General features: G+C 71.1%; 30 protein-coding genes. 12 read left to right on the plus strand and 18 right to left on the minus strand.

The window, feature by feature from the left end:
* Positions 1 to 2,604: polynucleotide kinase-phosphatase (locus ACFWP5_RS33215; protein ID WP_384165011.1), on the minus strand; the 2,604-nt coding region annotated here is incomplete at its 3' end.
* Entirely contained in the window at positions 2,601 to 4,082 is a 1,482-nt protein-coding gene (locus ACFWP5_RS33220; protein ID WP_384165014.1) for a 3' terminal RNA ribose 2'-O-methyltransferase Hen1, read from the minus strand. The genes ACFWP5_RS33220 and ACFWP5_RS33215, both read right to left, overlap by 4 nt.
* Positions 4,083 to 4,307: 225 nt before the next feature.
* Between ACFWP5_RS33220 and ACFWP5_RS33225 the strand changes: the two genes are divergently transcribed.
* Positions 4,308 to 7,697, plus strand: a complete 3,390-nt coding sequence (locus ACFWP5_RS33225) for an FtsX-like permease family protein (protein ID WP_384165017.1) — start codon at positions 4,308 to 4,310, stop codon at positions 7,695 to 7,697.
* Positions 7,694 to 10,564 carry a hypothetical protein gene (locus ACFWP5_RS33230; RefSeq protein WP_384165021.1) on the plus strand — a complete coding sequence of 957 codons (2,871 nt, stop codon included), beginning with the start codon at positions 7,694 to 7,696 and terminating at the stop codon, positions 10,562 to 10,564. Before ACFWP5_RS33225 ends, ACFWP5_RS33230 begins: the two co-directional genes overlap by 4 nt.
* A 35-nt stretch (positions 10,565 to 10,599) precedes the next feature.
* On the opposite strand, the gene ACFWP5_RS33235 is transcribed toward ACFWP5_RS33230, so the two are convergent.
* The 3 genes from ACFWP5_RS33235 to ACFWP5_RS33245 form a co-directional block, all read right to left on the minus strand.
* A complete protein-coding gene (locus ACFWP5_RS33235; protein ID WP_384165092.1) occupies positions 10,600 to 11,616 on the minus strand; it encodes an ABC transporter ATP-binding protein in 1,017 nt (338 codons plus the stop codon).
* A gap of 242 nt (positions 11,617 to 11,858) precedes the next feature.
* Positions 11,859 to 12,530: an ABC transporter ATP-binding protein gene (locus ACFWP5_RS33240; RefSeq protein WP_384165095.1), complete on the minus strand. Its 672-nt coding sequence runs from the start codon at positions 12,528 to 12,530 to the stop codon at positions 11,859 to 11,861.
* Between the two features lie 184 nt (positions 12,531 to 12,714).
* Positions 12,715 to 13,380, minus strand: a complete 666-nt coding sequence (locus ACFWP5_RS33245; RefSeq protein ID WP_384165024.1) for a TetR/AcrR family transcriptional regulator — start codon at positions 13,378 to 13,380, stop codon at positions 12,715 to 12,717.
* Positions 13,381 to 13,543: 163 nt separating this feature from the next.
* Here ACFWP5_RS33245 and ACFWP5_RS33250 point away from each other — a divergent pair, with 163 nt between their 5' ends.
* Positions 13,544 to 15,028 (plus strand): MFS transporter, encoded by a 1,485-nt coding sequence (locus tag ACFWP5_RS33250; protein ID WP_384165027.1) that lies wholly within the window; start codon positions 13,544 to 13,546, stop codon positions 15,026 to 15,028.
* A 90-nt stretch (positions 15,029 to 15,118) separates the two neighbouring features.
* On the opposite strand, the gene ACFWP5_RS33255 is transcribed toward ACFWP5_RS33250, so the two are convergent.
* Complete coding sequence (locus tag ACFWP5_RS33255) at positions 15,119 to 16,042, minus strand: LLM class F420-dependent oxidoreductase (RefSeq protein WP_384165030.1); 924 nt, start codon at positions 16,040 to 16,042, stop codon at positions 15,119 to 15,121.
* A 247-nt stretch (positions 16,043 to 16,289) separates the two neighbouring features.
* Here ACFWP5_RS33255 and ACFWP5_RS33260 point away from each other — a divergent pair, with 247 nt between their 5' ends.
* A complete protein-coding gene (locus ACFWP5_RS33260) occupies positions 16,290 to 16,466 on the plus strand; it encodes a hypothetical protein (RefSeq protein WP_384165033.1) in 177 nt (58 codons plus the stop codon).
* A gap of 294 nt (positions 16,467 to 16,760) precedes the next feature.
* Here ACFWP5_RS33260 and ACFWP5_RS33265 read toward each other — a convergent pair whose 3' ends face one another.
* From ACFWP5_RS33265 to ACFWP5_RS33280, 4 genes are all read right to left on the minus strand, one after another.
* On the minus strand, positions 16,761 to 17,231 hold the full coding sequence (locus tag ACFWP5_RS33265; RefSeq protein WP_384165036.1) for a DUF6099 family protein: 471 nt from the start codon (positions 17,229 to 17,231) through the stop codon (positions 16,761 to 16,763).
* A 222-nt stretch (positions 17,232 to 17,453) separates the two neighbouring features.
* Complete coding sequence (locus ACFWP5_RS33270; RefSeq protein ID WP_384165040.1) at positions 17,454 to 17,780, minus strand: nucleotide pyrophosphohydrolase; 327 nt, start codon at positions 17,778 to 17,780, stop codon at positions 17,454 to 17,456.
* Positions 17,777 to 19,105 (minus strand): AAA family ATPase, encoded by a 1,329-nt coding sequence (locus ACFWP5_RS33275; protein ID WP_384165043.1) that lies wholly within the window; start codon positions 19,103 to 19,105, stop codon positions 17,777 to 17,779. The genes ACFWP5_RS33270 and ACFWP5_RS33275 overlap by 4 nt, the downstream gene beginning before the upstream one ends.
* 109 nt (positions 19,106 to 19,214) lie before the next feature.
* Positions 19,215 to 19,610: a cell division protein SepF gene (locus ACFWP5_RS33280; RefSeq protein WP_384165045.1), complete on the minus strand. Its 396-nt coding sequence runs from the start codon at positions 19,608 to 19,610 to the stop codon at positions 19,215 to 19,217.
* 198 nt (positions 19,611 to 19,808) lie between these two features.
* Here ACFWP5_RS33280 and ACFWP5_RS33285 point away from each other — a divergent pair, with 198 nt between their 5' ends.
* A complete protein-coding gene (locus ACFWP5_RS33285) occupies positions 19,809 to 23,903 on the plus strand; it encodes a molybdopterin-dependent oxidoreductase (RefSeq protein ID WP_384165048.1) in 4,095 nt (1,364 codons plus the stop codon).
* Between the two features lie 198 nt (positions 23,904 to 24,101).
* On the plus strand, positions 24,102 to 25,778 hold the full coding sequence (locus tag ACFWP5_RS33290) for a hypothetical protein (RefSeq protein WP_384165051.1): 1,677 nt from the start codon (positions 24,102 to 24,104) through the stop codon (positions 25,776 to 25,778).
* A 19-nt stretch (positions 25,779 to 25,797) separates the two neighbouring features.
* On the opposite strand, the gene ACFWP5_RS33295 is transcribed toward ACFWP5_RS33290, so the two are convergent.
* Complete coding sequence (locus ACFWP5_RS33295) at positions 25,798 to 26,313, minus strand: YceI family protein (protein ID WP_384165054.1); 516 nt, start codon at positions 26,311 to 26,313, stop codon at positions 25,798 to 25,800.
* A gap of 111 nt (positions 26,314 to 26,424) precedes the next feature.
* Between ACFWP5_RS33295 and ACFWP5_RS33300 the strand changes: the two genes are divergently transcribed.
* Positions 26,425 to 26,916, plus strand: a complete 492-nt coding sequence (locus tag ACFWP5_RS33300) for a MarR family winged helix-turn-helix transcriptional regulator (RefSeq protein ID WP_384165057.1) — start codon at positions 26,425 to 26,427, stop codon at positions 26,914 to 26,916.
* A 21-nt stretch (positions 26,917 to 26,937) separates the two neighbouring features.
* Here the strand turns inward: ACFWP5_RS33300 and ACFWP5_RS33305 are convergent, their stop codons facing one another.
* Positions 26,938 to 27,957, minus strand: coding sequence for a LacI family DNA-binding transcriptional regulator (locus tag ACFWP5_RS33305; protein WP_384165060.1), 1,020 nt, complete (start codon positions 27,955 to 27,957; stop codon positions 26,938 to 26,940).
* Positions 27,958 to 28,142: 185 nt separating this feature from the next.
* Here ACFWP5_RS33305 and ACFWP5_RS33310 point away from each other — a divergent pair, with 185 nt between their 5' ends.
* From ACFWP5_RS33310 to ACFWP5_RS33330, 5 genes are all read left to right on the plus strand, one after another.
* The gene (locus ACFWP5_RS33310; RefSeq protein WP_384165063.1) at positions 28,143 to 30,065 is read left to right on the plus strand and encodes a glycoside hydrolase family 127 protein; all 1,923 of its coding nucleotides are present in this window, start codon (positions 28,143 to 28,145) and stop codon (positions 30,063 to 30,065) included.
* A 38-nt stretch (positions 30,066 to 30,103) separates the two neighbouring features.
* Positions 30,104 to 31,342 (plus strand): extracellular solute-binding protein, encoded by a 1,239-nt coding sequence (locus ACFWP5_RS33315; RefSeq protein WP_384165066.1) that lies wholly within the window; start codon positions 30,104 to 30,106, stop codon positions 31,340 to 31,342.
* Positions 31,343 to 31,462: 120 nt separating this feature from the next.
* Positions 31,463 to 32,350, plus strand: a complete 888-nt coding sequence (locus tag ACFWP5_RS33320) for a carbohydrate ABC transporter permease (protein ID WP_384165069.1) — start codon at positions 31,463 to 31,465, stop codon at positions 32,348 to 32,350.
* Positions 32,347 to 33,183, plus strand: a complete 837-nt coding sequence (locus tag ACFWP5_RS33325; RefSeq protein WP_384165071.1) for a carbohydrate ABC transporter permease — start codon at positions 32,347 to 32,349, stop codon at positions 33,181 to 33,183. The genes ACFWP5_RS33320 and ACFWP5_RS33325 overlap by 4 nt, the downstream gene beginning before the upstream one ends.
* 52 nt (positions 33,184 to 33,235) lie before the next feature.
* On the plus strand, positions 33,236 to 34,972 hold the full coding sequence (locus ACFWP5_RS33330) for an RICIN domain-containing protein (RefSeq protein ID WP_384165074.1): 1,737 nt from the start codon (positions 33,236 to 33,238) through the stop codon (positions 34,970 to 34,972).
* Between the two features lie 67 nt (positions 34,973 to 35,039).
* Here ACFWP5_RS33330 and ACFWP5_RS33335 read toward each other — a convergent pair whose 3' ends face one another.
* From ACFWP5_RS33335 to ACFWP5_RS33360, 6 genes are all read right to left on the minus strand, one after another.
* Positions 35,040 to 35,684, minus strand: coding sequence for a sigma-70 family RNA polymerase sigma factor (locus tag ACFWP5_RS33335; protein WP_384165077.1), 645 nt, complete (start codon positions 35,682 to 35,684; stop codon positions 35,040 to 35,042).
* 125 nt (positions 35,685 to 35,809) lie between these two features.
* Positions 35,810 to 36,457: a hypothetical protein gene (locus ACFWP5_RS33340; RefSeq protein ID WP_384165080.1), complete on the minus strand. Its 648-nt coding sequence runs from the start codon at positions 36,455 to 36,457 to the stop codon at positions 35,810 to 35,812.
* Between the two features lie 104 nt (positions 36,458 to 36,561).
* The gene (locus ACFWP5_RS33345; protein ID WP_384165083.1) at positions 36,562 to 37,236 is read right to left on the minus strand and encodes a 4-carboxy-4-hydroxy-2-oxoadipate aldolase/oxaloacetate decarboxylase; all 675 of its coding nucleotides are present in this window, start codon (positions 37,234 to 37,236) and stop codon (positions 36,562 to 36,564) included.
* Between the two features lie 18 nt (positions 37,237 to 37,254).
* Positions 37,255 to 38,478, minus strand: a complete 1,224-nt coding sequence (locus tag ACFWP5_RS33350) for an aspartate transaminase (protein WP_384165086.1) — start codon at positions 38,476 to 38,478, stop codon at positions 37,255 to 37,257.
* 4 nt (positions 38,479 to 38,482) lie between these two features.
* A complete protein-coding gene (locus tag ACFWP5_RS33355) occupies positions 38,483 to 39,226 on the minus strand; it encodes an SDR family oxidoreductase (RefSeq protein ID WP_363095516.1) in 744 nt (247 codons plus the stop codon).
* A gap of 64 nt (positions 39,227 to 39,290) precedes the next feature.
* Positions 39,291 to 40,601, minus strand: coding sequence for an MFS transporter (locus ACFWP5_RS33360; protein WP_384165089.1), 1,311 nt, complete (start codon positions 40,599 to 40,601; stop codon positions 39,291 to 39,293).
* Positions 40,602 to 40,883 lie beyond the last annotated feature (282 nt).

Here is a 40,883-nt window from a genome sequence, read left to right on the forward strand (position 1 = left end):
AGGCCGGAGACGGCCGCGGCCGCGTCCGAGTGCACGGCGGCGGCCAGTTGCTGCTTGATGTCGGTGCGCCGCTGGGCGAAGCAGGACGCCGAACCACAACGGCTCCCCCTCGGCCAACCGGTCAAGCGCCTCAAGACCGAGCGCGTACTCCCGAATCGCCAACGACCGCTTGTGGTTCAGGAACCTCCCCCGCAGCCGGGCGAGGTTGTCGGGACGCGTGTACTCCGGACCGTAGATGATCCGCAGGTACTCACGCCCCCGGCACTTGATGCCGGGCTGGACCAGTCGACCCGCCTCGCTGCGCACCACCGCCCCGACCGGCTTGACGACCATGCCCTCACCGCCGCGGCCAGTCATCTCCAGCCACCAGTCGACACCGGCCCGCACCGACTCGGGGTCACCGGTGTCGACGTACAGACGCCGGGTGGTCTGCAGCAGGCCGGTACTGTCGTGCTCCACCAGCCGGTCCAGCAGGGCGAGTTGTTCGTCGTGCGGGAGTCCCGCGAGGCTGCGTCCCTGGACCGCGAGGATCTGGAACGGGGCCAGCCGGACACCGTCGAGGCCGTCCGTGGTCCAGCAGTAGCGACGGTACGCGTCGGTGAACGCCGAGGCGTCCGCGGCGCGTTCACGCTGCCGGGACAGCAGGGCGTCCACGTCGACACCCCGCCCTGCGGCACCCTCCAGCGCGCGCAGCGCCCCCGGGAACACCGCCCCCGCTGCCGCGCCGACCGCCGCGTACTGACCGCGCAGCAGCCCGGACGCCTTCAGCGACCACGGCATCAACTCCGCGTCCAGCAACAGCCAATCGGTCTCCAGCTCGGCCCACAGGCCCGCCTCGTCGAGCGCGGTCCGCAGCCGGCCCAGGATCTCCTCGGTCACCGCCGAGTCGTCGAAGAAGGGACGACCGGTCCGCGTGTACAGAGACCCCGTCGGGCCGCCGTCCACACCGAACCGCTTGCTCGCCGCCTCCGCGTCCCGGCACACCAGCGCCACCGCCCGCGAACCCATGTGCTTCTCCTCGCACACGACCCGCGCGACCCCGTCCTGCGCGTACTGCGCGAAGGCCTCGGCCGGGTGCTCCAAGTAGCCGTCGACATGCGAGGTCGCCGTCGGTGCCATCGTCGGCGGCAGGTACGGCAGCAGCCGCGGGTCGACCGCGAAGCGGCTCATGACCTCCAGGGCCGCCGCCGCGTTCTCCTCGCGGACCGACACCCGGCCGGCGTGCCGGGTCTCCACCACCCGGCGGCCGTGCACGTCCGCCAGGTCGAGCGGGCGGCCGTCATGGCCGCCGGGTGCCTCGGTCCGCAGCGGGCGGGTCGGCTCGTACCAGACCTGCTCGGCCGGTACGTCGACCAGCTCCCGCTCCGGCCAGCGCAGGGCGGTGAGCTTGCCGCCGAAGACCGCACCGGTGTCCAGGCAGATCGTGTTGTTCAACCAACTGGCGTCCGGGACCGGGGTGTGACCGTAGACAACGGCCGCGCGACCCCGGTAGTCCTCGGCCCACGGGTAGCGCACCGGCAGGCCGAACTCGTCGGTCTCGCCGGTGGTGTCGCCGTAGAGCGCGTGCGAGCGGACCCGGCCGGAGGTGCGGCCGTGGTACTTCTCGGGCAGGCCCGCGTGGCAGACCACGAGCCGGCCGCCGTCGAGGACGTAGTGGCTGACGAGTCCGTCGACGAACTCCCGCACCTGCGCGCGGAATTCGTCGGTCTCCCCCTCCATCTGCTCGATCGTCTCGGCGAGGCCGTGGGTGTGCTGGACCTTGCGGCCCTTCAGGTAACGGCCGTACTTGTTCTCGTGGTTGCCCGGTACGCACAGCGCGTTGCCCGACCCGACCATGGACATCACGCGGCGCAGCACACCGGGCGAGTCGGGGCCGCGGTCGACGAGGTCGCCGACGAAGACGGCCGTACGGCCCGCCGGGTGGACACCGTCGTCGTAGCCCAACTTGCCGAGCAGGGTCTCCAGTTCGGCGGCGCAGCCGTGGATGTCGCCGATGATGTCGAAGGGACCGGTGAGGTGGGTCAGGTCGTTGTAGCGCTTCTCGGTGACGACCGTGGCGTGGTCGATCTCCTCGACGCCCCGCAGGACGTGCACCTTGCGGAAGCCCTCGCGCTCCAAGCCCCGCAGGGAGCGCCGGAGTTCGCGGGTGTGGCGGGTGATGACGCGGCGGGGCATGTCGGCCCGGTCGACGCGGGAGGCGTTGCGCTCGGCGCACACCTCCTCCGGTACGTCGAGCACGATGGCGATGGGCAGCACGTCGAACTCTTTTGCCAGGTCGATCAGTTGGCGTCGGCTGTCCTGCTGGACGCTGGTCGCGTCGACGACCGTGCGGCGGCCGGCGGCGAGGCGCTTGCCGGCGATGTAGTGCAGGACGTCGAAGGCGTCCCGGCTGGCGCTCTGGTCGTTCTCGTCGTCGGCGACCAGGCCCCGGCAGAAGTCGGAGGAGATGATCTCGGTCGGCTTGAAGTGGCGGTGCGCGAAGGTGGACTTGCCGGAGCCGGAAGCGCCGATCAGCACCACGAGGGAGAGGTCGGTCACGGGCAGGGTGCGTGCCTTCGCACGGGGCTCGTTCGTCATGTTCGTCTCGTTCGCCTGGTTCGTCATGCGGCCTTCTCCTCCTTCACGGTCTTCTGCTCGCCTGTGCCGCTCATGGTGAAGACGGCCATCTGGGTGGGCGGTCCCACCTCGGGGTCGTCGGGCCCGACCGGTGTGAACTCGACGTCGTAGCCGTGCCGTTGGGCGACCGTCCGCGCCCACTCCCGGAACTCGGCGCGGGTCCACTCGAAGCGGTGGTCGCCGTGCCGGACGTGTCCGGCGGGGAGGGTCTCCCAGCGGACGTTGTACTCGACGTTCGGGGTCGTGACGACGACCGTCCTCGGGCGGGCGGCGCCGAACACCGCGTACTCCAGGGCCGGCAGCCGGGGCAGGTCCAGGTGCTCGATGACCTCGCTGAGCACGGCGGCGTCGTAGCCCTTGAGGCGGTTGTCGGTGTAGGCGAGCGAGCTCTGGAAGAGCTGGACGCGCGAGGCCTGCCGCTCCCCCATGCGGTCGAGCTTGAGGCGGCGGCCGGCGATGGTGAGCGCCCGCATCGACACGTCGGTGCCGACGATCTCCCTGAACCGGGTGTCCTTGAGCAGCGCCTGCACCAACTGCCCCTGCCCGCACCCGAGATCGAGCACGCGGGCGGCACCGGACGACGTGAGCGCGTCGACGATCGCGTCCCGGCGCTGCACCGCGAGGGGTGTCGGCTTCTCCTCGGCCTCGGTCTCCGCCTCGACGGCGTTGTCGATCTCCTCGACCTCGCTGTCGTCGGCCTCGGCGAGCCGCACCAGCTCCAGCCGCTCCATCGCCTCCCGGGTGAGGGACCAACGGCGGGACAGATAGCGGCTGGTGATCAGTTTCTGCTCGGGGTGGGCGGGCAGCCAGCCCTCACCGGCGCGCAGCAGCTTGTCGACCTCGTCGGACGCCACCCAGTAGTGCTTGGCGTCGTCCAGGACCGGGAGCAGGACGTAAAGGTGACGCAGCGCCTCGGCGAGGGTCAGCGTCTCCGACTCCAGCACGAGGCTCACGTACCGCGAGTCGCCCCACTCGGGGAACTCGGCGTCCAGCGCGACCGGTTCGACAGTGACCGTCCAGCCGAGCGGCGCGAAGAGCTGCCGTACGAGATCGGGGCCGCCGCGCGCGGGCAGCGCGGGCACCTCGATGCGCAGCGGCAGCGGCTGGCCTGCGCGCTCGGGGCGGGCGTTGCACACGCCGCGCATGGCGCTGGAGAAGACCGCGCTCAGTGCCACGGCGAGCAGTGAAGAGGCCGCGTACGGACGGTCGTTGACGTACTGCGCGAGCGCCGCGTCGGGCGCGCCACCGCGCCCCTTGCCCTTGCCGCGCCGGACCAGCGCCACCGCGTCGACCTCAAGCAACAGCGCCGCCGTGCAACGCCCGGGATCCGCCTCGGGGTAGAGGACGTACGCCTTGCCGTAGGACGTGGAGAACGCCTGCGCCTTGTCGGGATGCTTGTGCAGCAGGAAACCGAGGTCGGTGGCGGGGCGTTCGGGGGTGCCGGTGGTACTGATCGTCAGGAACACGGTGGGTTTGCCTCGAAACGTCTTCTGAGCTGCGGATACGTGTCGTCGCGTGGCCCAGAAAAGGAACCCGGCGACGGAGAGCGCGTCAGCACAACGTACAGCGAACATCCCTCACGTACTCAGGCATTTTCTCCCCTCTCGCCCCCGCCGGGCAGCCGTGACGATCAGCGTTTCTTGCGGCGTCGGGGGACGCCTGGTAGGACTGTGACGCGCCGTCACCGTCACATGTTCGATTCTGCGGGGGTTCATGTGGTCGCCACGGCCTTCACGTCCTCGTCGCGACGGCGCCCGGAGATTCCGCGCCCAACTCGGCGGCGGATTCCGGCAGTTGCCCGGCGGGCCACGCAGCACGGGCTGGTGCTGGCCGCCGTCTCGGTGACCGTGCTGCTGTGTGCGACGGCGTTGGCCGCGCTCACGGCGCTGGCGGGGAGTTCGGTGCAGGCCGGGGCCGTGCGACGGCTGGCTGCCGACCTCGGCGCGCAGGTGAACGTCAACGCCTCCTACCGGGCCGGCGGGATGGCCGCCGCCGACCGGGATGTGCGGGCCGCCGCGGACCGGGTGTTCGCCGGGGTTCCGCAGCGGACGTATGTGGGGCTGCTGGGCACGTCGCCCGTCTCCGTGACGGGGATCGACGGGGTCGTGGGGCCGCCGCGTGGTCCGGGGGGCAGCGGGCTGCACCCGGTCGCGGTTCAGGACGGGGGCAGGTTCGGGCGGTTGGTCGCCGGGCGGTGGCCCGCCGGTACGGCCGACGCCCCGGCCGGTGCGTTCACCTCGCTGCCCGATGTGCCGGTCGCCACCGGATCCACCGTGCCGGTCGACACGGCGGTGCCCGACGCTCTGGCCAAGCGCCTTGGTATCAAGCCCGGTTCGAGCCTCCGGGTGCAGGACGCCTTCAGTCGCCCCATGACCCTGCGGGTCACCGGGGTCTTCCGGGCGACCGGTGCCGTCGGGTTCTGGCCCGCGATGGCCGGCGACCTGACCCAGGGCGAGACCGCCGACCAGGATCTGCTGGTGGTCTCGGCGCCGGCGCTCAACGGCAGTGCCGTCCTGAACGGGCATCTGACGGCCCACTGGAGTGTGCAGCCCGACCTCTCCCGGCTCGACGCGGACAGCCTCGCCGGGCTGCACGACCGGCTGCGCGCGTTCTCCGGCAGCCAGAGCGGCGTGTCGGTGTTCGGCGGGCGGCAGCCGTCCCTCGACGACCTGACGGTGGCCTCCGGGCTGCCGGGCGCGATCGACGACCTGACCGTCCCGACGGTGGCGGCCCGGTCCTCGCTGTACCTGCCGAGCGTGCTGCTGGCGGTCCTCGCCCTGGCCACCCTGGTGCTGGCCGCCCGCCAGCTGACCGAGCGCCGGCGCGACGAGCTGGCCCTCCAACAGGCCCGAGGCGCGGGCACGTTGAGGTTGCTGCGCGGCGCCGCGGCCGAGTGGGCGCTCACCGGCGTCCCGGCCGCCGTGGCCGCGCCCTTCCTGGCCGGGCTGCTGCACCCCGGCAGCCGGGGCGCCGACGCGTGGGCGGCCGTAGGTCTGACCCTGTTGGTGCACGCGGCGGCCGTGCTGCTGCCCGTGCTGCCGTCGGCGCGGTCGCGGCCGACGCGCGGCGCACGGGCCGCCGCCGCGCAACGGCTGGGCGCCGACCTGGCGTTGCTGGCCGTGGCGACCCTGGGGTATCTGGAGCTACGACGGCACCACTCGCTGATCGCCGACGTGGGCACCGGCAGCGCGTCCGCGGACCCGGTGCTGGTCCTGGTGCCGACCCTGGTGGCCGGCGCCGCCGCACTGCTGTTGCTACGGCTGCTGCCGCTGACCTCGCTGTTGCTGGACGCGTTCGGGCGTCGTAGCCGAGGACTCGTACTCGCCCTGGCCGGTTGGCAGTTGAGCCGGCGGGCCGCGCGCAACGCGGGGCCGGTGGTGCTGATGTGCCTGGCCGTGTCGGTGAGCGCCTTCGCCACCACCGCGCTGGCCTGTCTGGGCGGTCTGGCGTCCGAGGAGGCCGCGTTCACGGTCGGCGCGGACGTGCGGATCGACCCGTCGGCGGACGACGGCTACCCCTCCGCCGTCCTGGGCGCCGCCTACCGCACGCTGCCCGCGGTGACGTCCGTGACACCGGTGACGCGGTCGACGGTGAACCTGCCCGGCGGCGCCACCGAGGACCTGGTCGGCACGATCGGCGGGCCCGCGCCCCGCACCCCGTCGCCGGTCGTCCCCGGGGTGCCGCTGCCCGGGCGGCCGACCGCGCTGCTGCTGGACGAGCGGCTGAGCAGCGACGGCAGCCGCGTGGCGCCGAGTCTGGAACTCACCGTGCAGGACGTGTCCGGCCTGGTCAGCGTCGTATCGGCGCGCCTGCCCGCAGCCGATGGGGCCCGGCACACCGTCGTGGTCCCCCTTGATGTCGCGCTGAGCGGGGGCCACCCGCGGGCGTATCCGCTGACGGTGACCGCTGTCAGCGTCCTGCCGCAGCCGAACGTGCCTCCCGCGCGGCTGGACCTGGACCTGCTCCGGATCGGCGCGCGCGGCACCGCCAACACCGCGAACACCGCCGACACTTGGGTCTCCCGGCTGCCCGGCGGGCAGGTCTGGTCCGACGGCACGGACCACGCCGCCGACTCCACCAAGAGTGCCTGCACAGGGAAGTTGACCGACAGCTACAACCCCGGTACTCCAGGGGTGTGTTCGATCGCCCACGGTGGCTCGGCCGTACTCCGGACCACCGTCAGCACCGGCATCCGTCCCTCCCAGGCCGTCTCGGACACCTTCGGCGGTCTGGCCGACAGCGACTACGCCACCCAACCCGGCGGCCAGGTACGGCTCGTGGCGGGCCCGGCGGGCGGTCCGGCACCGCTTCCGGTACGCGCCGACGCCTCGACGCTGCGCGCCGCCCGCCTGCACATGGGCAGCACCACCACACTCGACCTGGGCGGCGGCCGGATCACCGCCAAGATCGTGGGCCGCGTCGACTCACCGCCCGGACTGGGCCGCGGACAGGGGCACTTGATCGCCGACCAGCGCCAACTCGCCTCCGCGCTCACCCTGGCCGGGGCCGACCAGCACGACCCCGCGTTCTGGTGGCTGAGCAGCACCGACAGCGCGCGTACGGCAGCCGCCGCCGAGGCGCAGCCCGCGCTGGGCGGCGTCACCACCACGGCGCGTACCGCCGTGTCCCTCCAGGCCGACCCGTTCCGCAGTGGGCTGCGCCGGGTGCTGGAACTGGTCCGCTATCTGGCCCCCGGTTTCGCGGTCGTCGCCTTCACCGTGCACGCGGTGGTCTCCACCCGCCGGCGCCGCAAGGAGTTCGCCCTGCTCCGGGCGATCGGCGTCCGCGCCACCAGCCTGTCCGCGCTGCTGGGCGCCGAACAGGTGGGGCTGGCTCTGTTCGCGGTGGTGCCGGGGGCGCTGATGGGCATGGCGCTGGCGTCGGCGGTACTGCCGCTGGTCACGGTGGACGACAGCGGACAGGCCCCGTATCCGCCGCTGCCACAGGTCGTTCCCTGGGGAACCGTGACCCTGACGGCGGTGGCAACCGCGTTGGCGATCAGCGCGGTTGTGCTGGGGCTGGCCCGGCTGTTGGCTCGGGTGGATCTGGTGCGGGTGTTGCGGGCGGGGGAGGACCGTTGAGCGATACGAGAGAGCGGACGGTGACACGACCCGTGCGGCCCGGCGCGGCGGTCACGCGGCGCCTGATCCGCAAGGAGACCCGCGGCGACCTGCCGTTGCTGGCCTGCCTGGCGGTACTGGTACTGGTGCTGACCGCGCTGTGCGCCTGGGCCCCCGCCCTCGCGGGCCGCCAGGAGGACCGGGCGCTGCGGCAGCGCGTCGACGCCGCGCAGGCTCAGGCCCCCCTGATCAGCCTGAGCACCACACCGGAGATCTTCAACACCTCACCGCCCGCGGTGGACATGGCCGGCCTGCTCGCCGCCGGCCGCACCCTCACCGCCCACCTCAGCGGCTCCGCCGCCCGGCACCTGTCCTTCACCGGCGGCGGCAGTTACGACTACGACCCGGCGTCCCTGCTCTCACCGCGCCCGCCGGGCCCGGCGAACACCAGCGCCCAACTGACGGCCAGTTATCTGCCGTCCGCGCGGCCCCATCTCCGCTACGTCAGCGGTCGCGCGCCCGCCGACCACACACCGCTGGCCACCGCGCCCCAGATCGGCCTGTCGCAGGCCACCGCGCAAGCGCTGGGTGTCCGGACCGGCAGCCGCCTGAGCCTTGAGTTCGCCAAGACGCCGGGGGCACAGAACGCGGCGCCCCAGGCAGAGTTGACGGTGAGCGGGGTCTACCGCACCACGGCCGCGGCCGACGACTTCTGGACCGGCCGGGAGACGCTGGACCAGCCCTCGCGCTACCCGGCGGAGCACTCCACCGGCACGGTGCTCGCCGTCCGCGGCCTCGTCGGCCGCGACGCCGCCGACCTGTTGGCCGGCGTCGGGGTGGGCGGCCCGCGGGTGACCTGGCAGTTGCGCGCCGACCTGTCCGGGGCGGCGCTCGACCGGGCCCGCGCGCTGACCGGGCCGCTGTCCCACTACGGCGCGGACCTTAGCGCCGCCCTGTGCCAGGGCAGCGACTGGGTCACCGGCGACATCAGCTGCCAGGTCGGCGGCCAGTCCACCCAGTCCCTGCTGGTGACCGACGCTCTGACGCCACTGCTCACCACGTTCACCGCCCAGGACCAACAGGCCAGAGCCCTCGCGACGTACGCCGTCGACGCGCTGGCCGCGGTCGCGCTGGCCACCGTAGCCGTCGCCGTACGGCTGCTGCTGCGCCGACGGCAGCCGCACCTGCGGTTGCAGCGCGCGCGGGGTGCGTCCACCGCGCGGCTGGTACTGCTGCGCTGCGCCGTGGCCTGGCCGGTGGTGCTGATCGCCGCGGTGCTCGGCTGGGCGACCGGCCGGGCCCTCGCTCCCACCGGCACATCCGGCTCGCCGCAACCGTTGCCCGCCGCCCTCGTCACCGCGGTGGTGCTGCTGACGGTGCCCCTGATGACCTGGCTCGCGGTCCGCGAGCCACGCCGCCCCGGCCGACTGCGCCGCACGCGCCGCAAAACCGCCGTAGGCCGACGCGTGGTCCTGGAACTGACGGTGCTGCTCGCGACGGCGGCGGGCGTGGTCGCGCTCCGTTCACAGGGCCCTGACGGGGTTCTGGGCGCGGTACCGGTACTGGTGGCACTGTCCGTCGTACTGATCCTGCTGCGCGTCTACCCGCTCGTGCTCCGCCTGGTGCTACGGCAGACCCGTCGCGGCCGGGGCGCGGTGGGCTTCGTCGGGGCAGCCCGGGCCGCGCATGACGCCCCGGCGACCGGACTGGCCCTGTTCGTCCTGGTGTTGACCCTGGGCACGGCGGTGTTCGGGGGCCTTGTGCAGCGAACGGTCGACGACGGGCTGGCCACGGGGGCGGCGTGGACCACCGGAGCGGACGCGAGCGCGACTGTGGCGGGAACCGTGACCCCCTCCGCCGCAACCGCGACCGCCGCACCGGGGGCCGGTACCCCCACCGGAATACGCACCGCCCTCCAGCATCTGCGCACCGTCGACCTCGCGGGACAGACCGACGGCGCGGTGATCTCCCAGGTCGCCGTGATCACCGTCGATCCCCGCCAACTCGCCGCCATGGCACCGAAGTCACCGCTGGCCGCCGCCCTGCTGTCCAGGCTGACCACCCCGCCGGGAACCCGGACCGGCGCGAACGTCCCGCTGCCGTCCTTCCTCTCCCCCGACCTGCGGGCGCGCGAGCGCACCGGCGGCTTCACCACCACCATCGTGAACCAGGGGCAGCCCCCGGTGAACCTGACCCTCAAGCCGGTCGGCACCCTCACCACCGCGGAACTGCGCGACCCTCTCCTCGGCCCGATCACGGCGCAGATCCGCGCCGGGACGCCGATGCTGATCACCACCACCACCGCCGACAACCTGCTGCCCCAACAGCCCTCAGGCAGCACGGTCTTGCTCCTCAAGGGCGACGGTCCCGTGGCACTGCGGTCGGCGGCGGCCAAGGCGCTCGGGCCGCTGGCCCGGATCCGCGTCCGTTCCGAGGCGCTGAACTCCCTGCGCGCGGACGGCCTGACGCAGGGCCTCGGCACGATCTACACGACCAGTTCGATCCTGGCCGCGCTGTCCGGCCTGCTCGCCCTCGCCCTGGAACTGACCCTCACCTCCCACGAACGCGGCCGCACCACCTCGTTCCTGCGCACGCTCGGACTCGGCGGCAGGGAAGCGGGGGCGATCCACTTCCTGCAACTGCTGCCGCTGGCAGTGGCCTCGGCGGTGGGCGGCACGCTGCTCGGCCTGCTCGAACCGCGGCTCCTGGCAGGGACGTTGGACCTACGGCAGTTCACCGGCGGCCCGGCCCAACCGGCGCTGCGGACCGACTACTCGCTGACCCTCGCCCTCGTAGCCGGCGTGACCGCACTGATCCTGGCCGCCGCGGCGACCGAGACGGTCCTCGCCCGCAGGCGCCGCTTGGGGGCTGTACTGCGCCTCCCGTGAAGGCTCTTGTACGCGGAGGCCGCCGGGCGGACCCCTTACCGCGCACCCTCGGGATCCGGGCCACCGCTCGCCGAGTCCTCCCCGCCGTCCCCGCTCGCCCCGGCCTCCGCGCTCTCCGCATCGGACTTCGCCCGCCGTGCCGCCTCGTCGGGCCATACGCCGATGTGGTCGCTCTCCAACGCCAACCGCACCCGCTTGCGCAGGTGCAGGCGCTCGGTGAAGTCGGCCGGCAGTTGCAGCCGTCCGCTGGCGTCCAGTACCGCGTACTCCTCGGCGGTGAGCACCTCGACACCGTCCTCGCCGGTGGCGACCCGGCGCAACACCTCGGTCGAGGTACGGCCGTTGCGGATCCGTACGGTGCGCTGGACCTGCTCGGACACCAACGCGTCGTGGGTCACCACGATCACGGTGACGCCCAACTCCTCGTTGGCCCGGCGCAGCGCGGCGAAGACCTCGTCGCTGGTGGCGGTGTCGAGTTCGCCGGTGGGTTCGTCGGCGAACAGCACCCGGGGCTCGTTGGCATTGGCTACGGCGACGGCGACCCGCTGCTGTTCACCGCCGGAGAGCGTGTCAGGCGTACGGTCCCGGCAGTGACCGACGGACAGCAGGTCGAGCAACTCCTCTGCTCGGGCCCGCCGTTGGGAGCGCTTGATCCCGGTGTACGTCATCGGAAGCATCACGTTCTCGGCCGCCGAGAGATAGGGCAACAGGTTGCGGGACGTCTGCTGCCAGACGAAACCCACGGTGCCGCGCCGGTAGTTGAGCCGCTCGCGGCGCTTCATCGCCAGCAGGTCGTGTCCGGCGACCTCGGCGGCACCCGCGGTGGGCACGTCCTGGCCGGAGAGTATGCCCAGCAGGGTGGACTTGCCGGAGCCGGAGGCCCCGATCACCGCGATCATCTCGCCCTGGGCCACGGCCAGATCGAGGCCCTGGAGGGCCTGCACCTCGACGCCCTCGGTCTGGTAGATCCGCACCAGGTTCTCGCAGACGACCAGCCCCTCCTCGCGCCGTGGGGCCGCGGCCTTGGCGGCCCGCCGGCGCAGCTCGTCCAAGTCCGGTGCCCCGGCGGGCTGTTGGTGAACTGCCACACGGTCCCCCGAGAAGGCGAAGTCTGCGGATAACGATGTCGAACAGCGGCCAGGGTAATGCGGAAGCCCGCACGAGGGGCGTGATCAGCCGGGCCGACGGCACGCGAACTGGCCTGGCGCACAAGGCTGGTGCACCCGCGCCCGCACCCCCCGCACCCACACCCGCGCTCCGGCACCGGCACACCGACCCTGCGCCCCCAGCGCCGTCAAACGTCCTCGACGATCCGGCCGTCACGGAGTTCTAGCACCCGGTCGGCCAGCGCGAGGAGTTGTGTGTCGTGGGTGGCGACGAGGGCGGTGACGGATTCGCTGCGGACGACGGCGCGCAGCAGGTCCATCACGGTGAGACCGGTGTCGGCGTCGAGCTGGCCGGTGGGTTCGTCGGCGATGATCAGGGCCGGGTTGTTGGCGAGCGCGCGGGCGATCGCGACCCGCTGCTGCTGACCGCCGGACAGTTCACCGGGACGCTGGTCGGCATGGTCGGAGAGGCCGACCAGGGAGAGCAACAGGTCGACGCGGGCTTCCCGTTCGCGGGCCGGGACCTTCCGCAGGCGCAACGGCACCCCGACGTTCTCGGCGGCGGTCAGGATCGGGATGAGACCGAAGGACTGGAACACGAAACCGATACGGTCCCGGCGCAGCGCCAGCAGTTCGTCGTCACCGAGGCCGGCCAAGTCGGTGCCGTCCAGGGTGATCCGGCCGCCGTCCGGAATGTCCAGCCCGCCGACCAGGTTGAGCACGGTGGTCTTCCCGGACCCGGAACGCCCCCTGAGAGCGACGAGTTCACCGCGCGGCACGCTGAAGGAAACCCCGCGCAGGGCATGAACGGCGGTGTCGCCACTGCCATAAGTACGGCGCAGGTCCTCGACCACCACCATCGCGCCACCCGGCGCCCCGGCGTCCGCAACAGCGCCGCGCCCACTGAACTGCTCGCTCACACGCCCTCCCCCACCACGCCCCAGTCCTGCAACCGCACCGTACGGTACGCCGACCGCACAAGTACCCGTACCCGCAAGGCGGAACGACCCTCCACTCACCCCAACCCGACAACCGCCCCCCCGGCTATCGCGCGGCCCCGCCCGCCAGCCGCTCCACCGTCGTGACCGTCTGGTCGAGGATCGTGTCGTAGAGACGGGCATGGGCGGCGGGTAGCCCGGCGAGGAGGGGGCGCAGGGCGGCCGCTGTGGGGTCGGGGCCGGGGGTGTCGTCGAGCAGGGCCGTCATCTCCTCGTCCGGCCTGCGGTAACCCTCGTAGACGGCGTGGCCGAGCATCGTCGAGGAGATGAGCGCCACGGCGAGCGCCAGGTCCTCGCCGGAGAGGCCGGCCGGGGTGAGGATCTCGCGCAGGCGGGTCAGGCCGGGGAGCCAGGCGGGGTGCCGGGTGGTCGTCATGTACGGCATGAGCTGCGGGTAGGGGCGGAGGTTGGCCTGGCCCGCCCGCATCCAGGCGCGGAGCCGGTCCGGCCAGGGGCCCTCGGCGATCGGGGCGCGCTCCATCGCCTCCAGGACGTGGTCGGCGGTTGCCTGGAGGAGGGCGTCGCGGTCCGGGAAGTAGCGGTAGAGGGCCATGGGGGCGGCGCCGACGACGTCGGCCACGCGCTTGATGGTGAGGGAGACGGCCGGTTCGGCGCGCAGTACCTCGACCGCGCCCTCGACGATCCGCTCCCGCGACAGCCGGGGTGGGCGCCCCCTGCCCCTGCGGCCGGAACCCGTCGCCACCTGCGTCATCCGCTGTGCCTCTCCGTCCGCGACAGCCGTGCCCGGACAGGGGAAGGCTACCGCTCCCGCAGTGCTCGATCCCGTCTCCGCCTATTTTGCGTATGACATACGAAAAATATGCCAGACTCGTTTCGTTCAGCCCCTGTCGCACGCGTCAGCCGGAGGCTTCGCCATGTCCGCGTCCAACTCCCCCTCCCCACCCGTTCCCGTCGAGGGGGTCGAGCCGTCGCGCTCCGGCGCTGTCGTCTGGGTCCTGGCCCTCGGCGGTATCACCGTCTCGCTGATGCAGACGTTGATCATCCCGATCGTGCCCGAACTCCCCAAGCTGCTGAACTCCTCGCCGTCCGACGCCACTTGGGCGATCACCGCGACGCTGCTCGCCGCCGCCGTCGCCAACCCGGTCGTGGGACGGCTCGGGGACATGTACGGCAAGCGGCGGATGCTGTTGCTCAGCATGGTCCTACTGATCGTCGGGTCCGTGATCGGCGCGTTCAGCGACTCGCTCGTGCCGATGATCGTCGGGCGGACGTTCCAGGGCGTCTCGATGGCCGTCATTCCGCTCGGCATCAGCATCATGCGGGACGAACTGCCGCCCGAGCGGCTGGGATCGGCGACCGCGCTGATGAGTGCGTCGCTGGGGGTGGGCGGTGCGCTCGGGCTGCCGACGGCCGCGTTCATCGCCGAAAAGGCCGACTGGCACGTGCTGTTCTGGACGGCCGCGGTGCTCGGTGCCGTCGTGGCCGCGCTCGTCGTGACGCTCGTACCGGAGTCGGCCGTACGCAGCGGCGGCCGGTTCGACGTGGTGGGCGGCGTCGGGATGTCGATCGGGCTGGTGTGTCTGCTGCTGGCCATCTCCAAGGGGGCGGACTGGGGTTGGGGCAGCGGCACGACGACCGGGTTGTTCGCCGTGGCGGTCGTGGTGCTGTCGGTGTGGGGCTGGTGGGAGCTGCGTACCGAACGGCCGTTGGTCGATCTGCGCACCACCGTGCGACGCCAGGTGCTGCTCACCAACCTCGCGTCCGTGGTGTTCGGCTTCGCCATGTTCGCGATGTCACTGGCCGTACCGCAGTTGCTCCAACTCCCCACCCTCACCGGCTACGGCCTCGGCCAGACCGTCCTCGCGGCGGGGCTCGCGCTCGGCCCCTCCGGCCTGGTGATGATGGCGACCGCGCCTCTCTCCGCCCGGATCTCGGCGGCGGCCGGACCCAAGGTCACCCTGATGCTGGGGGCGCTCATCGTGGCCGCCGGTTATGGGCTGGGGGTCGTCATGATGGCCGCGGTCTGGCAGGTCGTGGTGGTGTGCTGTGTGATCTCCGCCGGGGTCGGTTTCGCCTACGGCGCGATGCCCGCGCTCATCATGGGCGCCGTGCCGCTGTCCGAGACGGCCGCCGCGAACAGCCTCAACAGCCTGATGCGGTCCATCGGTACGTCCGCCTCCAGCGCCGTCGCCGGAGTCGTCCTGGCCCACATGACGACGGACTTCGGCTCGCTCACGGTCCCCTCCCACAACGGTTTCCGCGTGATCATGGGCATCGGTTCGGCGGCGTCCCTGGCGGCCCTGGTACTGGCGGCGTTCCTGCCGGGACGGCGGGCGCCCGCCCCCGCAGAGGTGCCCGCGACGGCCACCGCGGGGGCGGGGACGCCGAGTTCGAGCTAGGACCTGCCCTGCGGCGAGACGGTGGAGCCCGGTGCGGGCGGGACAGATGCACCCCGCCCGCACAGCACTACTACTGGGCCTACGACGGGGCTACGACAACTGAGCCCGCACCTGGGCCGAGATCAGCTCCAGGTGGTCCAGGTCGGCGAGGTCGAGGACCTGGAGGTAGATGCGCCGGGCGCCGATCTCGGCGTAGCGGCCGATCTTGTCGACGACCTCGGACGGGGTGCCCGCCAGGCCGTTGGCCTTGAGTTCGTCGACCTCGCGGCCGATCACGGCGGCGCGGCGGGCGACCTCCTGGTCGTCCTTGCCGACGCAGACCACGAGGGCGTTGGAGTACGTGAGGTCGTCGGCCTTGCGGCCGGCCGCCTCGGCGGCGGCGCGGACCCGGCCGAACTGCCGCTCGCTGTCCTCGATCGAGGCGAACGGCATGTTGAACTCGTCGGCGAACCGTGCCGCCAGCTTCGGGGTACGGCTCGCGCCGTGGCCGCCGATCAGCACGGGGATCTTCGCCTGCGCGGGCTTGGGCAGCGCGGGCGAGTCGGTCAGGTCGTAGTGCGTGCCGTGGAAGTCGAAGGTGTCGCCGGGCTTGGTCGCCCACAGCCCGGTGACGATCGCCAGCTGCTCCTCCAGGCGAGCGAACTTCTCCTTCGGGAACGGGATGCCGTACGCCTTGTGCTCCTGCTCGAACCAGCCCGCGCCCAGGCCGAGTTCGACCCGGCCGCCCGACATCTGGTCGACCTGCGCGACCTGGATGGCGAGGACGCCGGGGAGGCGGAAGGTGCCGGCCGTCATCAGGGTGCCCAGGCGGATGCGCTTGGTCTCGCGGGCGAGGCCGGCCAGGGTGATCCAGGCGTCGGTGGGGCCCGGGAGGCCATCGCCCGAGCCCATGCTCAAATAATGATCACTGCGGAAAAAGGCGTCGAAGCCCAGGTCTTCGGTGGCCTTGGCCACGGCGAGCAAGGTGTCGTAGGTCGCCCCCTGCTGGGGCTCGGTGAAGATGCGCAGATCCATGGTTCCATCCTGCACGCTCGGGTCCCGGTCAACCCCATCGGTCCCTACGGCCCTCCTCGTGCCCGGTCGGGTGAAATTGCGTCAACCGTGCGCACGGGGGGCGCCCGCGCCAGTGACCGGCCCCGTTGATGATCGTTGGCTCGGGCGGAGCCGGACCGACCGGATTCCCGCACCGGCGAGGCGACGTCGGGGCGTCACCCGCATCGGCCTCTCCTCACCGGGGAGGCCACGGGCCGAGGAGGCCGTCATGTCCCAAGAAGCCGTGCCGCTACAGGGCGGGCCTGCGCAACCGAAGGGGTTGTTGCAGCAGATGGAGGAGCTGATGGCGTCCCTGAACGCGGATCTCTCCGCCCTGGACGCGGATCTGCAGTCGGCCGGAAACACGGGGTCGGCATCCGCCGAGGAGGGCGGCCCGACCAGCTGACCTGCACACGGCGGCGGACCGGCTCACCCTCCGATCCCAACAACACAGGCCGCCTGAAGCGCCCTGAAGGGGCGCGGGGAACTGCGCGACCAGCCACAACGGAGTCGCGCAGACCCCACGAACCGCGACCATCACGGCGCTCGCCCCACTCAAACGCGGCGACCTTGTCGCGATACCCCCGCACCGGCGCCGCGTCCTCGTACGGCTCAAGCCTCCACCCGAAGTCCCCGCCTCGCTCGGCCAGTTGCACCGCCCGACGCCCCCACAGCCCCGCGCCGGAGGCGAACGGCCAGGTCACCCCGCCTCCCGCTCCGGTATCGCCTCTTCCCGGTCCGCCAGTCTCCGGAGCATTTCCAGGACCCGGTCCCGGGACTCGTCCGCCGCGTCGATCGCCTCCATGCACTGCCAGTACGTGCCCTCGTCGTCCGCCGCGCACGCGACACCGACGAGGGCGATGCCGACCTCACCCAGCAGACCGCCCAGGCACAGCAGAGCGAGGCGGGCGTCGCCCAACTCGGTGAGCTGGGCCGCGCGTAAGTCCTCGATGGCGAGCACGGGGGTGTCGAGCACTCCGCAGCCCCGGCCCGCCAACTCGGTCAACCCCAGTGCCTCGCCCCGCAGTTCGGGTGGACCGAAGACCGCGAGGCGGCTGCCTATCGCCTGGGCGAGGGCCTGCGCCTGCCACACCTCCGTCATGGTCTCCGGCACACCGCCGCTCGCGGCCAGGGCGCGCCTGCTCGTCACGATGAGCCGCATCGCGTCCATGCGCTGCCCCTGTCGTATCCCGACGTGCTGTTCGCACGTCCGCCCGAACTCCCTTGTCCACTACCCAGAGTGAGAGTCCCTGAGACGAAAAGCCAGAGGAAGGCGGAAATCTGTGGACAACAAATCGGTTGCGGGCAGATGAATGACTCCGGAGAGTGAAAATGGACGCGCCGACTCCCCCAATCGATCCCCAATTGATCGACTACGGCGAGGACTTGTCGGCTACGGCGCCGGAAACCTGCCCTCGTTCCGGTCGATCTTCGCGTCCAGCGCGGCGAGCGGGTCGATGCCGAGCACCTCGCACAGTTGCAGCAAGTACGCGAGCACATCGGCGACTTCGTCCCGCACCCGGTGCGCGCTGTCCGGGTCGTCCATCACCCGCGCCGACTCCTCGGGGGTCAACCACTGGAAGATCTCGACGAGTTCGGAGGCCTCCACGCTGAGCGCGGAGGCGAGGTTCTTGGGGGTGTGGTACGGCTGCCAGTTCCGCGCTGCCGCGAACTCGGCCAGTCTGCGCTGCAGTTTCGCCACGTCGAGATGTTCTGTCACGGGTCAAGGTCTACCACTGTGACACCGTCGATCTGAGTGGCCCAGGACGCGTCGCTCACCGCGCCGACCAGCCGGATGTGCCCCCGCTCGCACATCCGCGCGGCGAGCCGCAGCAGTTCGGCCCGTTGCCGTACGTCCACTCCCCGGTCGAGGCCGTCGGCGAGGACGGTCAGGGTCTGCATCGCGGCCGGGACCTCACCGGGCGGGTCGACCTCCAGGACGCCGGGGCCGGTGAGCAGCACCAACGCCAGTGCCGTGTACCGGAGTTCACCGTCACCGAGCCGTTCGAAGCCGGTGCGCAGTCCGTCACCCCGGTCGAGGACCGCGCGGAGCGTGCCATCGCCCACCGATTCCGCGAGGACGTCCACCACCGGTCCGGCACACCCCGTGCGCACCGCCGTGACGAGTTGCCCGTGCCGTCGCCCGCACTCGGACCGGGTGCGCCACAGCACGTCGGCGAGGTTGCCGCAGTCCCGCAGCAGCCGCCCGTCGCCGATCGGCACAGCGGCGCGCATCCGCCCGGGTGCCGGATCGCAGGCGAAGACGGAGCGCAGGGCGACCACCATCTGCTCGGCGGCGGCGAGGACTTGACGCTGCCCGTCCGTCTTGCCTGCGACACGCAACGGCAGCAGGGCGGTACCGAGCCGGTCGTCCGGCAGGGGTGCGCGGGTCACCGGCGAGGAACCCGCCGTATGCCAGGCGGCCTGGACCGAGCGGCGTGAGGGGTCGCGCAGCGCGGTCTCCAGGAGGACCAGGGCGCCCGACGTCAACCGCTCGCCCACGATGCGGAGTTCGGGCTCGGCCTGGACGGCGACGTCGAGCCGTACCGGACCCTCGGGCCCGTCCGCCGTACAGCCGATCCTGAACCCGCGCCGACGCTGGGCGTCGGGCCGGGCCCGCTCCGGGACGCAGGCGACCGGGTCCGGGAAGACCTCTCCCACCTCGCTCCCGCCGCCGAGCCGCGCGAGTGCCTCGTACGCCCGCAGCGCGCTCGTCTTGCCGCACCCGCTGGGCCCGGCGAAGAGGGTGAGCGGCCCGAGCGGGAATCCGGCGCCCCGGTGCGTGGCGAACGCCGACAGCCGCAGCTCGGTGAGGTGCGGCCGGTCGGGGTGCGCCTCGACGCGCCCGGGGCTCGTCGGCGCGGGCGCCCTCGACGACGGCGGGGCGACGCCGGCCGACGGCTCCGGCGTGGGCCGGGCCCGGGGCGAGGCGGCTTCGGGCGATCGCCCCTGCGGCGGTACCGACTCGGACGACCGGGAGGACGCGGGCGACCTGGGGAACCGGGAGGAGTCGGGCGACTGGGGCGACTGTGCTGACACGGTCATATCCGGACCGTAGGCCTCCGCCGCCAGGCGAACCGTTCCGCCCCGGAGACCTTCCTACGATCGAGGGACCGGACCTCCCGCTCCCCTCACACGCATGGCCCCCCGGCCCTCACGCGCCCGGAACCCCCGCCCCCTCCATCAGCCCCCGCACCTCGGTTCCCGGCGGTGTGAGCAGGAACACGTTCCGGTCGACGCGGGTCATCCCGCTCGCCAGGCCGAAGACGACACCCGTGCTGAAGTCCAGCACCCGCTTGGCGACCTCCGTCTCCGCGCCCGTGAGGTCGAGCAGCACCGGGATGCCCGCCATCAGGGTCTCCGCGACCTCGCGGGCGTCCCCGAACACGTTCACGCGGAGGACGACGAAGCGGCGGCGGGGCTCGGTCCGGGCCTCGGGTATCGAACGGTGGCCCACGGCGGACGGCCAGGCGTCGCGCCCTCGCAGCGGCACTACCTGGGCGAGCCCCTCCCACTGTTCGTCGGTGACATCGTGGCTGTTCACCGGCATGCTCCGTCCTGGGTCGCGCTGGCAGTCTGCATCCGGCAATTGTTGCGCACTGTCACCCGTTCAGCCCAATAGCGACACACTCCGCGACAAGATCCGGCGCATCTCACAGTGGCCCCCGGCCGGTTGTGCAGCGGGCGTAACCCCTCATGATCGGGCCACGTGACCTCGGCGTAACGGGCAATTCGTACGGTCTACGGCATGACGACGACCCCGACGCGGCAGGTACGGACGGTCTGCTCGTACTGCGGTGTGGGCTGCGGCATGCTGCTCGACGTCGGCGCGGGTCCCGACGGCAGGCCTACGGTCCTCAAGGCGTCCGGCGACAAGGCGCACCCGGCGAACGCGGGCCGGCTCTGCACCAAGGGCGCGACCACGGCCGAGATGCTCGCCGCACCGGGCCGGCTGACCGGCGCACTCGTGCGGGACGAGCGGGGCGAGGAGCCGGTGCCCACGCCGATGGCCGACGCGATCGCCGGGACCGCGCGACGACTGCGGAAGATCGTCGACGAACACGGGCCGGACGCGGTCGCCCTCTACGTCTCCGGGCAAATGAGCCTGGAGGCGCAGTACTTGGCGAACAAGCTGGCCAAGGGGTTCCTCCGGACGAACCAGATCGAGTCCAACTCCCGGCTCTGCATGGCGAGTGCGGGCGCCGGTTACAAGTCGTCGCTCGGCGCGGACGGGCCGCCGGGGTCGTACGAGGACTTCGAGCGGGCGGACGCGTTCCTGGTCATCGGCTCGAACATGGCCGACTGCCATCCGATTCTCTTCCTGCGGATGATGGAACGGGTCAAGGCGGGCGCCAAGTTGATCGTCGTCGACCCGCGCCGGACCGCCACGGCGGCGAAGGCGGACCTCTTCCTCCAGATCGCGCCGGGCACCGATCTCGCCCTGCTCAACGGCCTGTTGAGGCTGCTGCACGAGAACGGGCACACCGACCCGGAGTTCATCGCCGCGCACACCGAGGGCTGGGAGGCGCTGCCCGAGTTCCTCGACGACTACGCGCCGGACGCCGTCGCCGCCCTCACCGGCATCGCCGAGGACGACATCCGTACGGCGGCCCGGCTGATCGGTGAGGCGGGCGAGTGGATGAGCTGCTGGACGATGGGGCTCAACCAGTCCACGCACGGGACGTGGAACACCAACGCCCTCATCAACCTGCATCTCGCGACGGGCGCGATCTGCCGTCCGGGCAGCGGCCCGTTCTCCCTCACCGGCCAGCCGAACGCGATGGGCGGCCGCGAAATGGGCTACATGGGACCGGGGTTGCCCGGTCAGCGGTCCGTACTCGTCGACGCGGAAAGGGAGTTCACCGAGGAACTGTGGGGCCTGCCGCCGGGCTCGATCCGCGCGGACGGCGTCGGCCGGGGCACCGTCGAGATGTTCCAGAAGATGGCCGACGGCGACATCAAGGCCTGCTGGATCATCTGCACCAACCCGGTCGCCTCGGTCGCCAACCGACGGACCGTCATCGAGGGCCTGGAAACGGCCGAGTTCGTCGTCACCCAGGACGTCTTCACCGACACCGAGACCAACGCCTACGCCGATGTCGTCCTGCCCGGCGCGCTGTGGACCGAGTCCGAGGGCGTCCTCGTCAACAGCGAGCGCACCCTCACCCTCGCCCGCCCCGTCGTCGACCCACCCGGCGAGGCGATGGCCGACTGGCGGATCATCGCGGCCGTCGCCTGCGCGATGGGCTACGAGAAGGGCTTCTCCTACGACAGTGCGGAGCAGGTCTTCGAGGAGATACGGCAGTTCTGGAACCCGGTGACCGGCTGGGATCTGCGCGGGGTGACGTACGAGCGGCTGCGGTCCACGCCGGTGCAGTGGCCGGCGGCGGCGGAGGACGGGCCGGACCGCAACCCCATCCGGTACGTGGGCGGAGGCGAGCCGCGCTTCCCGACTGCCAGCGGCAGGGCGGCCTTTCATGCCCGCCCACACATGCCCGCCGCCGAACTGCCCGACGACGACTACCCGTTCGTGCTGAACACCGGGCGGTTGCAGCACCAGTGGCACACGCTGACGAAGACGGGCAAGGTCGCCAAGCTCAACAAGCTGAACCCCGGACCCTTCGTGGAGCTGCATCCGCAGGACGCACGGGAGTTGGGCATCGCGGAGGGCGACTCGGTGGAGGTCGCGTCACGGCGGGGGCGGGCGGTGCTGCCCGCGGTGGTGACCGACCGGGTGCGGCCGGGCGGCTGTTTCGCGCCGTTCCACTGGAACGACCTCTTCGGCGAGTATCTGAGCGTCAACGCGGTGACGAGCGACGCGGTGGATCCGGTGTCGTTCCAGCCGGAGTTCAAGGTGTGTGCGGTGTCGTTGACGAGAGTGGCGAGTGCGGCACCGGCGCCCACACCGGCACCGACGCCAACAGCGACTTCCCAGAAGGCAGTTGTCCCGACCGCCGTCATCCCCGGCACGAATCCCTTCGGGCTCGACCCGGCTCCACCGCCCGTCCTCGCCGCCCAGGAACGCCTCTACCTGACCGGCTTCCTGGCGGGCATCGAATCCGGCACCCCGGGTGTGCCGACCCTCCCGCCGGACGCGCCCTTCAGTGCCGAGCACGCGCTGTGGGTCAACGGCGTTCTCGCCGGGATGTATTCGAGGTCGACGCCCACTCCCCCACAACGACCGCGGCAACAGCCGCAGCCCGCCCGGCAGATAGTCGTCCTGTGGGCCTCGCAGACCGGCAACGCCGAGGAGTTGGCGGCGGCCACCGCCGAACGGCTGGGCTCGGCCGGGCACCGGGCATCCCTGGTCGGCATGGACCAGGCCGACGTCGGCACGCTCCCGGCCGACGCCGATCTCCTCTTCATCACCAGCACGTTCGGCGACGGCGACGCCCCCGACAACGGCTCCGGCTTCTGGGACACACTCGCCGGTGAACAGGCGCCGCGGCTGGACGGAATGCGGTTCGCGGTGCTCGCCCTGGGCGACTCGTCGTACGGCGACTTCTGCGGGCACGGGCGTCGACTGGACGCGCGGCTCAACGAGTTGGGCGGGGTGCGACTGACCCCGCGTACGGACTGCGAGCCGGACTTCGAGCCGTCGGCGGACGCGTGGCTGGGCCAGGTGATCACCGCGCTCGGCAGCGGAACGACCACCGAGACGGTCGCTGAGACGGTCACCGAAACGGCGTCCCCCAAGCCGCTCGCCCGGTCCCCCAAGCCCGCCCCGACCCCCGCCCGGCTAGTCGGCAACCGCCTGCTCAGCCGTCCCGGTGCGGGCAAGGAGGTCCGCCGGTTCACCTTCGACACCAGCGGCACCGACCTCACCTACGAGACCGGTGACGCGCTCGGCGTGCGGCCGGTCAACTCGCCCGCCCTGGTGGACGAATGGCTCACCGCCACCGGCACCGATGCCTCAACGGCCGTAGAACTGGAAGGCATTGGGGAGCTCCCCTTCGCCGAGGCGCTCCATCGCCAGTTGGACATCACCCGCATCACCCCGGACCTGCTTCGCTTCGTGGCCGAACGCGCCCGGGACGACCGGGAGTTGCGCAGGCTGCTGCGGCCCGACAACAAGGATGGGCTCGCGCAGTGGAGTTGGGGGCGGCAGGCGGTCGACGTACTCGCCGAGTACCCCGTGAAGGCGGGGGCCGAGGAATGGGCCGGAGTCCTCAAGAAGCTTCAGCCGCGCCTGTATTCGATCTCCTCCAGCCCGCTCGTCGACCCGCACAGCGTCTCGCTGACGGTGTCGGTGGTGCGCTACGAGAATCTCTACGGCCGTCAGCGCGGCGGGGTCTGCTCACCCTTCCTCGCCGACGCCGATACTGATGTCGAAGCGAGGACCGAGGTCCCGGTGTTCGTGCAACGCGCGCCGCACTTCCGGCCCCCCGCCGACCCCGCGACGCCGATGGTGATGGTCGGACCCGGCACGGGGGTCGCGCCGTTCGTCGGATTCCTTCAGGAGCGACGCGCGCTCGGGCATCCCGGGCCGAACTGGCTGTTCTTCGGGGAGCAGCATCGCGCGACGGACTTCTACTACGAGGAGGAGTTGACGGAGTTGCTGGACGAGGGCTCGCTCACCCGGCTGGACACGGCGTTCTCCCGGGACCAGCGCGCCAAGGTGTACGTGCAGGACCGGATGCGGGAGCACGGGCCCGAGGTGTGGCACTGGTTGCGGGAGGGTGCCCACTTCTATGTGTGCGGGGACGCCTCGCGGATGGCGAAGGACGTGGACCGCGCGCTGCGTGACATCGCGGTCGCGCACGGCGGGCTGGACGAGGCCGAGGCGGCCGCGTATGTGAAGCAACTGGCATCGGCGAAGCGGTATGTGCGCGATGTTTACTGAATGAACTGATGGCCACGGACGGTTGAACAAAGCCGTTCGAGTTTGCCCCATTTAGGCTACGACGAGGCCTTCTTACCGGTCTCACACCCGAATCTTCACGACTCCGGGCACCCAGCTCACCGGGCGCAACTAGCGTCCTGTGTCGTGCACTTGGCAGAAACACAACAGGTGGCACCCGGTCGGCGGACACAGTCGGCGGTGTCCGCCCCGGAACCTCCCGCGCAGTGGCACCGCATCCTCACCCTGCTCGCCGACATCAGTCTGTTCATCGGCGTCCGCCCGGTGTGGACGGAGGCCGCCGGCCACCGGCTCGTCGTGGCCGCGGTCGTCTGCCTCTGCTACGCCTCGATCCTGGTGTGCGGGGTGCTGACCCTGGTGGTCGGCCGGGCGCGGTCGTTGGCCCGGGTCGATCTCGCCGTACTGGTGACCGCGGTCCTGCTGGCGCTGTCCGCGTGGTCCGTGTTCCACACCGGCGGCGACGAGGCGGTCCTCACCACCCAGGCAGCCAAGGAACTGGTCGCCGGACACTCGATCTACGGCCGGCCCTGGCCGTGGCTGTTCCACCCCAGCCAGGGCGTCGCACTCACCCCGACGGTGACCGGCGGCTACGACTACACCTACGGCTATCCCCCGCTGGAGACGCTGCTGACGGCGCCCCTGCTGTGGATCGGGCACGGCGGTGCCCCCGCGACGGCCGTCGCGACCGGCGCGCTGATCGCGGCCGCGGTCCTCATGTGGCGGCTGCTGCCCACGCAGTGGCGGTCGGCGGCCACCATGGCATGCCTGGGTCTCGGCCTGCTGCCGACCTACGGCCGTCAGGGCTATCCCGCCGTGCTCGCCATGGCGTTGCTGGTGCCGGTGGTGATCCGCTGGCCCCGGATCGGCAGGGGCGGCCGGCTCGGTCGTGCCGGGATCGCCCAGGCCGCGTGCCTGGGGGCGGCCTGCGCGGCGCAGCAACTCCCGTGGTTTCTCACTCCGTTCCTGCTCGCCGGGATCTACGCGATGCGGCGCGGTGAACTGGGCGCCCGGCAGGCCGCGTTGGTGCTGCTGCGGATCGTCGGGGTCGCCGTCACCGTATGGCTGCTGATCAACACGTACTTCATCGTGCACGAGCCGGGCACCTGGCTGCGGGGCATCGCGCTGCCGTTGACGCAGGGCGCGGTGGTGCACGGTCAGGGCCTGGTGGACATCTCGCTGTACTTCACGAACGGCAGCGACCGGCTCGACTGGTACTCCCACGCTAGCATGCTGCTGGCGGCGGGACTGCTCGCCGTGTTCGTGCTGTTCGTACGGCGGTTGGGGCCGGCGGCGACCGTCCTTCCCTGGTGCGCCTTCTATCTGGCGACGCGTTCGCAGGACGGCTACTACCTGCTGATGACACCGCTGTGGCTGGCCTCGGCGGTCACCGCGCCGATCGCCGAGTTCCGTGACGCGTGGCAGCCGCGCCCCCGGCTGCTGTCCGGTCCGCACCGCCGGCAGGCCCGGGTCGCGGCGGCCGTGCTGCTGGTCACGCCCGCGCTGGCGAGCGCCGCCGTGGCGGCGACGGGGGCACCGCCGATGGACATGCGACTCACCGGTGTGCGGCGCGCGTTGCCCACAGTCGTGACCCGGCTGACCCTCAAGGTGACCAACTCGTCCGGCGACGCCCTCACGCCCCACTACACGCTCACCACGGGCCAGGGCATGAGCAGGTACTGGTCCCAGGTGGGCGGCCCGGCGACGCTGCCCGCGCACAGCACGGAGACCATCGAACTCCGGCCGCCCAACGGGACGTTCACCCTGCCGCACAAGCAGGTCCGTATCCGGGTGCGGGCCTTCACCGCCACTCCGCAGACGCTGTCCAGCTCGGACATCCGGCTGCGGCCCGCGGATTGACCGACTGCTTGACGGTCTGTCAGGCGCCGGTGCGCAGGAAGCGGAGCGTGGTGGTGACGGTGGTCAGGCCGCGCAGCATGCCCATCTGGTTCCAGCCCAGGCCGAACTGGTCGCGGTCCACGGTGAATTCGGCGTCCAGCGTGAGCGCTTCGCCGGTCGCGTCCTTGAGGCGGGCCGTGAAGGTCTGCGGGCGGCTGATGCCGTGGACGGTCAGCTGACCGACGACGTGCACGGTGTCGCCGTCGCGCGGTTCCGCGCTGCGCACGGCGAAGGTGATCTCCGGGAACTTCTCGGTGTCGAACAGGTCGGCGGACCGCAGGTGCTTGTCGCGCTTGGCGTTCTTGGTGTCCAGGGAGGCGGCGTCCAGGGTCAGCGTGCCGACCGCGGAGCCGTCGCCCCGGACCTCGCCCTGACCGCTGAGGGTCCCGAAGGTGCCCTTCACGTTGACCAGGCCCCAGATCGTCTTGTGGCTGATGCCCACGGTGGAGGCGGCCTGGTCGAGCTGCCACACCCCGGTTTCGACGGCGACGGTCATGATCTCTCCAGCTGATCCAGTAGTCCAAATTTGAATGAGCCTCACGCTAGCCCATTATCCAAATCTGAACAACAACTCCTCCAAAATTGGACAACAGGTAGACTCGATGCCATGGCCGACCCCGTTGAGCACCCTGCCGACCAGCCCCAATGCCCCTCCATGCAGGGCGGCGGGCTGCTCCCGCCCGAGCTGCGCGCCTGGATGCTGCTGCTGGCGGCGACGGGTGCGGTGGAGCAGGAGCTGCGCTCGGTCGTGAAGGGGAACCTCGACGTCTCGCACGACGAGTTCCTGGTGCTCTGCCTGCTGGCCGAGCAGCCCAAGGAGGGCCTGCGGATGACCCGGATCGCGGAACTCCTGGGCCGGCCCAAGACCCGGCTGACCTATCAGATCGCCTGTCTCCAGCACGCGGGCCTGGTCACCCGCAAGTCCGTCTGCGGTGACAAGCGCGGCATCGAGGTCGCCCTCACCGAAAAGGCCAGCCAACTCCTGCGCGAGGCCTCCGGGTCACTCGCCGAGACGGTCAGGCGGGGGCTCACCCAGTTCGTGGGGCGGGAGCAACGGGACGCCCTGAACGCGCTGTTCCCCGATCGCGCCGCCAACTGACGCCGCTCTCCCCCGACTTCCTCAGCTGGACTCCCGCACCACCAACCGGCACGGCACCGTGTGCAGCCCCGGTGCCGGGTCGGCGTCGATCGCCTCCAGGAGCCGCAGGGCCGCGATCCGGCCGATCTCGTCGAGACTCATGTCGATCGTGGTGAGGGGCGGACGGCTGGCCAGGGACATGGTGTCCCAGTTGTCGTAGCCGACGACGGCGATGTCGGCCGGGACGCTCACCCCGCGTTCGCGCAGCGCGTCCGTCACCCCGCGCGCGATCTGGTCGTTGCCGCAGAAGAAGGCGTCCGTGTCGGATGCCGTGCGCAGGACCGCGTCGACGGCGCGGCGGCCCCATGCCTCGCTCCACTCGCCGAAGTGGACGCGCCCGGTGGCGAGTTCGAGTGCCGCGCCCTTGAGATGGTCGATCGCGAACCGGGCCCGGTCCTGGGCGGCGGCGTGATGGGCCGGTCCCGTGATGTGCGCGATCCGGGTGCGGCCGGTGGCCAGCAGATGCTCCACGGCGAGGCGGGCGCCGCCCTCGTCGTCGGAGACCACGGAGGTGTCGTCCGGGTCGGTGGACGGGGACAGCGCGTAGACCACCGGGACCTCGTCGACGCCGGTGAGCGGCGGGCGGGGGTCGGTGCGGCGGCCGGTGACGATGATGCCGTCGACGCGGCGGTCCATGAGGTTGCGCAGATGGTGCTGTTCGCGGATCGCGTCGCCCCGGGTGTCGCACAGCAGTACGGAGATCTTGCCGGCGCCGAGCGCGTCCTCGGCGCCGAGGAGCACGGGTGTGCTGAACCGGCCGATGCCGTCCGTGGTCATCAGCCCGACCGTCCAACTCCGGCCGGTGTGCAGGCTCTGCGCGTACTGGTTGGGCCGGAAGCCGAGGGCCTCCACCGCGTCCAGCACCCGCTGCCGGGTCTCGGGCCGCATCCGTCCGCCGCCGTTCAGCGCCTTCGACGCGGTGCCCACGCTGACGCCCGCGAGCGCGGCGACATCGGCGAGTCGGGCCCGGCCCGCGGAGGGCGAACGAGGAGCAGAGGTCACGGGCAGTCCTTTTCCTTCACGTCGGCGATACGTCGGCGCTGACGGCCTCATCGGCGACAGTAGCAGCCCCGGGGCAACATGAAAAAAGGTATGTCGCAACACTTGACCCGGATCTGCCATCTCCCCTCTACTCTCCAGCAGGAAAACGATTGCTCAAACGAGTTCCTGAGAAGAACCGGAGAGCCATGCCCCGCATCCCTTCCGCCGCGTCCCCCATCGGTCCGGTCCGGCTCGGCCCAGCCGCCCGCGCGGCGCTGCGCCCCGGCACCGCCGACGTCACGGCAGGCTTCTGGCACAGCCACCGCGAGGTGAACGCCCGGGTCTCCCTGCCCCAGGGCCCCGGCCTGCTGGAGTCCGCGGGCAATCTGCACAACCTGCGACTGGCCGCCGGCACTACCGAGGGCGAGTACCGGGGCGCGTACCCGTTCGTCGACACGGACGTCTACAAATGGCTGGAGGCCGCCTCCTGGCAGCTCGCCCAACAGCCGGACGGGCAGCTGGAGTTCGAGGTCGACCGGATCATCGCCCTGGTCGCCGCGGCCCAGCAGCCGGACGGCTACCTCAACACCTGGTTCCAGGTACGGAAGGGCGGCGCGCGCTACCAGGACCTTCGCTGGGGCCACGAGTTGTACTGCGCGGGTCATCTGATCCAGGCGGCGGTGGCCCACCACCGGGCCACCGGGCAACCCGAACTCCTCGATGTGGCAGGCAAGTTCGCAGATCACCTCGGCCGGACGTTCGGACCGCCCGGCAGCGGCCGGCCGATCGACGGCGTCGACGGACATCCGGAGGTGGAGACCGCGCTGGTCGAGCTGTACCGGGAGACCGGCGACCGCGCCCACCTCGACCTGGCCGGCTACTTCGTCGACCGGCACGGCCACGGCCTCCTCGGCGGCGAGGCCTACTGCCAGGACCGCGTCCCGGTGCGCGAGGCCACCAACGTGGAGGGGCACGCCGTACGGCAGTTGTATCTGCTGGCCGCGGTCGCCGACCTCGCCACCGAGACGGACGACCCCGAACTGCGGTCCGCCGCCGAGCGGTTGTGGCACGCGATGGCCACGACCAAGACCCACCTCACCGGCGGACTCGGCGCCCACCACGACGAGGAGGACTTCGGCGACCCCTACGAACTCCCCAACGAGCGCGCCTACTGCGAGACCTGCGCCGCCATCGCCTCGGTCCAGTGGACCTGGCGCATGGCCCTGCTCACCGGCGAGGCCCGCTACGGCGACCTGATCGAACGCACCCTGTACAACGGCTTCCTTGCCGGGGTCTCCCTGGACGGCGAGCGCTGGCTGTACGTCAATCCGCTCCAGGTCCGCGACGGCCACACCGACCCCGGCGGCGACCAGTCGGCCCGCCGCACCCGCTGGTTCCGCTGCGCCTGCTGCCCGCCGAACGTGATGCGGCTGCTGGCGTCCCTGGAGCACTATCTGTCGTCCGGCGACGAACAGGGCCTGCAGATCCACCAGTTCGTCACCGGCCGCTACTCCTACGGCGCGATGTCCGTGCGCGCCGAGACCGACTACCCCTGGCACGGCACGATCACCCTCACCGTCGAGGAGTCCCCCGACCGGCCGTGGACCCTGTCCCTGCGCATCCCGCAGTGGTGCCGTGAATTCCGGGTGCGCGCCGGGGAGTTGTCCTACGACCAGACGGACGCGCCGGTCGAGGACGGCTGGCTGCGCCTCGAACGGACCTGGGCGCCGGGAGACGTGGTCGTCCTGGAGCTGGCGCTCGACCCCCGGCTCACCGCCGCCGACCCTCGCGTCGACGCCGTACGCGGCTGTGCGGCGATCGAGCGCGGGCCGCTCGTGTACTGCCTGGAACAGGTGGACCATCCCGGCGGCGGCCTGGACGACATCGTCCTCGACCCCACACGCCCGCTCGCCGTGAAGCACCGCCCGGAGCTGCTCGGCGGCGTCATCACCGTCGTCGCGGCCGGGTACCGCAGGCGCCTTGCGGAGGACGGGAGTTGGTGGCCGTACCGGGCCGCCGGACCCGACGCCGCACCGGCCGGCGACTTGGTCGAGCTCACCGCGATCCCCTACTACGCGTGGGCCAACCGGCAGGACGGCAGCATGCGCGTCTGGCTGCCGACCTCCTGAACTCCCTTGTCCTTCACCCTGACAACGAGGTCACTCCCGTGCGAAACACCCGCAGAACCCTCCTCACCGCGCTCGCCGCGACCGGCGCGCTCGTATCGATCGCCGCGTGCGGCTCCGGCTCCGCCTCGTCCTCCTCCGGCGACTCCAAGACGTACGCCTTCTGGGACCCGTACCCGCAGTTCGACGCCTCCTCCGACTGGGGCAAACAGGTCGCGCGGTGCGGCACGCAGGCCGGGGTGAAGATCAAGCGGACCGCCTACGACACGACCGACCTGGGCAACAAGGCGCTGCTGGCCGCCCAACAGGGCAACGCGCCGGACGTGATGCTGGTGGACAACCCGGTCGTCTCCACGCTGGTCGAGGCGGGCATCCTCAACAAGACGAGCGACCTCGGGCTCGACACCTCGTCGATCCAGAAGAACATCATCGGCGCGGGCACCATCGACGGCTCGGCGTACGGGATACCCGTGGGCGCCAACACCCTTGCCCTCTACTACAACAAGAAGATCCTGACCGCAGCGCACGTCGACCCCGCCTCGGTCAAGGACTGGGCCTCGCTGACGGCAGCCCTGCAGAAGGTCAAGGCTGCGGGCAAGAAGGGCATCACGTTCTCCGCGATCAACACGGAGGAGGGCAGTTTCCAGTTCCTGCCCTGGTTCTGGGGTGCGGGCGGCGACCTCACCAAGCTCAACTCCTCCGAGGGGGCCGCCGCGTTGACGCTGTGGAAGCAGTGGGTCGACGCCGGCTACGCGCCCAAGGACGTCCTCAACAACACCCAGACCACCAGTTGGCAGGAGTTCGCCACCGGGGAGTACGCGTTCAGCGAGAACGGGACGTGGCAGCTCGGCAACGCGGACAAGGCCGGGTTCGGGTACGGGATCGTCAACATCCCGGCGCAGAACGGGGGTTCGGCGCCGGTGCCGACCGGTGGTGAGTTCGTCACCGTGCCGGTGCAGAAGGACACCGGACGCTATGACGTGAGCAAGAAGATCGTGACGTGTCTGACCAGCTCCACGAGTCTGCTGGCGACGGACACCACGCTGATGTACGTCGCGCCTACCGCCGCCGTGCAGGCGCAACAGGTGGCGAAGAACGCGGAGTTGAAGCCGTGGGTGGCCGCGGTGGCCGCTGCGCGGGGGCGGACCAGTGGGGGGCTGGGCACCAAGTACCCCACGATCTCGCAGCCGTTGTGGACGGCTGTGCAGGCGGCGTTGTCCGGGGGGAAGAGTCCGCAGGGCGCGTTGGATGTGGCGCAGTCCGCTGCCGGCAAGGGCTGAGGGGTCGTGGTAAGTCTGCGGGCCGGTGGGGGCTGGTCGCGCCCCGCGGCGGAGCCGCATATCGATACAGCCCCGCGCCCCTTCGGGGCACCATCACCTCTCCTGTACCTGGGAGCTCGCATGAGCCTCGGCCTCCGGCGGCGGGTGACCGCCCTCGCCTTCGTGACCCCGCTGCTCGCCTACCTCGTCGCCTTCTACGCCTATCCCCTCTATCGCAACCTCGATCTGAGCCTGCGTGACTACACGGTTCGGTCGTTCGTGCAGGGCGATGCTCCCTACTCCGGCTGGCGCAACTTCTCGACCGTGCTGCACGATCCGACGTTCGGACCGGCGATGCGGCACACGATGGTCTTCACCCTCGTGTCGATCGTCTTCCAGTACGCCGCCGGGCTCGCCCTCGCCGTCTTCTTCAACCGGCACTTCCGACTGGCCTCCACACTGCGGGCGTTGTTCCTGATCCCATGGCTGCTGCCGCTGATCGTGTCGGCGTCGACCTGGTCGTGGATGTTCAACAGCGAGTCGGGCGTGGTGAATTACGGACTCCACCTGGTCGGAGTGGACCCGGTCGGCTGGCTCACCTCGCCGGACTGGGCGCTGACGTCGGTGATCGTGGCGAACATCTGGATCGGCATCCCGTTCAACCTGGTGATCCTCTACAGCGGGCTGCAGAACATCCCCGCCGAGCTCTACGAGGCGGCCTCCCTGGACGGGGCGGGCGCCTGGCAGCAGTTCCGCCGGATCACCTTCCCGCTCCTGCGACCGGTGTCCGCGATCACCCTGCTCCTCGGGCTGGTCTACACGCTCAAGGTGTTCGACCTGATCTGGATCATGACGAAGGGCGGCCCCGGCGACTCCTCGTCCACGCTGGCGACCTGGTCGTACCAGCTCGGATTCGGCACGCTGCTGCCGAAGTTCGGGCCGGGGGCGGCCGTCGGCAACATCCTCATCCTCATCGCGCTCGTCTTCGGGCTGCTGTACGTCCGTGTCCAGAGGAGGCAGGAGACATGAACCCGGGGAGCGTGAAGTCCCGTACGGGCAAGCGGCGTTACACCGTCATCGGCCTGCTGCTCACCGCGCTGATGCTGTTCCCGGTGTACTGGATGCTGAACGTGTCCCTCACCCCGCAGCAGGACATGCGCAAGTCCCCGCCCGACCTGTTCCCGCTGCACCCCACGTTCGAGGGCTACCGGGCGGTCCTCGACGACCAACTCCCCTACCTGGGCACCAGCTTGCTGATCGGGATCGGCACGGTCGCCCTGACTCTCCTGATCGCCGCCCCGGCCGGCTACGCGCTGGCGAAGCTGCGGACGCGCACCGGCGGCGCCCTGAGCCTGGCCCTGCTGATCGCCCAGATGATCCCGGGCATCGTCATGGCGATGGGCTTCTACGGCGTCTTCCTCGACCTCGGCCTGCTCAACTCCTGGTGGGGACTGATCATCGCGGACTCCACCATCGCCGTGCCCTTCGGCGTCATGATCTTCACCGCGTTCATGTCGGGCATCCCCGGCGAGCTGATCTCGGCCGCCCTGATCGACGGCGCCGGAACCTGGCGCACCTTCCGGTCGGTCGTCCTCCCCCTGAGCCGCAACGCGATCGTCACGGTCTCACTGTTCGGCTTCCTGTGGGCCTGGTCCGATTTCGTCTTCGCCAACACCCTCGACGGCGGCGGCAGTTGGCGGCCGATCACCCTCGGCATCTACAAGTACATCGGCAACAACAACCAGGAGTGGAACGCGATCATGGCCACCGCCGTCGTCGCGTCGATCCCGGCGGCCGTGCTCCTGGTCCTCGCCCAGCGCTACGTGGCCGCGGGCGTGACCGCGGGCGCGGTGAAGGACTGACAACCCCCCAACTCCCTACTGGCACAACCAACTTCCTGAGGAGATCCATGTCATGAGCCGCACATCCCTCAGAGCCATCCTCGGAGCCGCGACCCTGACGGCCGTCGCCGCCCTCGGTACCGCGGCCCCCGCCCAGGCCGCCCCCACCGCCTCTACCACCCTGGTCGTCAACGCGGCCTCGACCCTGCGGTCGGTCACCCATGTGGCGACCGGCAGCCTCTACGGCCTGGCCGACGCGAGCACCCCCGCCGACAGCCTGGTCACCGCGCTCAAGCCGAACACCTTCGTCCAGATGGCCCCGGGCGGCACCCAGTTGCCCAACGGTGAGCCGAAGCCCGCCGGTGACGCACTCGTCGTGGCGTCCAAGGCGGCCCGGGCCGGTGCCAAGGTGGTGGTGCGGATGCCCGACTGGTATCCGAACTTCCCGTACAAGTGGGTGAGCTGGAGCGACTGGCTGTCCGCCGTGGACAAGCAGGTCGCGTCCGTGAAGTCCTCCGGCGCCACCAACGTCGGCGCGTACGAGCTGTGGAACGAGCCCGACTGGACCTGGGACACCTCGGCGGCCGGCGCCTTCGACGCCGGCTGGGCGACGACGTACAAGGAGGTCCGCGCGAAGGACGCCAACACGCCGGTCCAGGGCCCGAGTTACTCGGCGTGGAACCAGAGCTCGATGAGCACGTTCCTCACCGACGCCAAGGCGAGCGGGACCGTCCCCGACATCGTCAGCTGGCACGAGCTGCAGGGCTCGCAGAACATCGCCGCGCACGTGGCCGCGTACCGTTCCCTCGAATCGAGCCTGGGCATCAGCCCGCGCCCGATCTCGATCGAGGAGTACGGCACGCCGAGCGAGATCGGTGTCCCCGGCCCGCTGGTCGGCTATGTCGCCAAGTTCGAGCGGGCGGGCATCCATGACGCCGAACTCGCCTTCTGGAACCACTACGGCACCCTCGGCGACACCCTGACCGACACAGGCGGTTCGCCCAACGGGTCGTACTGGCTCTACAAGTGGTACGGCGACATGTCCGGGAACATGCTCACCACCACGCCCCCGGCCCAGACGGGCATCGACGGCGCCGCCGCGCTGACCGGTGACGGGAAGCAGATCAGCGTGGTCTTCGGCGGCGGGGTGGGGTCAACGGCCGTACAGGTCAACGGGCTTGGGGCGCTCTCCGCCTTCGGCAGTACCGTGCACGTCAAGCTGGAGTACACCCCCTCGAAGGGCCGGACGACGGCCGTCTCGGCGCCGATCACCATCTCGGACGCGAACTACACCGTGTCGAACGGCTCGATCACCGTGCCCGTCGCGATGAACGCCTCCGACGGCTACCACCTGGTCGTCACGCCCACCGGGACCGCGACCTCGCTGGCGGGGACGTACCAGATCAAGAACAAGAACAGCGGGCTGGCGCTGGACACGCAGGGGGCGGCAACTGCCCAGGGGACGGCGGTCGTTCAGGCCACGTCGAGCACCGGCACCAGTCAGTCCTGGACGCTGACGGCCGCCGGTTCCGGGCTCTACAAGATCAGCGACAAGGCGAGCGGGCTGCTGCTCGGCATCACCAACGCGAGCACCGCGGACGGCGGTACCGCCCTGATCTGGGGCGACAACGGCACCGCCGACCACCTCTGGCAGCTGATCCCGGCCGGGGACGGCACGTACAAGATCGCCAACTACAACAGCGGTCTGCTGCTCGGCGTGACCGGCATGAGCACCGCCTCCGGTGCGCAGGTCCTGCAGTGGGACGACAACGGGACGGCCGACCATCTGTGGAGCCTGACGGCCCGGTAGGCACTCCGTATGACGGACGGATGGCGGTGCCGGGCTCTGCGGACCGGCACCGCCATCTCCCGTACCGCTAAAGGGCGTCGGGGGCGCCACCCCCGTCCGCCAGCAGGTCCACGAGTGTCGCCCGGGCCCGGGCCACCCGTGAACGGACCGTCCCCACAGGGCAGTCGGCGAACTCCGCCGCCTCGGCGTAGGGCAGTCCGAGGAGTTGGGTGAGGAGGAACGCCTCGCGGCGTTCGTCCGGCAGCACGGCCAGCAGGTCGAGCAGCGCCACACCGTCGTCGAAGCCGGGCAGGCCCCGGGGCTGGGCCCGTTCGACGGCGAGCTGCCAGTCCTGGACGTCGGACAGGCGGGGGCGGACGGCGGCGCGGCGGTAGCTGTCGATCACCGCGCGGCGGGCGATGGACAGCAGCCAGGTGCGGGCCGAGGAGCGGCCCTCGAAGCGGTGCAGGCTGCCGAGCGCCCGCAGGAACGTGTCCTGCGCGAGATCGTCGACGGCCTGCGGGTCGGCGCAGAGGTGGGCGACGTAGCGCAGGACGTCGCGGTGCAGGGCCCGCACGAGATGGTCGACGGCGGCGGAGTCGCCGTGGCGGGCGGCGAGCGCCCAGTTGGTCAACGACTCGTCGCTCGACTCGGTCGTATCGCGCGAAGTCGTTTCACGCTCTGTCGCAGCGCGCTCCGTCGTGTCGGGCGCGGGCAGGGCAGGAGTGATCACCTGGAGTCCTTCTCGGTCATCCGTGAAAGGGGATCGGCCGTCCTGCCGCGCCGGGAAGAGGCGGGGCGCGGGGGTACGGCCGAAGCCCGAGGCGCGCACGAGCGGCCCCGGGGCATCAGCTGTCGTCAGACGACAGCCGTCCCCGGCGGCGGACCCCGAGAGGTGATCGCGTGAACGAGAAGGAGAAGCCGCGGCGCCCGCTCGGAACGGGGGCGGCGCGGACGGAGCCGCGGACGGTGCGGCGGGGCGGGCAGCGCGAGCAGCAGTCGTAGCGGAGCCGCGAGTCGGCCGGCGACGGCCCGCAGGACGCGGAACGCGGCGCGCTCGCCGTGCGCCAGCCACAGGCCGCAGAGCAGGGCGGCGAGGAGGTGGGCGGTGAGCATGCCGGGCGAGGAGGTGCCGCTGGTGGTGGACGACATATGGCCCATGTCCATGGAGTCCGTGGCGCTCATGTGCATGGAGCCCATGTCGGCCGACCCCATGTCCATGGACGCCGACTCCCCCGCCGTCGCCCCCGTCGCGGGCTGCGCCAGGGAGAACGCCGAGTGGAGGGCGGCCTGGGTGGCGACCACGAGGGTCACGATCAGCGGGAGGCCGCGTTCACGGCCCGCCAGGGACCAGCCGGCCACACCGGTCGCGGCGAGTCCGGCGGCCAGTGCCCATGCGGGTACGTGGCGGCCGGACATCAGGACGTGGCCCAGGGCGGCGAGCACCACACAGACGGCCGCGAACACCGCGGCCCGTACCGTGCGCGAACACCACCCTGCCGTCATGGCGCCTCATCCTGGCATCCGAACCTGGGGAACAGCCGTGGGTACGGAATTTTCCGGCGCGGTACTCAGCGGTGGTGGCGGTCGCGGGCGCGACGGACCGGGTCCTACTCCTCGATCACGAGGCCCTTCGCCGCGAGCACCGGGGCGAGGTTGCACATCTCGACGACCGTCTTGCCCGCGCGGTACGCGGCGATGAACCCGGCCTCGGCGTCGACCCGTTCCTGCGAGAGGGTGGCGGCCTCGACCGCGTCCTCGCGGCGGACGACGACCACGCCGTCGGCGTCGGCGCGCATCACGTCGCCGGGGCGGACGAGGACGCCCCCGATGGTGACCGGCTCGCACATCGGGCCGACGGTCTCCTTGACCGTGCCCTTGATGGAGACGCTGCGGGAGAAGACCGGGAAGCCCAGGGCGCGCAGGTCCTCGGTGTCGCGGACGCCCGTGTCGGTGATCAGGCCGGCGAGGCCCTTGGACTGGCAGGCGTTGGCGAGGACGTCGCCGAAGGAGCCCGCCTCCTCGTAGTTGCCGGCGGACACGACCACGACGTCGCCGGGCTGGGCGTAGGCGATGGCGGTCTGGAGCATGAGGTTGTCGCGCGGGGCGCACTGGACGGTGAAGGCGGGGCCGCACAGGGACATGGTGTGGTCGACCGGCTTGATGGCCGAGTCCAGCGCCCCGAGGCGGCCCTGTGCCTCGTGGATGGTGGCCGAGGAGAAGGCACTCAACTGCTTGACGACGGAGGGCTCCGGCCGGTCGAACTTGGTGATGACGCGGATCATGACGACCTTTCGGATGGATCAGGCGGAGGGCTCGGCGGGGGCGGCGGTCAGCGTCGCGCACGCCGTCGCGATGCGCTCGCAGGCCTCGGTGAGGACGTCCGTCGACGTGGCGAACGAGATACGGAAGTAGCCGGGGGCGCCGTACGCGGTGCCGTGGATCACCGCCACCTGCCGGCTGTCGAGGAGGTGGCGGGCGAAGTCCTCGTCGTTCTCGATCCGGGTGCCGGCAGGGGTGAACTGCCCAATGGCTCCCTGGCAGTTGACGAGGAGGTAGAAGCCGCCGTCGGGGACGGTGCAGCTCAGCTGCGGGACGTCGTTGATGAGCTTCACGGTCTCGTCGCGGCGGGCGCGGTAGACGCGCACGGTGTCCTGGACGAAATCCTGCGGTCCCGTGAGCGCGGCAGCGGCGGCGGCCTGGCTCACGGAGGACGGGCACGAAGAGGTCTGGGACTGGAGCGTGTTGATCGCGGTGACCAGGTCGGCCGGACCGACTCCGTACCCGATACGCCAACCCGTCATCGCGTACGTCTTGGAGACACCGTTGGTGAGGAACACCCGGTCGGCCAGGCCGGGTTCGACGGCCGCGAGGGACGGGGCGTCCTCGTCGCCGTACCAGATCTCGTCGTAGATCTCGTCGGTGAGGACGCCGACGTGCGGGTGGGCCAGCAACACCAGGGCGAGGGCGCGGAGTTCGCCGGTGGTGTAGGCCGATCCGGTCGGGTTTCCGGGGGTGTTGAGGACGACCCAGCGCGTGCGCTCGGTGATCGCCGCTGAGAGCCGCTCCGGGGTCAGCTTGAAGCCTTCGGCCTCGGGGCAGTCGACGATGACCGGGGTGCCGTCGTTGGCGCGGACCATGTCCGGGTACGACACCCAGTACGGAGCGGGGACGATGACCTCGTCGCCCTCGTCCAACGTGGCCATCAGGGCAAGGAAGATGACCTGCTTCGCACCGCCGCCGACGGTGATGTGCGCGTCGGTGAACTCCAGGCCGTGGCGCTCGCGGAGTTTGCCGGTGATCGCGGCGCGCAGGGCCGAAGTGCCGTTCACCGGCGTGTACTTGGTCTCGCCCGCCTCGATGGCCTTGATCGCGGCGGCCTTGACGTGGTCCGGGGTGTCGAAGTCGGGCTCGCCCACGGTCAGGTCGAGGATGGTGAGCCCCTGGCTCTTCAGCTCGCGCACACGCTGCGCCGCCGCCGTGCTCGGCGAGGGCTTGATGCGGCGCAGTCGCTCTGCCGTCTTCATGTGATCAGCCCTCCCTGCGCTCGAAGTTGAGGCCACCGGGCACCTGGAACGTCGGCAGGATCTCGATGTGGCCGATGTTGACGTGCCGGGGCGAGTCGACGGCGAACTCGATGGCGTCGGCGATGTCCTCGGGCTTGAGGGACTCGTAGCCGTCGTAGAACTCTCGCTGGGCGGCCTCCATGTCGCCCAGCAGGCGGCCGAAGATCTCCGTCTCCACGCGGCCCGGGCAGATCTCGCTGACACGCACCCGGCGGCCGTAGCCGTCGACGCGGAGCTGGCGGGAGAGGGTGTGCACGGCGGCCTTGGTGGCGTGGTAGATCGTGTTGCCGCCGAAGTTGTAGACGCCGGCGATGGAGCTGATGTTGACGATGTGGCCGAGGTCGCGCTCGACCATGCCGGGCATGAGCAGGCGGACCAGGTGCAGGACGGCCTGGATGTTGACGGCGATCTGCTCGTCGATCGCGAACTCGTCGGCGGTGAGGATGTTGCCGGTGCGGGAGACGCCCGCGTTGTTGACGAGGACGTCGATCTCCAGGCCGTCGAGGACGGCGGTGAGCGCCTCGGTGTCGGTGATGTCGACGGCGTGCGGGATGCAACCGGTCTCGTCGGCAAGGGTGTTGAGCCGGTCGGCGTTGCGGGCCACGGCGTGGACTTCCAGGCCGCGCTTGGCGAGTCGCTCGACGACCACGGCTCCGATGCCGGTCGACGCTCCGGTGACGAGGGCCGTCCTGTAGTCGGAGATGGGCATGCTGAGGGCTCCTTGCTGTGCGGGGTGGGGGGCTTTTGTGCGGGCGTGCGGGTCCGTGGGTGGATCAGGCGTCGCGCAGGGGCAGGTGGGCGCGGTCCTTCACCTTGGACACGGCGAGGAGTGTGCCCAGGGCCGTGATCACGGCGTAGAAGGCCGGCATGTTGACGTTGCCCGTGCGGTCGATCAGGTAGGTCATCAGCAGCGGGGCCGTGCCGCCGAAGAGGGCGGAGGAGACGTTGTAGCCCAGGCCGTAGGCGGAGTAGCGCACACGCGTCGGGAAGAGTTCGACGAGCAGGATGTGGATGACACCTGTGTGGCCGGCGAACACAACGGCCATGATGCAGGCGCCGATGACCGCGAGGGCCACGTTGCCGGTGCCGATCAGCAGGTAACAGGGGATGCCGACGATGGCCATGGCGACGGCGGCTCCGGCGAGGACCTTCTTGCGGCCGATGCGGTCGGAGAGGCGGCCCATGTAGGGGATGGCGACACAGATCGCGACCAGGCTGGAGGCGGTGACGAGGAGGCCCTGGACCTTGCCGAAGTTCAGCTCGCTGCTCATGAAGGTGGGCATGTAGCTGAACAGGACGTAGTAACCGGAGCCGTTCATCAGGGGGATGAACAGGGCCAGCAGCATGGCGCGCCGGTGCTCGGCGGAGGCGAACGCCTCCTTGAGGGGGTTCTTGGAGAGCCCGTCCTCTTCTTTCAGGCGCGTGAAGTTGGGCGTGTCACTGATGCGCTTGCGGATGTAGATGCCGGCGATACCGAGCGGCACGGCGAGCAGGAACGGGATGCGCCAGCCCCAGGACTCCATGCGCGCGGAGCCGAGGCCGCTGGTCATGGCGGCGGCGACCAGCGTGCCGGTGAGCAGGGCGAGGAACGAGGCGATCTGCGCGTAGCTGGTGTACAGGCCGCGCTTGCCCTCCGGGGCGTGCTCGGCGAGGAAGCTCATCGCGCCGGAGGCCTCGCCGCCGACGGAGAAGCCCTGGGCGACGCGCAGCAGGATCAGCAGGGCGGGCGCGGCGATGCCGATGCTCGCGTAGCTGGGCAGCACGCCGATGGCCGCGGTGGCGGCGCTGATCAGCAGGATGACGAAGACCAGCATGCGCTGGCGGCCGATGCGGTCGCCGAGGTGGCCGCAGATGACGGCGCCGAGGGGCCGGAAGAAGAAGGAGACGGCGTAGCCGAGGAAGACGAGCTGGACGGCGTTGTCGGAGCCGGGGAAGAAGACGGCGGCGAGCGATCCGGCCATGAAGCCGAAGATGCCGTTGTCGTAGAGCTCGGCGAAGATTCCGACGCATCCCGCGAGGGTGACCTTGCGGGCTGTTCTGGGATCGACCGTGTTGGGGACTGGCTGAGCGGCCACGGTACTCATGGCGTCTCCTGTCTGGGCAGCAGGCGTGGGATGAGGGGCGTTACTGGGCTCCGTGCGGGTGCTTCCAGCGGGTGAGCGGGGAGCGGGTGAGCGGGTGCGGGTGGGGTTTGTGTGCGGGTGGGCTATGTGGGGGTGGGCGGGGTGGTGCGGCGGTCGTTGGTTTGGCGCGCGGTGTTGGTGTGGGCGTCTTCTGGGGGCTGCGCCCCCAGACCCCCGCTTCGGCCCTGAAGGGGCCTCGTCCTCAAACGCCGGACGGGCTGATTTTGTGGGCCTGTGCCGAAG

This window comes from Streptomyces sp. NPDC058469 (assembly GCF_042721125.1).
GTDB lineage: Bacteria > Actinomycetota > Actinomycetes > Streptomycetales > Streptomycetaceae > Streptomyces.

Coding starts and splice junctions, on each gene's coding strand:
- ACFWP5_RS33225 (WP_384165017.1), top strand. CDS start 4,308: ATGTTCGATTCTGCGGGGGTTCATGTGGTCGCCACGGCCTTCACGTCC.
- ACFWP5_RS33240 (WP_384165095.1), bottom strand. CDS start 12,530: ATGGTGGTGGTCGAGGACCTGCGCCGTACTTATGGCAGTGGCGACACC.
- ACFWP5_RS33245 (WP_384165024.1), bottom strand. CDS start 13,380: ATGACGCAGGTGGCGACGGGTTCCGGCCGCAGGGGCAGGGGGCGCCCA.
- ACFWP5_RS33250 (WP_384165027.1), top strand. CDS start 13,544: ATGTCCGCGTCCAACTCCCCCTCCCCACCCGTTCCCGTCGAGGGGGTC.
- ACFWP5_RS33255 (WP_384165030.1), bottom strand. CDS start 16,042: ATGGATCTGCGCATCTTCACCGAGCCCCAGCAGGGGGCGACCTACGAC.
- ACFWP5_RS33260 (WP_384165033.1), top strand. CDS start 16,290: ATGTCCCAAGAAGCCGTGCCGCTACAGGGCGGGCCTGCGCAACCGAAG.
- ACFWP5_RS33265 (WP_384165036.1), bottom strand. CDS start 17,231: ATGGACGCGATGCGGCTCATCGTGACGAGCAGGCGCGCCCTGGCCGCG.
- ACFWP5_RS33275 (WP_384165043.1), bottom strand. CDS start 19,105: ATGACCGTGTCAGCACAGTCGCCCCAGTCGCCCGACTCCTCCCGGTTC.
- ACFWP5_RS33280 (WP_384165045.1), bottom strand. CDS start 19,610: ATGCCGGTGAACAGCCACGATGTCACCGACGAACAGTGGGAGGGGCTC.
- ACFWP5_RS33285 (WP_384165048.1), top strand. CDS start 19,809: ATGACGACGACCCCGACGCGGCAGGTACGGACGGTCTGCTCGTACTGC.
- ACFWP5_RS33295 (WP_384165054.1), bottom strand. CDS start 26,313: ATGACCGTCGCCGTCGAAACCGGGGTGTGGCAGCTCGACCAGGCCGCC.
- ACFWP5_RS33300 (WP_384165057.1), top strand. CDS start 26,425: ATGGCCGACCCCGTTGAGCACCCTGCCGACCAGCCCCAATGCCCCTCC.
- ACFWP5_RS33310 (WP_384165063.1), top strand. CDS start 28,143: ATGCCCCGCATCCCTTCCGCCGCGTCCCCCATCGGTCCGGTCCGGCTC.
- ACFWP5_RS33320 (WP_384165069.1), top strand. CDS start 31,463: ATGAGCCTCGGCCTCCGGCGGCGGGTGACCGCCCTCGCCTTCGTGACC.
- ACFWP5_RS33325 (WP_384165071.1), top strand. CDS start 32,347: ATGAACCCGGGGAGCGTGAAGTCCCGTACGGGCAAGCGGCGTTACACC.
- ACFWP5_RS33330 (WP_384165074.1), top strand. CDS start 33,236: ATGAGCCGCACATCCCTCAGAGCCATCCTCGGAGCCGCGACCCTGACG.
- ACFWP5_RS33340 (WP_384165080.1), bottom strand. CDS start 36,457: ATGACGGCAGGGTGGTGTTCGCGCACGGTACGGGCCGCGGTGTTCGCG.
- ACFWP5_RS33345 (WP_384165083.1), bottom strand. CDS start 37,236: ATGATCCGCGTCATCACCAAGTTCGACCGGCCGGAGCCCTCCGTCGTC.
- ACFWP5_RS33350 (WP_384165086.1), bottom strand. CDS start 38,478: ATGAAGACGGCAGAGCGACTGCGCCGCATCAAGCCCTCGCCGAGCACG.
- ACFWP5_RS33355 (WP_363095516.1), bottom strand. CDS start 39,226: ATGCCCATCTCCGACTACAGGACGGCCCTCGTCACCGGAGCGTCGACC.
- ACFWP5_RS33360 (WP_384165089.1), bottom strand. CDS start 40,601: ATGAGTACCGTGGCCGCTCAGCCAGTCCCCAACACGGTCGATCCCAGA.